Below are 57,671 nucleotides of genomic sequence, written 5' to 3'. Positions count from 1 at the left end.
ATAGCAAGACTCGCACCATATAAGGATTGAGTATTTTGTTCGGAGCATGCATACGCATCCATATTTTCAAAAAACCAATCAGGAATAGGAGTGTCTGATATTGGGATTCCTCTTCCTCCTATTGCTCCAATAGTAGGGTCTTGGAATAGATTACATAAATTATGTAAATAATTAGGTTGTAACCAGTTATCATCATCACAATACAATATAATATCATATTTAGCGTTTAAGGCACCAGAATATCTTGCGTTGGCTAATCCTGCATTTTCTTCAAAAATAATATTGATTGAAGATGTACAGTTTAGTGTGTTCCAAATTTCTTTTACTATTCTATTTGTATTGTCACTTGAATTATTGTCTATTAATAATACTTCAATATCATGTTCATATTGGTTAATACAATTGGACAAGTGGCGCAAAGTATCAGGAAGTTTTTTTTCACTATTATAACAGCAAATAACGATAGAAATATTCATATTATTTAATAAGTAATGCAGATAATTTAGAAGAAAGAGTGGTTTTTGATGAATATAATATAGATTCTCGCCAACCATTGTTTTTAATAATTGCAGATATTTTTCTTTTAGTTTTTTTATTGAAAAAAGATTTAATTAATTCGCTAAAAGAAATTTTTACTATTTTTTTCTTAAATGAGTTTTCTCCATAAGTATCATTATGTATCGAAACAAGATACAAGCTTGCTAATTCAGAGGAAGGTTTCGTTATTATTTCTTTATAATAGTTAATAGCGAGGCTGTCAATGTCATCTATTGGAAGTTTCAATTTTAAAGTATCATCAAGAATTTTAACAAATTCATTTTTGATTTTCTCTTGAAAATTAATTACTATATCCAAAAATTTCTCTTCAGGTGCGTTAATTTTTGTTGTTATTAAAGTGTCTTTATATCCAATGACACTTCCGCCTTTTCCATTGAAGATAGTTTCCCAAAGATTGATACCTTTATCAGCCCATTTATTATAAGTTATATTTTGATCGAATATTGTGCCAAATTTGTTATTACTATTTTGAGTATTATAACATTTTGATAAACCAAGATAACATCCACCTATAATATTGCTATCTTTTATTGATGATAGGTTATCTTGAATACTTCCTCTCCATCCAATATCTACAATTAGTTTTGGTTCGTTGTTTGTGAAACCTATGTGATTTAAATATCCCAACGTATTTTTCTTTTTATTTTTAATAAAAGAAATTAATGAGGAGTATTCTTGACTTTTCTTATCATTTAACAACTTTTGTAATGTAGCATATTTTTCAGAAAGTCCTTCAAAACTATCGCAGGCATCAAAAAAACTTAGAAAAGTGTCTATATCATACCCATATTGAGTCAATGCGTCCTCGAATCCTAGAAGATCATTATTTTCATTTAGTCTGAGATTAAGAGTTGCAATTCTACTAACAGGTGTGATCTTCGTTTTTAAATTAAATTCTGTTATCGACGACAGAGATTTCAAATATATATCAAATATTTTTTTAAAGAATATTCCTTCACGAGTAAAAAAACATATTTCGGAACATTTTAATTCAACAGATTTTTCTAATATTTTCTTACAGAAAGATAATAATATTATTGCTATTTTCTTTTCATCTGATAATTTATTTTTAATACTAATAGTGTGTTTTTGTTTTGTTTTGACAAAGCGTGTTGATATTTTTTTTATTTGAGCCATTTTTATATCTGAATTTATGTTATCTCCAGTATGTATCCAAGAATCAAATTCATATGCTAGATTAGAATATACAATATCATATAGTTCACCTGTATATTTACTTTTATTATAATCTATAGATACAAATCCTTTATTCATATTTATATTGTGATGTTTTAGTATCTTATCGAGTAGATCTTTTTTTAAGTAAAAATCAGATATATATATTTTATATCCTTCATCTTTATGTACTAAATCTAATATTTCTTTATTAGGATAGGTAGCGTTTTTTTCTATATTTACATATATTTCGTTCCATTTCTCTTCTAGTAATTTGTTTTTTTCTATATCTGAATGTTTTTCTTTAATTACATCTAAGATAAGTTTAAATATACTATATTCTTTTTTTTCTTGATAATGTTTTTTTTCTTTTTTTCTTATTTCGTTATAGATGTAATCGTGATTATGAAAATCAAAATAAAGGCAAAAAAAATACAATGAAGTTTTTAATGTCATTTCGGGTGGACAATGTCTTTTTATTAAAGTATCCCATACATCATAACTATAAATTCTTTTCATTAACCCTTTTTCCTGTATATTTTTTTGAAAATGTATAAAGGTAAAATACGAACAATAAAATGTGAGAAAGTGTAAAAAATATCTGAAGGATTAAATCGTTTTAATATAAATAAATAATAAAATCTAATCTTGAATTCTGTTATGGCTTTTTTAAATCCGTGCCTCCTTAATATTGTATTATCATCAATTCTAAATTTTATTAAATTTTCATTCAAATTACCAAATTTTATTTTTTTTTCTGTTAGAAGAAACCATAGTGCTATATCTTCTGTAGCAGGATTATTTATTGGATATCTTATTCCTTGTTTAAAGATTTCTGTTTTAAATAACACTGTAGGATGTACAAAAGGACATTTTTTAAATATATTTTTATAAATCTCATCATTTGAAAAATATATTGAGCAAGTTTTTCTGGCATTTTTACTTCCAAACTCAACGCATTTTCCACCTAATACTTGTATATTTGGATTATTTTTCATGTAATTAGCTTGTTTTTCGAATCTAGTATTGATTGAAATATCATCAGCATCCATTCGTGCAATATAATGATATTTTTCATTTTCTAGAACTTTGTCAATAAGTTGATTTAACGAAAATGCTAATCCTTTGTTTTTCTCTCTCTTTATATAAGTTATTCTATTTAAGTTTTCATTAATATATTTATCTATAAATGGATCAATATAACCATCTGCGCATATAAACAAGTGCCAATATGTATAAGTTTGTCCTTTAATGCTTTCAATAGCGTTAATGACGTATTTTGGTTTATCATTTTTATATATAGACATTATAACAGCAATGTTTTTCATATTGTTCCATTTTTATTTATACTAAATATTTTTCTATATGATAAATAACATAATACTAATACTAGAGATTCCGATATTATTGCGCTGATAATTGCTCCATAAATATTAAATAAATATATCAATACTGGGGAATAAATAACCGAAAAAAAAGCGCTAAATAAAAATATTTTTGAAAGTGTAGGAACGTTACTGCTGCAAGTTAGAAATACCATCCCAAAGAGGTTACTTAGGATAATAATTGTTATTAAAATAGACATTAACACTAATATATAGAATAACCCATTAATATCACTAAATAAATAATAGGAAATAAAATAACTAAAAATTGATAATGAAATGGACTCCATTATCCCAAGTGTAAAAATAATAGAAATAGTCTTTATTCGCTTCTTTTTATTATATAAATTGCTTTTATTCATATAATTTACTTGAAGCATTTGAATGAAAATATAATTTCCTGCAACAATTGACCTAATTAGTTTATCACTAAGTGCGTAAGCAGGGAGTAAGATAGGATTAAAAATACCAAGTAATAGCTGATAAAAACTTGTATATAATGTTATTGATATATTGGAAATGAAAAATGAGAACTTGTTTTTTATTAATTTAATAATATCTTTTATATTTATAGAGAATATTTTAATATTAAATTTTACTTTTGAATAAATAAATATAATTAGATTTGGTATTATATTGAATAAAATGTAGAGTAAAATAGCATGTTTTGAGTTAATAGAAAAAATTAAAGGAATAAATGCCATCTTTGTAATCAGAGAAGTAATATAAAAATCTTTTAGTTTATTATGAACTTGGTAAATAAATTGAAACGAAAAAACATTCCCAATCAGTATTAGATAAAGAGATTTTAATTCATTGTTTATTTCTGTGTTAAAAACATAAATTATAATTATTAGAAAAATAAAAAGCCTGAAAAATAATATATTAGATATTTCTTTGGAAAAAAGATCACTTTGATTTATATAATCATGCAACTCCTTTATAATAGAAACTTGAAAGCCATATTCTATTATGTATTGTAAATAAACAATTATTGCCAAGTGGAAAAAAAAATAACCTAATTCATCGGGTAATAATTTACTGCTTATTTCTTTAAAAAACAGAATTGGAATTAAGAAATTTATAACATAACAAAATACTATTATTATTTTCTCTTTATTTTCTATTAGTGTTTTTTTCATAAATATTTATATATGATTTTATCATATGATCTTGATTGAATTTATTTGTTGCTAAGCTATAAGCTTTTTCTTTCTTTTCTGTATTCTTTAAACTTATTTGAACTGCTCTATGTAAAGAAGATATGTTATGTAACTCAAAGAATGTTACTTCATCATCACTAAATAATTCTTTGAATATAGGTATATCAGAACAAACTATTGAGACTTTTTTTGCTATCGCTTCAATTATAGATAACCCAAATCCTTCATTTAAAGAGGGTTGAATATATACATCAAATAATGAGGAGTAGTTACTTCCATGTTCTAAATATCCTGTGAAGATGATTTTATCATAAGCTCTTAGTTTTTTTGCATATTTAATTAGATCGTTTTCTTGGCTGCCACTACCAATTATAACTGCTCGATAACAATCATATTCTGATACTAATTTTATTAGTTGATATAGTCCTTTGATTTTTTCTAAGTGTGATATTGAACCTATAATTATTTTGTTTGAAAATTTATCTTTAATTTCTGATTTCAATTTATCATATTTATTGGGAAGTACATCAAATTTGTCAAATTCGATTCCATTATAGATAGTACAACAGTTGAGATTTTTTTGGGAATAAAAATTATTGGCTATATTGTTAATTGTTATACATATAGAAAAGTATTTTAAAATAAACAACCATATTTTCGCTATTATTCTTCCTTTTATTCCATATCTTAGAAATAAATCTTTTTCAATAAAACTATGAATTGTTGTAATTCTTATTCTTTCTTTAGAATATATAAAATTAATTATATCAGGTCTCAATCCATGAGAATGGACAATATCATATTTTCTTAAAACTTTCTTATTTTTTAAATGAATTGCATTATCAATATCATAACAGTTTTCTGTTTTTTCTGAATCTAAATAATATAAATCTATTTTTGTTTTTTTGTTGTTTTGTATTTTCGATTTTTCATAAACAGACACTGCTATGTTGACGGGAGCTGTTTTTTTCAATGATGGTACTACTATTGCTATTTTCATATTTTTTTTCTTATCAAAAAATATATTAAAGTGAACATAATTATGACAAATGCAAAGATATTTATTGTTATAGGTGAAAATAATGACTCAATTAGTAAACTAGCAAAAAAAATACTTATTATCTTATAACACTCCGAATTTTTGCTTTTTCTTATTAGTAATGATAATACCAAACCAGATAATAACGTAATTATGCAGCAACCAATAAATCCAATATCAATATAAAAAAGTCCTAATGTAGTATAATATGCATTATATGGCATATATATATTTTCGGAATTACTGAGGTTATAAAATATATTCATTTGAGCTCTTAATTCATTTATACTTTCCATGATATGAGGATCAACTATCTTAAATATCACATTATAAATCCCCAATGAAGCATACCCAAATCCATCATAGAATATATTTTTTTCAGTAATTATATTTTTGTCAAAAAGTATTAGTGGAGCAATGTGATAATTAATAATGGTGTTATTTATTATTTTTACTATTTCTTTACTAGCATCTCTATAAATACTAACGATAACTGAAAATAACAATACTATTAAGGTCAGGAACAATATTTTCTTTAATTTGATATTTCTTATGGCTGCAGAGCAAATGAATGCTATTAAGAAATAATATATTCCAGTTCTTGATAGGTATATTAAATCATAAGACACAATACACATGAACATCAATAATTGAATTTTTATTTTTGATGTTCCAACAAAGAATGGTATTAAAGAAAATACTATTAATGTCATTATATAGTATAAATAAAATAAAAATGCACCTCCAAAGTATTTTAAATTGTTTCTTGAACCGTCAAAAAATGCTTTTCTATAGCTATCTATTTCAATTTTGTTTATTAAATGCAAGTTTATAATTATTATTATAGAATAAATCAAGAAAATTGTTAAAAATATAAATAACAAATTTAAGTTTGATTTTTTTTGAATCATCATCATATTATTATTATTTTTCTTAAATGGTATTGTTAAAGCTAATACGCTTCCTAATAAATAAAATAATAGGAAAAAACTGAATTGCAATGTTGCTTGCAATGAAAGGGGGTTAAGTCCAGTTATCCCGGTAGCTGACAGTATTAAAAAAGTGCAGAACCAAATAAAAACTAATAAACATAACTTCATATTTAATTACCGATAAAATCTATGATTATTTTTTGCGAAAAAAATTCATGATTTCAATTTATTGATGATGACAAATGTTCAGATAATACCTAATAATTCGGTCATGCATTTCTATGGATTTTGAAAAAGACAGCGTCTTGCGAAAATGCTGACGGAAATTCAGATTATGTCTCTTTATGCGTTATGTATAACGTTCGCTGACCACATGCAGTTTTTCCCTTCCCTGTCTGCGTTTTTTCATAGCCTTTCCAGCCATCGGTCATATAAATCACAATATTGAAAAGGGCCTGCAAAGCTATCAGACGTATCAATGTCTTTTTTGTTCCTGAGCCAAAAACGTGGGCGATCACTTTTCATCTGATTCTGTTGTAAGAATAAAAGCGCCAATGGAATTTTTTCTTTGATTTCACGTACAACTACGGCTTATCCCTTTCACCACAGACAATCACTTTGGTACTAGGAAAAATAGCTTCCGTTATGGATTTCGGACTGAGTTTTTCAGATGGCGAAGGACAATAAATATTCAGGCCAATCCCCGTAACACGTGCTATTGCCCGGCATCCCATTCCATTCATGGATATCCACGATTGTTTATGTGTGTCGGGACGACATGCAGTATAAATGAATTCAAGTGACCAGGAATGACGGCGGGATTGGCAAAGATAACGTTGATGACCAGAGCGGGAACACCCATTAAGGTGGATCTCTTTAACTGCATAACAGGATAGGCAGGTCACATCAATTCTTACCATCTGAATGTCCCCAGAATAGACATACTGTGCATGATTTAATAAGTTGATGCCACGATCGAAAAAAGCTACCGCACTAGGTTACGGCTCCCAGAGTGCCGATTATGTGTAACAAATTTAACTTATCCAATTAAAATAAAAGGATTTTTTATCTTAACAAAAACTATCATATCAACGATTTGTGTTAAGCAGCGACGAGGTTAGTCCCTTGATGCTTTTAGGTCAAGTAGAATAACGTTTTTCTTTAATTGTTACATACTGTAACTAACTAAATTTCAAGGTTAAAGTGATTCATCTGCCATGCAACGGTAACCAAATTACCAATCGCAATCCACCTAAAGGACTATCTTCCGCTTTCACCCAACCCCGATGTTGACTCACTGCCGTTTCAACAATCGCCAACCCCAACCCAGTACCACCCGATTCCCTGTCTCTTGCCTCATCCGTCCGATAAAAAGGCCGGAATATATGTTCACGGTCTTCAGGGCTGACTCCTGGCCCATCATCATCAACAGTAATCGTTACCCCTTGGCTATCTGCCTTAAATGCAACGGCAATATGGCTGCTGGAGTAGCGAAGGGCGTTGCGGACGATGTTCTCCAGTGCACTGCCAAGTGCTGCTGGATTGCAATAAACTATCCAATTACCGGGAGGAGAAACAATATCCAGTGTTTTGTTCATCTGTTCGACTTCGAATTTGGCATTTTCCAGGATGTCATGCCATATATCGTAGGCTTTGATATTTTCGCGTAGTAATTCGTTTTTATGTTGATTGCGAGAAAGTACTAGCAGGTCATTAATCATTCCATCCAAACGCTGAGTCTCTGTTTCGATGCGCTCCAGTTCTTTGCTTTCACCGTGACGTCGACGTAGTAAGGCCGTCGCTAATTGTAAGCGTGTAAGTGGCGTTCGCAGTTCGTGGGAGATATCAGAAATCAGCCGTTGTTGGGCGGTCACCATTCTTTCCAGTGCACTAATCATCTGGTTGAAGCTACTGCCTGCTGCCAAAAACTCTTGTGGGCCGGATTCTAGTTCTGGGTGTTGCCGTAAGTTTCCTTTCGCAACTTCATCTGCTGCATTTTTTAATTTACGGGCGGGTTTTGCCAAACTCCATGCCAGCCATAGTAGTAATGGGGCACTGATTAACATGGTTGCCGCAGGAAGTAAGAATGGTCGGTCAAACATTAAGTTAATAAAGTCTGATTGCGGACTGCCCGCAGGTCTAACGAGGTAAAGCTGGTAATGATCCCCTCCATCCCGGATGGAGAAAGGGCCAAGGATTTCGGAGCGACCATATTTTTTCTTTTTAGGATGATCTGCGTTATCGGATTGTCCGATAAAGTTACGGACAACTTGTACCTGACGAGCTGGCGTATCGATGTCAATGATGCGTCCTTCACTGGTGACAAGGAGTAGGCGTTGACCTGGCGGCGTTAATTGGACGAGCGCGCGATCTAACCGTAGCCACCAGAATAGATCATTGGTCGGGTAGCGTATTAGTTCTTCTTCTATCTGCTTTGCCAGATTCTTTCCTTGCTGATACTCACTGTCCAGAAGTGGGGTCAATTGCCGTGAATCCAGTTTGGGGGCCATTAAGGCCACCATCAGGACAAGTGCAAGAGTGAACCAGAAAATGGCGAATATGCGAGCTGTCAGGCTATTTATCATTTTGCTGAGACCATTAAATATCCACGACCACGTAATGTCTTGAACCACGGAAGATCGTCAGTTCGGTTTGGTAATTTACGGCGTAGATTAGAAATGTGCATATCAATGGCGCGATCAAAAGGTGTTAAGCGTTTTCCTAATACTTCCTGGCTTAAATGTTCACGGGAAACAACTTGTCCCAAATGTTGCGCTAGTAAATATAGCAGAGTGAACTCTGTGCCGGTGAGATCTAAAATGGCACCGTCAAAGCTGGCTTCTTGACGCCCTGGGTTGAGTTGTAGTTTATCGATCTCAAGTATTGGTGTTCCAACATCGGCTTGTTGCTCGCTCCAGTTGGAACGACGTAAGATTGCACGTATGCGGGCAACCAGCTCACGGTCATTAAAAGGTTTAGGGAGATAGTCATCAGCTCCCAGTTCTAATCCCAAAACGCGGTCTAAATCGCTCCCACGTGCCGTTAACATGATAACGGGGGTCTGGTGGTATTGCCGTAGTTCTTTAAGCGTCTCAATGCCGTTTTTACGTGGCATCATAATGTCCAGCAATAACAAATCAATTGAAGAATCGATATATTGTAAAGCCTGCTCGCCATCGTAGGCGATAACAACATTGAATCCTTCCATCTCGAGCAATTCTTTTAATAGCGATGTCAGCTCGCGGTCATCATCAACTAATAAGATTTTATGCATTAATTCTTCCTCCAAGAGCAAAATACGATAACAAACTTTGCTATTCCATGACTTTACGTTCTTTTACATGCTCTGACGCTAGTTTGCAGCCGCAGGGTTATAGTTACCCTCACTGAATCGAATGGTTCTGTTCGAGAAAGCGGGGAATTTTAATGCGTAACATAGCAATATTGGCTTTAGCGTCAATGGCTGTTCTTGGAACAACAGTGGCTTTAGCTGAAACTGCTGATACGGATGATGCTCCTGAGACTGCAAGTTCCCTGCCGCATTGTATACCATATGATCATCAGAGAGATTTTAGTCATTACCGCCATGATGAACATAATTACAACTATAGTTATGTCTTTGGTGGAATAACATTAACTGAGCAACAACGTCAGCAGATGTGGGATTTGGTGAAGATGCAGCATCTGCATGAGCAATCGTTGGTCGATATGCTACTTGAGCGCCGGAAGATGTTTGGGCTCCTGATAGCCAAAGATTTTGATGAAGCTGCGGTTCAGTCGCAGCTTGAAACAATAGCAAAAAAGAATGTTGAATTGGGTGTGGAAATTGCGCGTATTCGCAACCAGATGTACCAATTGTTAACGCCAGAGCAAAGAGCGCTATTACAGAAACGTTATGAAAGGCGTATAGCTCTAGGAATGGACTAATTTTTTGCTAGTACTTTGATGCACAAGTAGCATCAATAACGGTTTTCCTTGCCATAGACACCATCCCTGTCTTTCAGCCCCCTTGAGGGGCTTTTTTTTTATCTGCCTCTTAATCCTAATTTTCTTTAAAATCAGATGGATAAAATTCACTCAAGCAACTGTAGATGAATTGAAAATTCCCAAGTGTGGACACTTTGGTTATCTACAGTTGCCTCTGACTACTAGATTTCTATACCTTCACTTAGATGGTGTGACATGTCACGATAGAGGGGAACATTCCCGTCTTTGACAGGCGGGAATGTAATAATGAATTAATTTTAGCATCAGCGTTATTTTTTAGGGCCAAAATTGGCGAATGCTATCAACAACGGGGCGCACATTTCTGGCATTGTGATTGATATTATGTTCGAACCAGATGCTGTCATTATATAAGAAAAATCCCATATTATAGCTGGTTTCATAGACAACACGGAGTAGGTAACCGCGCCGGTTAGTTATAATCCATAAAAGAGGGTATTTATAGAGTGAATTTCCAGTCACAGAGATAGAATAATATAATTTAAACATACTCTTCTTCCTCCAATGCCTTCCCTGATTTCTTTCATATTCAATAAATTGATTAATAGGTTCAAAATAAGACATAGAAATCTCCTTAAATAGGATGACTAAGATTCGTATCAGTGTGTCAGTAAAAGGCAGCGATCTTCCTCTTGCATAAAATCAATCACTTTCCGCACCAATCCGCAAGCTCAAACAAGGATTTCATTCACTGCCAAGCGCCAGTACGGGTGTGCTTCAAACGATCCCTTGCAGGTGCATAAAAAGCACTGCATTTAGTGTGGCTAATAATGATAGTCGTTTGTTTTTATGGTGATAGCCGGTTTAGGTTCTTGACGGACGTTGTTATGATATTTAGCCCATTGTCAGTATTGATAATAAAGTCATGTTTTGAAATCCTGATGACTATCAGAATAATCAGGGAAACACGTTGCGTGCAGAGGGAATGAGAGTTATGACAATAGAAAAAAGGGTTGGCATTATTTTATTTTCATTATTCATGTTAGCGGTGATAATTTTTATGGTTTTTACTGTGGGCAGTGAACTAATAGCGGCGTTTAAGATGGAAGACCGGGTGAAATCCTCTTACGCCATGTTCGGGCTTGTTTTTTTATCGCCATTTATGCTGTCTGTTTTTCTTTTGATGATCTATCTGGGGTTGACTCACAATCCAGAAAAGTTAGAAGAAATCAGAAAAAAGAAAAAATCGATAACACTCAATGAGCGGATTATGTTTTTTTTTCTCGCTATTGCCTTGCTTGGGTTTGCCGTGAGTATTCCCCTGTCTTGGTATCTCCATTTCAAATTGCTGGATGCCGGGTATGTTGTCTGCGAGAGTAAGTCTGGGAAAGGGCCAACCCAGTATGCAAAAGAGAAGAAACTCTGTCACTAAGTCTATCAAGCTGAGACTGAGTGACAGTTTTATTAGGATGCCATGATATGAGGTGGAATTAGTTGTCCCCATACAGCGAATAACGCTCAAACCGGATCACCCCTTCCCCGAGCCAAGGCCAATGCTGAACGCGCAGCAGTTTTGAACATATCACCGAAACCAAAGAACGCTATAACCAGTGCCAGAATATCAATTGTGGTGCGACGTTCGTCAGCCATGAAACCTTTGTCCGCTGGGTGGCTAAGCCAGCGTTAGTTGAGTTTGCTCCACCGCACCCTGAAAAGGGGCAGCAGACGGTCATGTGCTTTGATAACCCTTAAAATGACTAGCCCCTTGATTATTGAGGGGCTTTCTGCATTACCTTTCTATTTATTCAAGTCGTTGCCCCGAAATTTACTCAATCAGCAAGATTGTTCTTTTTTAAAACAACATTGTTGTTTTAGTCTACCGTGCTAATATGACAACACAAATGACAACATATTTTGAAATGATAGCGAACTAAGGGGGAATGAATGGAGACGATTCATTTTCGTATTGATGAAGAAACCAAACGCTTAGCCATGCAAGCAGCCAAACGTCATCAAACAGATTTAACAAAGTTAATGAGACAAAAAGCCGAAGAATTAGCGAATGAAGAACGTGAGTATCAAAAGAATACCCATGCCCACTGGTTAGAAACGGAAATTGAAAAAGCCATTGACCGATGTGAAAACGGGTCGGTTCATTTTATTGATGATGCTGAAAGTCAGCGTCGGATGGCTCTACTGCGTAATAAGCTGAGCAGGGGATAAAGTGATCACTATTTTATGGGAAGAAAGCGCGCAAACTGACCGGGAGCAAATTTATCTCTATTTCTTTGAACAGGCAGGGCTGTTATTGGCTGATGAAATTGACGCAAAGTTCGTGGAAATGGCTGAACTTCTGAAAGTGACCCCGTCTGCAGGCATGAAGGCTCGTAACAGCCCGGATGAGCGTTATAGAAAACTCGTTATCCCGCATTTTCCCTTCATCATGCTCTACCGTTACGATGAGGATAGGGAAACTATAAAGATCCTCAGAATATTGCACACCGCCAGAAGAATCGCGGGGCTTTTTTTGTGGAATTTTTAACCCATAAAAGCTTCTCTTACCCATTAATTCCCTCCCAACCTGTTGTTATCTTGACCAATCTTGATTATCTTACCCTCTGTCACGCCGTTACTTAAAAAGTCTTGTCGCTGTCATTCCACATCAAGGGGATAAGGATACCCAACATGGTTAACCCTCATAAAATCAGTCTATTGGCGAAAGGCATGGGTACTACGTTATCCGGTTTATGTCGCCTTTTAACTGGTGTACAGGCTCGATGGATTGGTTGTGAGCCATCAATTGCAAGTCGTATTTATTATGCGAATCATTCCAGCCATCTTGATGGATTGGTTATTTGGTCAGGGCTTCCTCCTAAGTTGCGTCACCAGGTTCACCCTGTCGCTGCCCGCGATTATTGGGGTAAAACCAAGCTGCGTCGTTATCTCATTCATCAGGTATTTCGGGCAGTTTTAGTTGAGCGCAATGGAGAAAATAATTCGAAAGCAAGGGTTCTTGCGCCATTGGAGATGGTTCTGGCGCAACAGGAATCTTTGATTATTTTTCCGGAAGGAACTCGGGGGGATGGGGAGCAAATCAATCCGTTCAAAAGTGGGTTGTATCATTTGGTGCGTAAGTATCCCGATGCTGAAATCGTGCCGGTTTATCTTGAAAATTTGAACCGTGCTTTGCCTAAAGGTAAGAAATTACCAATACCCATTATTTGCTCCGTCACATTTGGTAAGCCATTGGATAAATTAGGTGAGAATGAAAGCAAAGAAGAGTTTCTGCAACGTGCCCGGTCTGCATTAGAGGAGTTAATGCTATGACGAATATGGATCATGACTTGATGTTGCTGCTTGGTGGGGTCTTTGGGATATTGGTTATCGCCAGTGTGATTGGGGGTATTTTGGCCCTTTGGTATTCGGGAGAAAGGAGCAGCGCCACCATTGATAACCTGAATGCCCGAATCCGTGGCTGGTGGATGATGTGTATCATCTGTGTAGCCGCTATTGTTGTTGGGCCTGTGGGATCGGTGATTTTGTTTACGGTGATGTCATTTTTTGCCTTGCGCGAATTTATCACGTTAACGCCCACTCGCCGCAGTGATCATGAAGCCTTGTTCTGGTGTTTCTTTGTTTTTATGCCTGTGCAGTATGCCTTGGTGGGTGTGCAATGGTATGGATTATTCTCGGTGTTTATTCCTGTATATGTCTTTTTGTTTCTCCCTGCACGTACGGCTTTGGCCGGGGATACAACGCATTTTCTGGAGAGAACCGCCAAGATCCAGTGGGGGATGTTGGTGACGGTATTTGCCATCAGCCATGCGCCCGCTTTGTTGATGTTGGATATACCGGGATATGAAGGGCAAAATATCAAGTTATTGCTGTTCCTGATGATTGTGGTGCAAATGTCTGATGTTTTACAGTATGTATTCGGTAAATTATTTGGCAAGCGCCCGATTGTGCCGAAACTCAGCCCCAATAAAACGGTTGAGGGGTTTGTTGGTGGAATTTTAGCTTCTGTGCTGTTGGGAATGTCGTTATTTTGGGTAACGCCATTTTCTTTATGGGAAGCGGGCTTGATGTCGTTGGCTATCACTTTGATGGGGTTTATCGGCGGGTTGTGTATGTCGGCGATTAAACGAGACAGTGGAGTGAAGGATTTTGGTGGGATCATTGAAGGGCATGGTGGAATGCTGGATAGAATTGACTCGCTTTGTTTCGCTGCCCCTATATTTTTCCACCTTACGCGCTATTTTTATACCTGAGACTAACTCAATAACCAAAGGGTGGTAGTCAGTGAGTATAAATTATGGGTGGTGGGTCAGTACCGCTGCGTTGGCGGCAACGGTACTGGCGAGTGTGTTGTTGGTTGTGAAAATTTTTGCATGGTGGTTTACTGGCTCGGTGAGCTTATTGGCGGCGCTGGTGGATTCTCTGGTCGATTTGGCGGCCTCTTTGACCAATTTTTTTGTCGTGCGTTATTCACTTCAACCTGCTGATAAAGAGCATACTTTTGGACATGGTAAGGCCGAATCACTGGCAGCTTTAGCACAAAGTATGTTTATTTCCGGTTCGGCCATTTTCCTGTTTTTGACGGGCTTTCAGCATCTGTTTTCCCCTAAGCCCCTGGAGAACGCCGAAGTTGGTGTTTGGGTAATCATTGTTGCTTTGATTTCCACGCTATGTCTGGTGACGTTTCAGAAGTGGGTGATTAATAAAACCCAAAGTCAGGCGATTCGTGCGGATATGCTGCATTATAAGTCTGATCTATTGATGAATGGCGCAATTTTGGTAGCTCTGCTTTTGAGCCTGTATGGTTTTAAACGTGCAGATGCGCTATTTGCTTTGGGGATTGGAGTTTATATCCTCTATAGCGCGTTACGAATGGGGTATGATGCCGTACAATCTTTGCTTGATCGTGCCTTACCGGATACAGAGCGGCAGGAGATTATTGCGGTTATCCAGAGTTATCCGGGAATTGCTGGTGGCCATGATCTGCGAACCCGTCAATCAGGGCCGACGCGTTTTATCCAGTTCCATCTGGAGATAAATGAAAATCTGCCGTTGGTACAGGCTCATGCTTTGGCCGAAGGAATTGAAAATAAATTGCGGAGTCGATTTCCGGGTGCCGATATTATTATTCACCAAGATCCTTGCTCTGTTGTGTCCAAAGAGCACAAAAATCGTTGGGATTGGTGATGAATTTATTCATAATCAAAAGATCGTCAAAAAATAGACATAATCTTAATGCAGGTTGAGTGTTTTTCCGTATGATAGGTTCTGTTGAATCAATTCAGCCAATGCAGTGACAATCGGGTTTCTAAAAGTTGCCATCAATATTTCCCATTAGGGAAGCAGTCAGCAGATTGGCAAATACTTATACCTACAAATAACATACCTACAAATAATATATCTACAAGTCAGAGGTCATCATGATCAACAAGATTAAAAGAATCGGAGTCTTAACGAGTGGCGGTGATGCGCCTGGCATGAACGCCGCTATTCGTGGTGTTGTTCGTGCCGCTTTAACCGAAGGGTTGGAAGTTTACGGCATTTATGATGGCTATCTGGGGTTGTATGAAAACCGCATGAAGAAGCTCGACCGTTTTAGCGTTTCCGACATGATTAACCGCGGCGGCACGTTTTTAGGTTCAGCCCGTTTCCCTGAATTCAGGGATGATAAAGTCCGGGAAACTGCCATTGAAAATATGCGCAAAAATGAGATTGATGCGCTGGTGGTGATTGGCGGTGACGGTTCTTATTTAGGGGCGAAGAAGTTAACTGAAGCGGGTTTCCCTTGCATTGGTCTGCCAGGAACGATTGACAATGATGTCGCGGGTACGGATTACACCATCGGTTATTTCACTGCGCTGGAAACGGTGGTAGAGGCGATTGACCGTCTGCGTGATACCTCAACTTCCCATAAGCGTATTTCTATTGTTGAAGTGATGGGACGTTATTGCGGTGACTTGACTTTATCGGCGGCAATTGCGGGTGGATGTGAGTTTATTGTTCTGCCTGAGAGTGAAACGCCATTCAGTCGTGAAGAGTTGTTGTCTGAAATTCAGGCTGGTATTCAAAAAGGCAAGCGCCATGCGATTGTTGCCATCACTGAGCATGTTTGTGATGTTGATGAGTTGGCGAAATATATTGAAGCAGAAACCCGCCATGAAACCCGTGCAACGGTGTTAGGCCATATTCAGCGTGGCGGTGCGCCAGTGGCTTATGACCGTATCCTTGCTTCCCGCATGGGGGCTTATTCTGTCCAACTCCTGTTGGAAGGACACGGTGGTCGGTGTGTGGGTATCCAGAACGAGAAACTTGTTCATCACGATATCATTGATGCAGTACAAAATATGCAGCGTGTCTTTAAAAAAGATTGGTTGGAAACGGCGAAGAAGCTCTACTAATCCTGCCTTCTGATCCTGTTTTTTCTGCAAAATCCTTCTTCATAGGCAGTCACTTTATGTGGCTGTCTCATTTCTCATATTCTTCTTACGTATAAGCAGAAATTTTAAATTATTTCTGAGTCATAACGCTTTCTGTCAGTTTTTATGGTGAAAAATCATCGTAGTTTCTGGGAATAGATTCTGGGAATGGTTTCTGGGAATGGTTTATGGGAGCATGGCACCGTGATTATGAATGCAATGATTAAAAAGACAAAAGTAGTGAAATCAGGCGCGAGATGGGCAGTGGCGAGTGTTTATGCCGTGTTGTCAGCCGTTCTGATGTTATTGCTGGCAAACAGTGCATGGGCGAAAGAGGTACAACTCTTAAATGTATCCTATGATCCGACTCGTGAGTTATACCAACAGTACGATAAAGCATTCAGTGAGTACTGGCATCAAAAAACGGGAGATGATGTGAAGATCCGCCAATCACACGGTGGCTCAGGCAAGCAGGCAACTTCTGTGATTAATGGCCTTCAGGCGGATGTCGTCACTCTGGCACTGGCATATGATGTGGATGCAATTGCAGAGCGTGGCCGGATTGATCAACATTGGATTAAACGTCTGCCGGATAATTCGGCACCTTATACCTCAACGATTGTTTTTCTGGTGAGAAAAGGCAATCCCAAGCAGATAAAAGATTGGCCGGATTTAATCCGTCCTGATGTTTCTGTGGTAACACCGAATCCGAAAACTTCCGGTGGTGCGCGTTGGAATTATCTGGCTGCCTGGGGATATGGGCTGGCAAGTCACCATCAGGATCAGGTTAAAGCTAAAGAATTCGTGAAAGCACTTTATAAAAATGTCGAAGTACTGGATTCCGGTGCGCGAGGTGCAACCAATACCTTTGTGGAGCGCGGGATTGGTGATGTATTGATTGCATGGGAAAATGAAGCGCTGCTGGCGATTAATGCGTTGGGTAAAGGTCAATTTGAAATCGTCACACCGAGCATTTCTATTCTGGCAGAACCCACAGTCGCTGTCGTTGATAAGGTGGTTGATAAACGGGGGACACGCGAACTGGCCACGGAATATCTTAAATATCTTTATTCTCCGATAGGGCAGGAAATTGCAGCCAAAAATTATTATCGTCCGCGCGATAAGGCTATTGCAGAAAAATACCGCGCTGTTTTCCCCGATCTGAAACTCTTTACGATTGATGAGGTTTTTGCTGGCTGGGATAAAGCACAGAAAGAACATTTCGCCACGGGCGGGACTTTTGATGAAATTATCCGCCGTTAATCATTGAGGCGATTGGTTGTGGCAGGAGGATTGTGGCACAGGAAGTGAGAAAAAACCGCCGCGGGTATATTCCGTGGCGGTTAAGTCATTTTTTGTTTGCAATCTATTGGGTATAAAAGATTACAAATTACGCTTTTTTCGCTTCGGCGGCGGCTTTTACAATCACAGCAAAAGCATCCGCTTTCAGTGATGCGCCACCGACCAATGCACCGTCGATATCTGGCTGAGTAAACAGTTCTGCTGCGTTGCTGGCGTTAACGGAGCCGCCGTATTGAATAATGACCTGTTCAGCGATAGCGGCATCTTGTTTCGCGATATGATCACGGATAAATTTATGAACTGCCTGTGCTTGTGCAGGCGTTGCTGATTTACCTGTGCCGATTGCCCAAACAGGTTCGTAGGCAATCACTGCATCTTTGAACGCTTCAGCGCCCAGCGTGTTCAGGACCGCATCGATTTGTCGTGCACAGACCGCTTCGGTTTGGCCCGCTTCGTTTTCCTGTTCGGTTTCACCAATACACAGAACTGGGATCAGACCTTGCTCTTTCAGGATGGCAAATTTCTTGGCAATGAATTCGTCACTCTCTTTGTGATAAGTACGACGTTCAGAGTGGCCGATAATGATGTATTTCGCGCCGGCGTCTTTCAGCATTTCTGCGGAAGTTTCGCCAGTGAATGCGCCAGAAAGGTTAACGCCAACATCTTGTGCACCCAGCGCAATGCGGCTGCCAGCCAGTGCATTGTTTGCCAGAGAAACATAAACTGTTGGTGGTGCAATAGCGACGCCACAGCCGTCAACGTTGCTCAGTTCTTTACGCAGGCCTGCAATCAGGTCGTTAACCATGTGGGTACTGCCATTTAATTTCCAGTTACCCATAACTAATGGATGTCGCATGTTTTTCCCTCCAACCAGAAAATAATCAAATTGCGAACTGAATGAATATTCTTTCTTTGAATGACATCAATCGGATGTCATTCCCTGTAAGCGGAATCCCGACAGTATAAAGATCATCAGCGCGAATAGCTCTGCGCTGTGTCACTAATTTTCATTTGCTGCGGCGTCAGATAGCGATAGCTTAATCGGTTCAATTGCGAAGGTCATTATATTTTCGCTGCTGTTCACGATGAGATAGCGTGTTGCTCCCATTTTCTGGCTGAAAGCAGGGTGTTTTTCCGCCGCTTGTAATAGTTTTTCTAATTGAGTTTTAGCCTGATCAGGGGAAAGAGTCGGCTCGAATTGGCCGATCAGCGCGGTGATATACTGTTTTGCCAGAATGAAATTCTGCTCATCTTCTTGCCCATCTTGCGATGGTAATAGCGTAATTTGCAGGCTCTTAATCTTTTCGCTACCCCGCTCCAGTACTGCCGAAGAGTATATTTTTTCATTGATTTTACTGGCCGCGCGAATGAAAGGCAGAGAAATATCTTTGCTTGCAATTACCTTATATTCGTATAGGGGGATTTCAGGGTGTTTTTTGTTGTATTTTTCCCGGAAGATAGGGATTGTATCTTCAAAAGTCGGCGAACTTGGCAGCAGATACGTCAACTGTGGGTTCATTTCTGGTGTGATAGCAGGCTCACCTGCAACGGCAGATAATGGCAAACTGATGCCAAAAGCGATTAATATTGTCACCAGAAGTTTATTCATGCCTGTTTTCATTTTGCTACTCACTGAGTTAAATACTGAAAAAACAGCATTCACAATTTGGAAAAGAATACATGACATTACAACAATGGGGATTCTCATTCAAAGGTCGAATTGGACGCCGGGAATTCTGGATTGGCATTGGCATTTGTTTTGCCTTGATCTTTATACTTCTGACACTGCATGGAATGAATGTCCTCCCCATAAATTATGCAGCAGTTGGTGTCGCCTTGCTATTGTATCCAACCGTTGCGATTTTTTCTAAGCGCCTGCATGACCGAAATAAACGTGGCGGTTGGGTATTACTGTTCGCATTGGCTTGGGTATTATTGTCCCTTGACTGGAGCGCAATGGCCCCAATATGGCAATGGGGTATTGGTCGTTTTGTCCCAACACTGATTTTCGTTATGGTGATGCTTGATTGTGGTGTATTCCGTGGTACGGAAGGGGCTAATCGCTTTGGGGAAACGGCAGAAATGGTTGATTACATTTCTGCCAAGTAATTCCTGCCAAGTAATTTCTGTCAAATAGCCTGATCTAAAACGTGTATAAGTTGATGAGTGATGTTGTGAATATCAATAGGTTGCTTACCAATATTGCTCACTGGTGATATGGCCTGGTTTACGGCGCAAGTGTTTTACCATGTTGCGTTGCTCTTTCAGCAGTTGTTGGGTATCCCTGACCATTTGGGGGTTCCCACACAACATAACATGACTGTTTTCCGCCTGTATGGATAGGCCAACAGCCGATTCCAGTTCTCCATTCTCAATTAATGCGGGAATTCTCCCCATCAGTGAGTTGGGGTACTTTTCTCGACTAACGATGGTCTGTATTCTCAGCTTGCCTTGAAACTTCTTCTCTAATTGCTGCATCATTGGTAAATAGCTCAAATCTTGCCCCCATCTCACTGCATGAACCAGAACGATATTTTCAAATCTTTCCAGATTAACCCCTTGCTGGAGTATGGAAAGATAAGGCCCAATGGCGGTGCCGGTTGAAAGCATCCAAAGTGTTTGGCAATCAGGGAGTTCATCAAGAACAAAAAAGCCTGCCGCTTGTTCTGTAACGAGCAGTTCATCTCCGGTTTTTAATGTTGCCAGCCGAGGACTAAGTTTACCTTCCGGCACGGTCACTAAATAAAACTCCAGATTATTGTCATCGGGGGAGTTGACGTAAGAGTATGCGCGTTGAATGCGCTCACCTTCAATTTCCAGTGCAAGTTTTGCAAATTGTCCGGCGGTAAATTTTTCTATCGGCGCATGTACCTTGATGCTAAAGAGTGAGTCTGTCCAATTGGTTATGTCGGTAACTTTTCCTGTAACCCAGTTTGCCATTACGATTAACCTCTCTACACAATATGCTGCAAATTAATTGATGTGAATAAATACTGCGTGAATTGGCGATTTTTTGTAACGATTCTACGTGATTACCTGAAATAGCATTATCGATTACGTGTTACAGTTCAATTAACTGTGTTTTTGCCGATATTATGGATTGATATGTACATTTTTATTGACATGTATGGGTAATTTAACTGTGATTTTTTAGTCATGCAAAATTGTATACTGCAATGAAAAAATATAGATTTGTCAAACAAGTCACTTTCAATGAAGTCAGTATCTTATAACGAATGACTGTTTGATAATGAATAATTGTATGTAAATGCGATGAGAAAAATAGAACACTTTAATTTATTGTTGATGCTGATTGCCTTGGCTGCTGTTGGGCAAATGACACAGACGATCTATGTACCAGTTATTGCGGATATAGCGAGTGATTTTAGTAAACCCGCAGGTGAGGTTCAGCGGGTTATGGCAGCATATTTATTTTCTTATGGGCTTTCGCAGCTCTTTTATGGGCCGTTATCCGATAAGGTGGGACGTCGTCCAGTCATTTTGGCGGGAATGTCCATTTTTCTGGTGGCGACGACATGTGCACTGTTTGCCCCTAATTTGCTGATACTGGTTATTGCCAGTGCGTTTCAGGGATTGGGCACCGGAGTTGCCGGCGTGATGGTGCGTACTATGCCGCGGGATTTATACACGGGTACGACGCTGCGCTATGCCAATAGCTTACTGAATATGGCGGTATTGGTCAGCCCTTTGGCTGCTCCCATGATTGGCGGTCTGGTGGCGCATTATTTTGGGTGGCGTGCCTGCTATTGGTTTCTATTAGCATTGGGCGCGATAGTGGCTTTCTCCCTGTTCCGGCATCTGCCAGAAACTCGCCCCACGCAGACTGAACATCGCACGATGTTGGTTGTTTTCTACCAGTTACTCTCCCATAGTTCTTTTGTGGCTTACTTGTTGATGTTGGTAGGTGGTCTGGCTGGGGTTGCTGTTTTTGAAGCGAGTAGCGGTGTGTTGATGGGCGCTGTTTTGGGGTTGGATAGCTTAACGGTCAGTATCCTGTTTATTTTGCCAATTCCTGCGGCATTCTTTGGTGCATGGTATGCGGGACGCGAAGGTAAAACATTTTATCGGCTGATGTGGCATTCTGTGATTTGTTGCTTGTTGGCCGGCGTCTTGATGTGGCTTCCCGGTTGGTTCGGCATCATGAATATCTGGACGTTGCTGATACCTGCTGCACTCTTCTTTTTTGGTGCAGGGATGTTGTTTCCTTTGGCAACCACAGGGGCGATGGAACCCTTTCCTTATCTGGCAGGAGCGGCAGGTGCTCTGGTGGGGGGATTTCAGAACGTGGGTTCAGGAGTAGCGACATGGCTGTCGGCAATGTTACCGCAAAATAGCCAATTTAGTGTCGGTCTTTTGATGTTTTCCATGGCCCTGTTGATTCTATTTTGCTGGTTGCCGATTTCCCAACGGATCCAACGTCAGGAGCCGACGGCCTTATAAAGTCTCGAGGTGGCAAAATCGAAGAAAACCGGAGCATAAGATAAAAATGCTCTGGCATTGCCGTATTGTGATATTGCATTTTACGATGCCAGAGCTTTTATTTATCCGGTGGTTCGTGATTAAGCGCGATCTTCCCACTCTTGAGCACGGGCAACGGCTTTCTTCCAGCCATTGTATTTATGATTGCGCTCAGTCGTTTCGATACCTGGGCGGAATTCTTTTTCGATGCCTGACTTACTCTTCACTTCGTCCAGATCTCGCCAGAATCCGACGGCCAAACCAGCAAGGAAAGCAGCTCCCAACGCGGTGCTTTCACGTACTTCCGGGCGTTCTACGCGCGTGCCGAGAATGTCGGATTGAAACTGCATCAGGAAGTTATTGGCAACAGCACCGCCATCTACACGTAAAGCTTGCAGGCGTGTCCCTGAGTCAGCTTGCATCGCATCCAATACATCACGGGTTTGGTAAGCGATGGATTCCAACGTAGCGCGAATAATATGATTGCTATTTGCACCACGGGTCAGGCCGAAAATAGCACCACGAGCATAAGGATCCCAGTATGGTGCGCCCAGGCCAGTAAACGCCGGAACGACATAAACGCCATTGCTGTCTTTGACTTTAGTTGCGAAATATTCTGAATCTGTCGCATCGGCAATGAGTTTCAACTCATCACGTAACCATTGAATGGAAGCTCCACCAACGAATACGGCGCCTTCCAGTGCATAGTTGACTTCTCCGCGTGGACCACAGGCGATGGTCGTCAGCAGGCCGTGGCTGGAGCGAACGGCATCTTTGCCTGTGTTCATCAGCAGGAAGCAGCCAGTGCCGTAAGTATTTTTTGCCATGCCGGGGTGGACACATAATTGTCCGTACAGGGCGGCCTGCTGGTCACCTGCGATACCCGCGATAGGAATACGAGTGCCGCCTTTACCACCGATATTGGTTTGACCATAGATCTCTGAGGAAGCTGCGACTTTTGGCAGCATAATGCGAGGTATTCCCAATTCATCAAGAATTTTTTGATCCCAATCCAAGTTATGGATATTGAACAACATGGTACGGGAAGCGTTGGTATAGTCGGTCACATGTACACGTCCCTGAGTCATTTTCCAGACTAACCACGTATCGACTGTACCGAATAAAAGCTCTCCGTTTTCGGCGCGCTGACGAACGCCTTCGATGTTATCCAAAATCCATTTTATTTTTGTGCCGGAGAAATAGGGATCAACGACTAAACCTGTATTGTGGCGGATATACTCTTCCAAACCCTCTTTTTGTTTCAGTTTGGTACAGATGTCTGCTGTCCGGCGGCATTGCCATACAATCGCATTATAAACAGGCTTACCCGTCTCTTTTTCCCAGACAATGGTTGTTTCCCGTTGGTTAGTAATACCAATGCTGGCAATTTGATCGGAACTGATATCTGCTTTTGCCAGTACTTCAACCAGTGTAGAACTCTGGCTTGCCCAGATTTCCATTGGGTCGTGCTCTACCCAACCTGGTTTGGGATAAATTTGAGGGAATTCGCGTTGTGAGATGCAGACAATATTGGCATCGTGATCAAGCACAACGGCTCGTGAACTGGTTGTACCCTGATCCAGAGCGACGATATATTTTTTTTCAGTGATATTTTCTGTTGTCATAACTATAACCTGGTTTCAATGACTCATTTTTTATTGTTTTATTGGATTGCCATCACTTAAGTATGGCAAGTTTAAATCTCGCGCGGTAAATGGCGAGCAATCAATTTGCGGTAGCCAAAAGCGCCTAGAATCGCGCCAACGACAGGAGCTACCAAAGGAACAAGGCAATAAGGAATATCTCGGCCGCCTGTCAGGGCAATATCTCCCCAACCTGCTAAATAAGCGACCAATTTGGGGCCGAAGTCACGGGCCGGGTTCAGGGCAAATCCGGTCAGGGGACCGAATGAACCACCGATAACCGCAATGAGAATACCAATCAGCAGAGGGGCTAAAGGCCCGCGCGGGATGCCGTTGCCATCATCTGTCAGAGCCAGAATCAGGCACAGCAGAACGGCGGCGATAATAACTTCGACGATAAATGCCTGTAGTACGGAGATCTGTGCAGCAGGGTAAGTAGAGAAAACTCCCGCTGTGAAGAGACTTTCCTGTGAACCACGAACCGTGTTGTGAGTTTGTTCATAATCCAGGAAAAGATTGTAATACATCATATAGATGATGAGAGCTGCAACAAAGCCCCCAAGCATCTGGGCAATGATGTAAGGCAGCACTTTTTTTCTGTCAAAGTTAGCGAATAGACATAGTGCAATGGTGACTGCGGGATTGAGGTGTGCACCTGAGATCCCTGCGGTCAGATAAACTGCCAAGGCAACACCAAAACCCCAGATAATACTGATTTCCCATAAACCCAGTTGTGCCCCTGCAATCCGGGCGGCAGCAACACAGCCTAAGCCAAAGAAAACGAGTAATGCAGTACCCAAAAATTCTGAAATGCATTGACCTGATAATGTTGGATTAGTGGTTTGGCTCATTTCTATATCCTATAAAAAAAGTACAGGGGAAGATTAATGATTAGTCATTTCTTATATATTAAGAGAAAGGTGCCTGTGAATTTATCGTTAATGCGCGTAAACGAGAAATAGCGAAATTGAAATATGCGTGTTGCGTCAACAAAATGAGCGAATTCGCATTTGATTATGGCTTTCTTTCACTTGGAAATGTGATCTTGTATACATTTTGCTTTAGTCGCTATATTTCTCGTTATAACGCACATTGAAAGGATGAAACTAGACAGGCGTTAATAGGCTAAATACAATCAAGAGATTGCTTACAAGAGGGCCCGAGAATGTCATTTGAAGTTTTTGAAAAGCTAGAATCTAAAGTTCAGCAGGCGATTGATACCATCACTTTGCTGCAAATGGAAATTGAAGAATTAAAAGAACAGAATGCGGCGTTATCTCAGAATGTTCAGAATGTGACAGACAGCCGTGATTCACTGGCACGTGAAAATGAGCAGCTCAAACAAGAACAATCAGCATGGCAAGAGCGCTTACGTACCCTGTTGGGTAAGATGGAAGATGTACAATAAGGTATCTAAAGGCTTAGCTGAAAAAGGGCGATGATTGCGCCCTTTTTTTATATCCGATAAAGATAATGGGTATTACGCTTCATCGTCGTCACTGTCTTCGTCAAGATCCAGTGGGACATCTGATAACACAATGCCGGTGTTGTCTGCGTAAAGGTAGTCACCAGAGAAGAAAGTTACGCCACCGAAGTTCACTCTGATATCACTTTCACCCACGCCTTCGCTATTGGAACCGGCAGGAATGGCGGCCATTGCCTGAATACCAATATCAAGTTCAGCAAGGTGATCAACCTGACGTACCGCGCCATAGACGACAATGCCTTCCCACTCATTATTGGCAGCAAGTTGAGCCAGTTCGGCGTCAACGAGTGCCTTGCGTACCGATCCACCACCATCGACGAGCAGAATACGGCCAAGCCCATTTTCTTCAAGTAAATCATAAAGCAGGCCATTGTCTTCAAAGCATTTCACCGTGATGATCTGACCACCAAATGAAGTACGCCCACCAAAGTTGGAAAATAGTGGTTCTACCACGTTTATATCTTCTTGATAGATATCACAAAGTTCGGAAGTATCATATTTCATGGGATTTACGTCTGGTTTATGCAAGGAACGGACAGTATATCCTTTTAAAGCCAATGTTGGCAAAATCATCAATCTTAAAACTTAGGTATAAAATTGATGTCTACTCGCTTAATTAAGTACTAACCCGATGGAAAACAGCACATTGGTCAGTAATGCCGCTTTGACCATTTGTACCAGCTTAGGGCGCATACCTTCGGGTGTCGGATCACGCAGTACTTGCAACATGTGTTTCAATAATAGAGGAAAGGCAAGTAAAAATAGCCAGCTAGTCCAAGTGTTTAAATACTGGAGCGTAAAGGTGATAAGGCAAGACATGGCACCTATTATCAGGGCAGCATGGTAGTAACGTGCTTTTTTTCCACCCAATCTGACAGCCAGTGTATTTTTGCCGTTTTGCCGATCATTTTCGATATCGCGCAAATTATTAATGTTCAAAACTGCTACGGAAAGTAAGCCACAGGCGGTTGCAGGCAGGATCGTATTCAGGGAAAAGGTATTGGCTTGCAGGTAATAGGTACCAAGAACACTCAACCAGCCAAAGAAAATCAGGACAGAAATATCACCTAGCCCAAGATAGCCGTAAGGTCTGGCTCCCACGGTATACGTGATAGCCGCGATAATCGCCAATAATCCCAGAGCCAAGAAACCGATAACATCGCTCAGGCTATTACAGGCCATGACGATGAGAGAAATGCCTGACAGGCAAGAGAGCAGCACCGTGATCTTCAATGCGTTTTTCATCTGCTTTGCTGTAATCAGGCCTTTTTGCATACCACGCATTGGGCCGATACGTTTTTCTGCATCACTGCCTTTGGCAACATCGCCATAATCATTGGCGAGATTGGAAAGAATTTGCAGTATGGCCGCAGTTAATAAAGCCAGCAACGCCACAGGCCATTTGAAATGTCCCGTCCATGATGCAAGGGCTGAACCAGTTACGACGGCAGCTACGGCCAGAGGTAATGTTTTGGGGCGTAAGCTTTCCAGCCATGCCTGTATCTGACTGATAGACGTTGTTGAGCTCATATTGTCACTATTTATCATTATGTGATTAGTGGATGATAAATTTTATATCATCGAAAATAGAGAAATGGGAGGCTAAAAGCCTCCCATTTTACGATTTCTTCCACTGTTTTCGCGTTTTTCTTCACATTGAATTGCTTGCGTGAATAAGTCCGGCGAACCAGATTAAATCAGGTCAATATTACCGATTATAAAATAAACCGGCTCAGGTCTTCATCCGCAACCAGCTCATCTAAATGTTCTTTGACATAATCGGCATTGATTTCAACCGATTGTCCTTGACTCTCGCTGGCATCGAAAGAGATATCTTCCATCATACGCTCAAGCACGGTATGAAGACGACGGGCACCGATGTTTTCGGTGGTTTCATTCACTTGCCATGCTGCTTCCGCGATTTTGCGGATACCATCAGTAGTGAATTCAATACCCATACCTTCGGTAGCCATCAGAGCCTTATATTGCTCAGTCAGTGAGGCATTAGGTTCAGTCAGAATACGTTCAAAGTCTTCAGTTGTCAGTGCTTGCAATTCAACGCGGATTGGCAAACGGCCCTGAAGTTCAGGGATCAGGTCTGAAGGGCTGGAAACCTGGAAAGCGCCGGAGGCGATGAACAGAATGTGATCGGTTTTGACCATACCGTGTTTGGTGGAAACGGTACAGCCTTCTACCAGTGGCAGCAGATCGCGCTGAACACCTTCACGTGAAACATCCGGGCCGGAAGTCTGGCCGCGTTTACAGATTTTATCGATCTCATCGATAAAGACGATACCGTGCTGTTCAACCGCATCAATCGCTTGCTGTTTCAATTCTTCAGGATTAACCAGTTTTGCGGCTTCTTCTTCTACCAGCAACTTGAACGCGTCTTTTATTTTCATCTTGCGGCTTTTCTGGCGCTGGCCTGCCAGATTCTGGAACATGGATTGCAACTGATTAGTCATCTCTTCCATGCCCGGAGGTGCCATGATTTCAACGCCAACTGGAGCGGCTGAAACTTCGATTTCAATTTCTTTGTCATCTAACTGGCCTTCACGCAGTTTTTTACGGAATGCCTGACGGGTTGAAGAAGGTTCGGATTGAGCTTCTGTCTGTCCCCAGTTATTTTTGGCCGGTGGCAACAGGACATCCAGAATACGCTCTTCTGCCAGCTCTTCGGCGCGATAGCGGTTTTTCTCAATAGATTGCAGACGGACCATTTTCACTGCGGCATCAGTCAGATCACGGATAATGGAATCAACTTCTTTGCCAACATAACCCACTTCGGTGAATTTGGTTGCTTCAACCTTGATAAAGGGAGCGTTAGCCAGTTTTGCCAGACGACGGGCGATTTCGGTTTTACCGACACCGGTTGGGCCTATCATCAGAATATTTTTTGGGGTGACTTCTTGGCGCAGTGATTCATCCAACTGCATACGACGCCAGCGGTTGCGCAGAGCAATGGCAACAGCGCGTTTTGCTTTGTCTTGACCGATGATGTGATTGTCGAGTTCGCTGACAATTTCGCGAGGAGTCATTTCAGACATACTATCTATCCTTACGCTTTCGAAGGCAGTTCTTCGAAGTTGTGATTATGGTTGGTGTAGATGCAGATATCGCCAGCGATGGACAGGGCGCGTTCGGTAATTTCTCTGGCACCGAGTTCAGTGGTTTCCAGCATTGCGCGGGCGGCAGCCTGTGCGTATGAGCCTCCGGAACCAATGGCAATAAGATCATTCTCTGGCTGAATCACATCACCGTTACCTGTAATAATCAGAGAAGCATTTTCATCTGCGACTGCAAGCAGGGCTTCCAGCTTGCGTAGCATGCGATCCGTTCGCCAGTCTTTGGCCAGTTCAACAGCCGCTTTGGTCAGATGCCCTTGATGCATTTCGAGTTTACGTTCAAACAGTTCGAACAGTGTGAAGGCATCGGCAGTACCGCCGGCAAAACCCGCGATGACTTTGTCATTGTAAAGGCGGCGTACTTTGCGGACATTGCCTTTCATCACGGTATGACCCATGGTTGCTTGTCCATCACCACCGATGACGACTTTGCCATTACGGCGAACACTTACGATTGTAGTCACGAGTTAGCCCCTGGTTACAAAATAGAAGATGGTACACACGGGGTGTTGGCTGGTTATTCTGCAATTGCTTGTGGTATTGCTGATAAAAGCGCCGTGTGTATGTTATTAACGGTTAAGATGGGGGAATTTTCTGACTTTTCAACCCCCAACCGGGCGAGGAATACAGTCAGATACACCTGCACCAGCAACCTTTTCACGCATTTTTTCAGCACTGGCCTTATTTTTATAAGGGCCGAGTACAACACGGTTCCAATTGTCTTTCGTGGTAATCTGGCTTTCAATGCCTGCGAATGCAAGGCTGGCACGGACAGATTCAGCCTGCTCCATCGTGCGGAAGGAGCCGCATTGTAGCATCAATCTGGTGTCATTTGTTGCGGATTTTGGTTTAGTGTCACCGGAATTTTGGGAGGAAGCTGATGACTTGCTTTCCTGAGCAACCGTTGCTTTTTGCTCTGGTGAATACTGCTGAGATTGCTGCCGCATATATTCTTCTGAAGGTGGATTGATCACAACGCGCGTACGTGGAACAGGCTCACTATTATAAGGAACTTCTTTCAACGAAATAGGAGGCTGGCGCATATCCGCCTGCATCTGTTCAAGCAACTGCTTCTGTTCTGGTGTCAATTGAGGGGCATGGTTTAGCGGTTGGTTCAATATCGCAGTGGGATCTTGTATTGAAGATTCATTAACAGGCCGGTTTTCCAGCTCTTTGATGTAGCTCCAGCGCTCTTCTGGTTTAGGGGGCAGGCCATGACCTTTGGTTTGGTGAGAAGGCTGGATGGCATTTTGTACACTTTCTTTTTTGTTGTGTACGATGAAATAAAGGCCACCAATAAATATGACCACCAAGGCCACAGCAACGGCTAATGTAGTTTTGGGTAATCCTTGAGACTGATTTTTCTTCTTACCAGTACTTTTCCGACGGGGATTGCTCTGCCCGCGACTCACATAATCTCGTTGTGCCACTGTTTAATTCGCTGATTTATTAAAAATTAAGGAATAGATAACCAATGTTACTTAACCTACTGTTATTTGGCTAGCTTTTAGGCGAACAGGTACTCGAGCGAATGATCAATTCTGCATCCAGTAACCTTGAGCCTTTGGAAACCCATCGGCCTTGAAGCTGTTCCAGCAACAAAAGCATAGAATGGCGCCCAATCTCATAACGAGGTTGTTTCACTGTGGTTAGAGCCGGTTCACTGTATTGAGCCAGATTCAAATTATCGAAACCAATAACAGAGAGTTCTTCTGGTAATTTTAACCCCATTTTCTTGGCTTGCCACATTGCGCCCATGGCCATGACATCGCTATGGCAGAAAATCGCACTCGGAGGCTCCGGTAGCGTCAGTAGGGTTTCCGCCAATTCAGCGCCACTTTCATGGGTGAAATCACCACGGACAATATATTCTTCCAGAATTTCTCCTCCTGTGCGCCGAAGGGCTTGAATATACCCTTGTAATCGATAGTGGCACAGTGGCATGTTTTCCGGCCCTGTAATACAGGCGATGCGTTTGTGCCCCAGTTTTTGCAGATGATGGGTGGCATTGAATGCGGCTGTCAGGTTATCAATATGGACAGTCGGAAGTTCCAGCTCCGGTGCGAATTCATTGGCCATGACCATTGGCGGCAGGTTTTTTTGCTCTTCTTTGGAAACATCGAAAGGAATATTGGAACCCAACAACACCATGCCATCAATGCGTTTGGTGATCAACAGATTGATAAACGCATGCTCCTGTTGCTGCTGATGTTTACAGTCACCAATCAGAACCAGATAGCCATGTTCGGCAGCAGTTTCTTCAATGCCGCGAATGACTTCGGTGAAGAAAGGATCGCTGATATTAGGCACAATAACTAAAATCGCTCTGGATTCATTGCGTCGTAGATTTTTGGCAAGATTGTGAGGATAGTAACCCACTTCCAGTACGGCATTTTCTACTTTTTGACGCGTACGAGCAGAAACCTTGTCAGGATTCATAAGTGTTCTTGATACAGTTGCAGTAGAAACACCAGCCACTTTGGCAACATCTTTCATGGTTGCCAATGTGCAATTCTTTTTTTCCATAGTTCATTTCTCGCTTTCTACAGGCAGCAAAACGATTGCTCCCAGTCTGCTAAAAAACGTCGGTTATGCCTAAGAAAGAAGCTCTGGCGGATCGTTTTCTACAGTCATATTAATAAGTTCATTTTAAACTGATTAATAAGCCAATCCGTTACTTTGTTTGCATAAAAAGTGTGATATGAATCATTTCTTAGAGATACTTCGCAAATTAAGGAAATAATTACCTCTATTTCTGTTATTGGTTAATGATTTTCTGTTATCAACCTTCGGTCGGATCAACGTCAATGTTCCATTTCACCTTGCGCGCCAGTGGCAGCGCAGTGATTTGCGGGTAGATCCCTGCCATCATTTTCTGTAGGAAGATACGTGAAGGATGTTGCACCATTAATTGCCAGCGATAACGACCGCCGCGTTTGGCTTGTAATGCCGGTATAGGACCCATGATCCATAGTTGGTTATCATACAGTGGATGATGTTCAAGCAATTGGCGCATTTGTTGCAAAAATGCGGGCGCTTGTTGATTGTCATGATCTTCTGAGCGGAGCAAAATGTGGCTGGCAAAAGGTGGCAGATGCACTTGTTGTCGTTCTTCCATCGCTTGTTGTGCAAAGGCATCATAGCCCTTTTCCAGTAGTACCTGTAATAGTGGGTGTTCAGGATGGTGGGTTTGCAGGACAACTTCACCTCGCTTGCCCGCTCGTCCTGCCCGACCGGAGACTTGAGTATACAGTTGGGCAAAACGTTCTGCTGCCCGAAAATCGGCAGAGAACAAGGCTCCATCAACATCAAGTAAGGAAACCAAAGTCACGTCGGGGAAATGATGGCCTTTCGCCAGCATTTGAGTACCAATCAAAATGCGGGCCCCACCTTGATGTACTTCAGCCAGTTGCTGTTCCAATGCCCCTTTGCGGCTGGTGGTATCACGATCAATGCGGGTGACAGGAATATTGGGAAACAGTTGGGTGATGCCATCTTCAAGCTGTTCCGTGCCCAGACCGACAGGGATTAGGTTAGTGGAACCACATTGTGGGCACTGGCGTGGGATCGGTCGTTGGCTGTCACAGTGATGGCAACGTAGGTGGCGATGGTTTTGGTGCAGCGTGTAATAATGATCACAGCGCTGGCATTCCGCTATCCAGCCGCATTCGTGGCAAAGCAGGGCGGGAGAATAGCCACGACGGTTCAAAAACAGAATAACCTGATTGTCCGCCTTGAGGTGCTCTTTGATGCGGTTGATGAGCGGTTGTGATAACCCGACAGTCAACGGTAATCCTTTCAGATCCAGCAAATGCTGAGTCGCTGGTTGTGCGTGGCCTGCTCGTTTGGTTAATGTGAGTTGGCGGTATTTTCCCTGCTGAACGTTATATAGTGTTTCCAGTGCTGGCGTGGCAGTTCCCATAATGATCGGAATTCCCTCTTTTTTGGCACGAAACACCGCCAAATCACGGGCATGATAGCGCCAGCCTTCTTGTTGTTTGTAGGAACTGTCATGCTCTTCATCAATAATGATGACTCCCAGATGGGCAAAGGGAGTAAACAAGGCTGAGCGTGTACCGATGACAATAGCATTTTCTCCCCGCTTCGCCCGCAGCCAAACGGCTAATCGTTCGCTGTCATTCAATGCTGAGTGAAGGATATCAACAGGTGCGTCGAAACGTTCCCGGAATCGGCGAATAGTTTGTGGCGTCAGCCCAATTTCAGGCACCAAAATCAGTGCTTGTTTACCTTGTTCAAGAATGTTTTCCAATACGCTGAGATAGACTTCGGTTTTGCCTGAACCCGTGATACCCGCAAGCAGCCACGGGGAGAACGTGTTATCTTCTGCGCGAATGGCGCCTATCGCGGTGGCCTGTTCTGTATTCAGCTTTAGCCGTTCGCCGATGATGTTAAAATCTTCATGCCAATTTTCAGCTTCCGGCTGTATTGGACAAAGCTCAATCAGTGACTTCTTTTTCAGTGATTGCAATGCACTTTCACTTAATTCCAATTCAGCGACTTGGTGGCGGTAAACAGGTTTTTGACGCAAAGTGGCTAAGGCCTGCTGCTGTTTGGTAGAACGCTTGAGTTGTTCGAGTGGGAGCTTGCGTCCAGTTTCAGTGACATGCCATTGCCAGAGTGGAGAAAACTCTGCTGGTTTTCCTTGTCGTAGCAAAATGGGCAGAGCATGGAACAAAACCTCCCCTAGCGGATAGTGATAATAGCTGGCTGACCACAAGAGCAATTGCCAAAGGTCGTCGGGAAAAAGTGGCTGGATATCAAGAATGCCGGAAATAGACTTGAGCTGTTCGGGAGAAAATTCGCTATTGTCTGTAATACCTGTGACTATGCCTATTGCATTACGTTTGCCAAACGGCACGTTCACGCGAACACCGATAGTTGGCAAAGGTAGTCCTTCGGGTAATAGATAATCAAAAGCGCGGGTTAAGGGGACAGGCAACACAACCTGAACAACTGTCATAAGGCGTTTTCCGGATAATTAATGACCAGACGAAAGAAAGTATAGCGACAAGGGTATCATAGCAAATCAGCAGATTTCATTGCGTGATGAACAGATTTTCTGTATGATCCGCCGCCTTTGGTATAGAAATTACCGATACTGATTTTTATCAACACGACATTTTTATCAACATGACGTGTGGTGTCTGGCGGCAACAGGGCTGGATAGCGACACGGCCTGAACAGAGGTTTTCCATGAAACAAGGTATCCATCCTAAGTACGAAGAAATTACTGCATCTTGCTCTTGCGGTAACGTTATCAAAATCAACTCTACCGTAGGTCACAACCTGAACCTGGACGTTTGTGGTGCATGCCACCCATTCTACACTGGTAAGCAGCGTGACGTTGCGACCGGTGGTCGTGTTGATCGCTTTAACAAACGTTTCAGCGTTCCAGGTACTAAGAAGTAATGACTTTTCCCTGTCGGTACTCAATACAGGCAGGATAGTTGAAACAAAAACGCCCGATGCAGAACATCGGGCGTTTTTGTTATCAATATTCCCATGTTTCAGGATCAATACCGAGCTCACGCATCATGATTTTCGCTGCTTCAGGGATTTCATCATGACGTTCTTTACGCAAATCATCATCATCAGGCAGAGGCTGTCCAGTGAACGCATGGAGAAAAGCTTCACACAGCAATTCGCTATTTGTTGCATGACGCAGATTGTTCACCTGACGACGGGTACGCTCATCAGTCAGGATTTTCAACACCTTTAACGGGATTGAAACCGTAATTTTTTTGACCTGTTCACTTTTTTTGCCATGTTCAGCATAAGGGCTGACATACTCACCATTCCACTCAGCCATGAGATACCTTAAATAATTTTTAAATCAAGTAGTTGAAATCAGAAGTTGGAGGGTATTTCTGATCTGTTTTCATGTCGGTAATTCGGTAGTCTAGCATAATTCGCTTATCGACTATATCGCTCCAGTCTCACTGACTTATAAAGTATAACCAGAAGAAATATAAAGCATAAGGATAATCGCCTAATTGTAGTATCAGACTGTCGTATTAAACCGCAAATGATTTTGGATGTCTAGATGTGTTGACGTCTATGCTTCCGATCGTTATCCTTGCATGACGCCAATAATAACAATGATGGGTAAAGGTTATGGGATGTAAGCAAGCGACAGTTGCGGTTCACAGTGGCTCAAATATTGATGAACAATATGGCTGTGTGGTTCCACCTATCTATCTTTCCAGCACATATAACTTTACTGGTTTCAACGAACCCAGAGCGCATGATTATTCCCGACGTGGTAATCCAGGTCGCGATGTTGTCCAACAGGTTTTGGCAGAGCTGGAAAGTGGTAGTGGGGCAGTGATGACCAGCAGCGGTATGTCAGCCATTCATCTGTTGTGCACTGTCTTTCTGAAACCGGGGGATTTATTAGTAGCTCCCCATGATTGTTATGGTGGAAGTTACCGTCTGTTTGATAGCTTGAGCAAACGTGGTGCATACAATGTGCTCTTTGTTGATCAGTCAGATGATCAGGCGCTGAAACAGGCATTGGCACGAAAGCCTAAACTGGTGTTGATTGAAACGCCGAGCAATCCTCTGTTACGAATTGTCGATATTCAATATATTTGCGGGCTGGCCCATGAAGTGGGGGCATTAGCTATCGTGGATAACACCTTCCTGAGTCCTGTACTGCAAAAGCCATTGGATTTGGGAGCGGACTTAGTGGTGCATTCCTGCACGAAATATCTGAATGGGCACTCTGACCTGATTGCAGGGGCGATCATTGCCAAAGATCCGGAAATTGCCAAAGATTTGGCATGGTGGGCGAACAATATTGGTGTAACAGGGGCAGCTTTTGACAGCTATTTGTTGCTGCGCGGCATCCGTACCTTATCTGCCCGTGTGCTGCTTCAACAGAATAATGCTGCTGTTATTGCTGATTATTTACAACAGCAACCACAAGTGAAAAAGCTCTATTATCCTGCGCTGAAAAGCCATCCCGGACATGAAATTGCCGTTAAACAGCAAAAGGGTTTTGGGGCGATGCTGAGTTTCGAATTGGATGGCGATGAACTAACCATGCGCCGCTTTTTATCTGCATTAAAATTATTTACTCTGGCTGAATCTCTCGGTGGCGTGGAATCGTTGATTTCTCATACCGCAACAATGACACACGCGGGAATGTCGGCAGAAGCAAGGGCTCAGGCAGGGATTACGGATTTGCTTCTTCGTGTCTCTGTAGGAATTGAAGATAGTCAGGATTTAATTGCTGATCTGGACAATGCGTTTCAGGCAGCGACAACGAGGTAATCATTAATCATGAGTGCACTGGCAACAGCGGGGGCGGAATCTGGCCGCCAATTACATAAATTTGGCGGTAGCAGCCTGGCCGATGTGAAATGTTATCAGCGGGTTGCAGATATTATGGCGAACTATAGCCAGCCAGGTGATTTGATGGTGGTATCGGCAGCAGGGAGCACAACGAATCAGCTTATTGATTGGCTGAAATTGAGCCAGAACGACCGGATATCAGCACATCAAGTCCAGCAATCGCTACGGCGTTATCAGCAAGAGTTGATCCGTGGCTTATTGCCTGAGGCGGTGGCAGAAGAGCTGGTCACAAAGTTTATCGCTGATCTGGAGAGATTAAGTGCACTGTTAGATAAGCCCGTTACAGATATCACATACGCAGAAGTTGTCGGTCATGGTGAGATTTGGTCTGCACGTTTGATGGCGGCGTTACTTGAACATCAGGGCCTCCCTAGTGCATGGCTGGATGCACGCCAATTTCTGCGGGCAGAACGAGCTGCTCAGCCACAGGTTGATGTGAGTTTGTCCCAACCCTTGCTCAGCCAGTTATTGATCCAAAATCCTCATAAGCGTTTAGTTGTCACGGGGTTCATCTCTAGTAACCAAAATGGTGAAACCGTCCTGTTGGGGCGCAATGGCAGTGACTATTCTGCCACACAGGTTGGTGCATTGGCGGGAACCCAAAAAGTCACTATATGGAGTGACGTTGCAGGGGTGTATAGTGCCGATCCGCGTAAAGTCAAAGATGCGTGCCTGCTACCTTTGTTGCGCTTGGATGAAGCCAGTGAATTGGCCCGTTTGGCGGCACCTGTACTTCATACCCGCACATTACAGCCTGTTTCCACCAGCGATATTGATCTGCAATTGCGTTGCAGCTACCAGCCTGAGCAAGGTTCGACTCGCATTGAGCGGGTGCTGGCAACAGGGACTGGAGCGAAAATTGTTACCAGCCATGATGATGTTTGCCTGATTGAATTGCATGTATCGTCAGCCCACGATTTTAAACAAATCTACAAAGATATTGATTTACTGTTGAAACGCGCCCAAATCCGGCCGTTGGCGACAGGACTGCATGCGGACTGTAATCTTATTCAGCTTTGCTATACCTCTGAGATTGTGAACAGTGCCCTTGATGTTTTGCAGGATGCCGCTTTGCCCGGAAAACTTTCCCTGCGTGAAGGTTTGGCGCTGGTGGCATTGGTGGGGGCTGGCGTCTGTAAAAATCCGCTGCATTGCCATCGTTTCTATCAACAATTAAAAGATCAGCCTGTTGAGTTCGTCTGGCATGCGGAAGATGGCATCAGCCTTGTTGCTGTTCTGCGCCTGAACCAAACTTCGCATCTGATTCAGGGTCTGCACCAAAGTCTGTTTCGGGCAGAAAAACGCATCGGTTTGGTGCTGTTTGGCAAAGGAAACATTGGCTCACGTTGGTTAGAACTATTTGCTCGTGAACAGAAGAATATTTCAGCCCGCAGTGATTTTGAGTTTATTCTGGCGGGCGTTGTGGATAGTCGCCGAAGTTTACTGAATTATCAAGGGATTGATGCCAGCCGTGCGTTGGCGTTCTTTGATGACGAAGCGACTAAACATGAAGACGATGCTCTGTTTTTATGGATGAGAGCACATCCTTATGATGATTTAGTGGTACTGGATGTGACGGCAAGTGAAGAACTCGCCAAAGAATATATCGATTTTGCCAGCTATGGATTTCACGTTATCAGTGCTAACAAAGTTGCCGGCTCTTCCGGTAGCAACACATATCGTATGATCCGCGATGCTTTTGCAAAAACGGGCCGCCATTGGTTATACAACGCCACAGTTGGCGCAGGGTTGCCTATTAATCATTCGGTCAGGGATTTACGGGAAAGTGGAGATACCATTCTGTCCATCAGCGGGATTTTTTCCGGTACGTTATCATGGTTATTCTTGCAATTTGATGGTTCTGTCCCTTTCAGTGATTTGGTCGAACAGGCATGGCAGCAAGGATTGACGGAACCTGATCCGCGTATCGATCTTTCTGGTCAGGATGTGATGCGTAAGCTGGTCATTTTAGCCAGAGAAGCGGGTTACGAGATAGAACCTGATCACGTTCGTGTTGAATCACTGGTGCCGGAAGAGGCACGAATCGGTTCCATCGAAGAATTTTTTGAAAACAGCGCTGCTATTAATGCCCAGATGCTTCAACGGTTGGAGGCGGCACGGGAAATGGGCATGGTACTGCGATATGTCGCGCGCTTTGATGCCAGTGGTAAAGCGAAAGTGGGTGTGGAAGCGGTACGTAATGATCATCCGTTAGCTTCATTGCTGCCAGCGGATAACGTATTTGCGATAGAAAGCCGCTGGTATCGTGATAATCCGCTGGTGATCCGTGGCCCTGGTGCCGGGCGGGACGTTACCGCGGGAGCAATCCAATCAGATTTAAATCGCCTCTCACAGCTTCTCTAATTTGCGGTTTTTGGCAGGGATATGATGAACTATCCCTGCCTGTATCATCATCCCGCCAATCAAAAACATCTTATTACTCTTTATATTGAAAAAACAATTTCTTAAAAAAAACAAGTTTATTGAGAACAAACAAGGCAAGTAATCGGATTGTCTTATAAAAAAGAAATCTTGATTAAATTTCATAAAATCCGCCCAAATAGTTTGTTTTCTGATATGAATAGAGCGTTAGAGATAAACAAAAGAACAGCTCTAATCTTGACAGATACAGGGTAGATGCCGATTGAACCAGCCATCTGGTGAAATGGGTGACATACAGCAACACAAGGCCAAGAACCACATGAATCAACAATATTCCGCAATGCGAAGTAATGTCAGTATGCTCGGTAAGTTGCTGGGCGACACGATTAAAGAGGCTTTGGGAGAAGACATTCTTGATAAAGTTGAAACGATCAGGAAGCTATCCAAATCATCCCGCGCAGGTAACGAGGCTCATCGTCAACAGCTTTTATCGACACTGGAAAATTTATCCAATGATGAATTACTCCCTGTCGCTCGTGCCTTTAACCAGTTTTTAAATCTGGCTAACGTGGCCGAACAATATCACAGCATTTCACCTCATGGAGAAGCTGCGAGTAACCCGGTAGCGCTGGCAGCATTATTCAATCGTCTGAAAGACAAACAATTCAGCAATGATGATTTGAGCAAGGCAGTGAATGATTTAGCGATTGAACTCGTCTTGACGGCACACCCGACAGAAATTGCCCGCCGGACATTGATTCATAAACTCGTTGAAGTGAATGGCTGCTTGGCACAGCTTGATCATGATGATTTGGCCGATTATGAACGCAATAATATTATGCGTCGCTTACGTCAGTTGATTGCCCAATCATGGCATACCGATGAAATTCGCAAAATCCGCCCAACGCCAATTGATGAAGCAAAATGGGGGTTTGCGGTAGTTGAAAACAGTCTGTGGGAAGGTGTGCCGGCGTTCCTGCGTGAATTCAATGAACAGTTGGAAGAATCCATCGGATATAACTTGCCAGTGGAAGCTGTACCAGTTCGTTTCACTTCCTGGATGGGGGGAGATCGTGATGGTAACCCTAACGTTACCGCCGAAATTCCCCGCCATGTTCTGTTGCTTAGCCGTTGGAAGGCCGCCGATCTGTTTTTGAAAGATATACAGATTCTCGTTTCTGAACTCTCCATGTCGGAATGTACACCTGAACTTCGTCAAATGGCGGGTGGTGAGCATGTTTTAGAGCCTTACCGTGAAATTGCCAAACAATTGCGAACGCGATTGAGTAACACTCTGGCTTATTTGGAGAAATGCCTTAAAGGTGAACAAGCTTTACCCCCCACGGATTTGCTGCTGCATAACGAACAACTCTGGCAACCCTTGTATGCTTGTTACCAATCCCTGAAAGCCTGCGGAATGGAGATTATTGCGGATGGGCAGTTGCTGGACACCTTGCGCCGGATCCGCTGCTTTGGCCTGTCTTTGGTACGGATTGATATTCGTCAGGAAAGTACTCGCCATACTGAAGCCATTGCAGAGTTAACGCAATATTTGGAAATGGGGGATTATGCAAGCTGGCCTGAAGCCGAGAAACAGGCATTTCTGCTGCGTGAATTAGACTCGAAACGGCCTTTGATCCCGCGTGACTGGCTGCCAAGTGCAGAAACCCAAGAGGTTTTTGAAACTTGTAAAGTCATTGCCGAATCACCACAAGATGCGATTGCTGCCTATGTTATTTCCATGGCGAAAGTGCCTTCTGATGTGTTGGCGGTGAAATTATTGCTGAAAGAGGCAGGTTGTTCATTGTCAATGCCTGTAGCGCCGTTGTTCGAAACCCTTGATGACCTGAATCATGCAGAAAGTGTGATTCGGCAATTGCTGGGAATAACATGGTATCGCGATCTGATTAAGGGTAAGCAGATGGTGATGATCGGTTATTCAGATTCAGCGAAAGATGCCGGGGTGATGGCGGCATCTTGGGCACAATACCGGGCACAGGATGCTTTAATCAAATTGTGTGAACAAGAAGGTGTGACATTAACCTTGTTCCACGGACGCGGCGGCACGATTGGCCGTGGTGGTGCACCAGCGCATTCAGCTTTGCTCTCTCAGCCGCCGGGCAGTCTGAAAGGAGGATTGCGCGTCACCGAGCAGGGAGAAATGATCCGCTTTAAGTTCGGCTTGCCACAGGTGACGATCAGCAGTCTGGCGTTGTATGCCAGTGCGATACTGGAAGCAAACTTATTGCCACCGCCGGAACCCAAACCAGAATGGCATCAGATCATGGATACACTCTCGGATGTTTCCTGCGATATGTATCGTGATTATGTGCGTGAACAACCGGAGTTTGTGCCTTATTTCAGGGCCGCAACGCCTGAACAAGAATTAGCTAAATTACCGTTGGGTTCGCGACCTGCTAAACGTCGCCCGACAGGCGGTGTAGAAAGTCTGCGAGCTATCCCGTGGATATTCGCATGGACACAGAACCGCCTGATGTTGCCGGCATGGTTAGGTGCGGGTGCAGCACTGCAACGCATCATAGATGAAGGCAAACTATCGGTTTTAACGGATATGTGTCGCGACTGGCCATTCTTTAATACACGTATTGCCATGTTGGAGATGGTGTTTGCCAAGGCGGATTTATGGCTGGCGGAGTATTACGACCAACGTTTGGTGGAACCAAAATTGTGGCCTTTGGGAGTAAAACTGCGCAATCAGCTTGCGGAAGATATCAAAACGGTACTCACCATTGCGCAGGATGAGCAATTGATGGCGGATTTGCCGTGGATTGCAGAATCCATCGCTTTGCGTAACGTATATACCGATCCGTTGAACGTACTACAAGCGGAATTGCTACAGCGCTCTCGCCAACAGGAAAATCCTGATCCGCATCTTGAACAGGCGCTGATGGTGACAATTGCAGGTGTTGCGGCAGGAATGCGCAATACGGGATAGTTTTTTAAGAATTGTCAAATCATCAAAGCCGAATGGGGAACTGTTCGGCTTTGATTTGAAATGATTAAGAAGGCCGGACACCTAGCGTATGGCAGATGGCATAACTCAGCTCTGCCCGGTTCAGGGTATAAAAATGAAAATCTTTCACTCCTTCACGACTGAGAATTTTCACCATGTCCATTGCGATAGAGGCACCGACTAAGTTTCGACTTTCCGGATCATCCTCCAGCCCTTCAAACATTTTTGTCATCCAACTTGGGATACGAACATTAGTTATGGTGGCAAATCGTTGTAACTGACGGAAATTCGAAACAGGCAAAATGCCCGGTACAATTTCTACATCAATTCCCGTTGCGACGCAGCGGTCGCGAAAACGCAGGTAACTTTCCACATCAAAAAAGAATTGGGTAATGGCACGATTGGCTCCCGCGTCAATTTTACGCTTTAGATTAATCAGATCAGCCTGCGCGCTTTTCGCTTCTGGATGTACTTCCGGGTAAGCAGCAACAGAGATATCAAAATCGGCCTCTTTTTTTAAAAGCTCTACTAAATCAGCGCCATACATTTCTGGCTTGCCGCTGTCATTAGGTAAATCGCCACGTAATGCCACGATATGGCGAATGCCATTTCGCCAATAATCATGGGCAATGTCGCGTAGCTCTTCACGGCTGGCGTCAATGCAGGTCAGGTGTGGTGCTGCATCCAACCCCGTTTTTTCTTTGATTCCCTTGATGATGCTATGAGTACGATTACGTTCACCTGAGTTGGCCCCATAAGTGACGGAAACAAATTTAGGTTTCAGCTTGCTCAAACGGTCAATGGATTTCCACAGGGTTTGTTCCATCTCAGGAGTACTGGGTGGAAAGAATTCAAAGGAAACACGAATTTGCCCATCAAGCTCAGCTAAATTCTGATTCAGCGCTTCTCGCTGATTAGCGTGAAAAAAACTCATACCCTGTGCCCTCTTGAACAAGCGGAGTTTTTGGTTATATTCGCTTGTTTTTGGATGTTTAAATGTTTAAATGTCTATCCGTTTAGATGTCCAAATAGAATGGGCGAAGCGGGATTTTTAGTCAATTGAGAAATGGCTTATTTCCGATGAGTAATATTCAAAGTGATCAGGAAATAAATTCATGTTGGGGGATGGATTGCATTTAAAACTGCTTGAATGAAGAGTTATCATCAGACTTATTGGATGCTATTTATACTAGTGCTATGGTAAAAAAGAATCAGGTTTACTTTTTTATAAGGTGGTTTGTATTTTGACCGAATAGAGAAGTAAAAATTAAAATAAGGAAAGCGAAAGTATGAATAGTGCTGAGAGCCAACTAATTACTCAAAAAATTTTATCCATTGATTAACAAAGAGATTTTAGCGACTTTGTAGTATATGTTGATGAAAGTGGGGATCACGGCTTGGTGCAACTTGATAAAGATTATCCTGTATTTGTTTTAGCTTTTTGTATTTTCTACAAGGAACATTATCTTTCGAAATTAGTACCAAAGTTACAGAAGCTTAAATTTGACTATTTCGGTCATGACCTTGTGATTCTTCATGAGCATGAAATTCGTAAAGAAAAAGGAGACTTTACAATTTTTAAGAATAGGGAAGAAAAGAATCAGTTCCTAGATCGACTGAACTCTATCATCAGTGAAAGTAACTTTATACTGTCATCATGCGTGATTGAAAAGCACAAATTGAACGTTAACAAAGATGAGATTCAGAACCCATATCACATTGCATTACGTCATTGCCTAGAGACTTTATATGATTTTGTAGTAGAAAAAGGGCAACAGGAGCGAGAAACGCACGTTATTGTGGAAAAACGGGGTCTTAAAGAAGACAGTGATCTTGAGCTGGAGTTTCGTCGAATTTGTGATGGAGAAAATAAATATCACAGAGATTTACCCTTTAAGATCAGGATGGCAGCCAAAACAAGTAATTCCTCTGGTCTACAACTCGCTGATTTAGTTGCCAGGCCTATTGGTAGACATGTTTTGAAACCAGGACAGTTTAACCGAGCATTCGATATATTGAAGGAAAAGTTCTATTATGAAGGAGGAAGAAATGCTGTTGGGATGGGATATAAACAGTGGGGGTTAAAAATTTTTCCCTAGTCCTAAATAGCGAAAAACCCCGATGCACTCACCGAGGTTATAACGCCGACCGGGCACTCCCAATCCATTTATAGTACTAATTATGAGCATTTTTTGAGGGAAAATCAATTAGTAATTTGACGATTGGGAGAACAGTTGTTTTTAGTTCACGGCTTTTAATGGGGACTCAAACAAAAATGCTCCACAAGTTGTGAAAGCAGTTTCCTTGTTGGTTCAATAAATGCCATGTCCAAGAATTCATCGGGTTGATGCGCTTGTTCAATCGAGCCCGGCCCTAAGACCAATGTCGGGCACAACTCCTGAATAAATGGCGCTTCTGTACAGTAGTTGACGGTATCCGCTTTCGTTCCCAACAATTTTTCAATCACACCAACCAATTTATGGTCTGTTGGGCATTCATAACCCGGAATCGGGGGATGGAGTTCCGTTACGTTCAGGCGCCCGGGCCAGCGTTGTTTTACGGGTTCCAATGCCTCATTCAGCAATCCGTTTAAATCCTGCAAAGTCAATCCAGGAAGAGGGCGGATATCCATATGTAGTTCGCAGCAAGCACAAATGCGGTTTGCCGCATCCCCGCCATGAATGTGGCCGAAATTCATGGTCGGATAGGGAATAACGAAGGCCGGATTGTGATAGCGCTCTTGCAAGGTGTTGCGCAGTTCTATCAGTCGAGTAATGGATTCATGTATCAGATCAATGGCATTAACACCTCGCGCGGGATCGCTGGAATGTCCTGATTTTCCTTCAATTCGGATCGATTGGGCTATATGTCCTTTATGGGCGCGGATCGGTTGTAATGATGTTGGCTCACCAATAATTGCGAAATCAGGCCGAATGTTGGCATTGGCAGCAAAGTAACGTGCGCCGGCCATTGATGTTTCTTCATCTGCGGTAGCCAGAATATAAAGAGGATGAGAGAGTTTACTAGCATCAATATCCCGCAGAGCATCAATGATAAAGGCAAAAAAGCCTTTCATATCAGCCGTGCCAAGCCCATATAACTTTCCATCGCGTTCGGTGAGTGTGAAAGGATCTTGTGTCCAGCGCCCTGCATCAAAAGGAACGGTATCCGTATGACCACACAGTAGTAAACCTCCCGAACCACTGCCCAATGTAGCCAGTAGATTGAATTTACCCCGGGTTTCAGGGACAGCTTGAATTTCAATCGAAAAACCAATCTCTTTTAGCCATTCCGCCAGCAGATTGATAACAACTTCATTGCTTTGATCCAGCTCAGCATCAGTGGCACTGATAGAAGGCGCTGCAATGAGCTGATGATATAACTTAATAAATGGCGGTAATTTGATATTCACTGTTGACAGCCCTTACTCATAATAGTATCAATATTAATTCATTTTAACTGAATAAAAATGCAATTATATCGTTGGGTTAATACTACAAGGTGAATAAATCCCATGTTGAATGCTTTGATAGTTGGTGCCAGTGGTTATACCGGAGCTGAGTTAGCAGCATATCTGCAACGCCATCCCCATGTCCATCTCTCCGGTTTGATGGTTTCTTCCCAAAGTTCAGATGCAGGGAAATGTTTTTCGGCGCTTTACCCGCAATATAAAGGCATGCTTGATTTACCCTTACAGCCGTTGACTGATGTTTCTGAGGCGGCGCGTGGTATTGATGTGGTTTTCCTCGCGACAGCTCATGAAGTCAGCCATGACATTGCACCGATATTTCTGGAATCGGGCTGTATTGTGTTTGATTTATCAGGTGCCTACCGAGTACAAAATACACAGTTTTATAAAAAATACTATGGATTCGAACATAAAAATTCAGCATGGTTAGAACAGGCAGTGTATGGATTGGCAGAATGGCAGGCAGAAAAAATCAAGCACGCCCGGTTGATTGCAGTGCCCGGTTGTTACCCTACTGTTTCCCAGCTTTCATTGAAACCACTGCTCGAAAAAAATTTACTGGATACGGAATATTGGCCCGTGATCAATGCGGTCAGTGGTGTCAGTGGTGCAGGACGAAAGGCATCGATAACCAATAGTTTTTGTGAAGTCAGTTTGCAACCTTATGGGGTTTTTAGCCATCGCCATCAACCTGAAATTGCGACACATTTAGGTACAGAAGTGATCTTCACACCGCATTTGGGCAATTTTTCACGCGGGATTCTTGCCACAATTACCTGCAAACTGCAATCGGGTGTGACAGAAGAACAAGTCAGAGAGGCTTATTTGCAGGCTTATCACGATAAACCGCTGGTACGTTTATATAACCAAGATGTACCTGCGCTGAAATCTGTTGTTGGTTTGCCGTTCTGCGATATTGGTTTTGCTGTTCAGGGGCAACACCTGATCATCGTGGGGGCTGAGGATAATTTGCTGAAAGGTGCCGCCGCACAGGCTGTGCAGTGCATGAATATTCGTTTTGGGTATGAGGAAACTCAGGCATTGCTTTAATCCGAAGTAGATTGAATACCAAAAGAATCAAAATTCCGACAGATGTTAATACTGACAGAGGATAAATCCGATGGAGCCGTTAGTTATCAAGTTGGGTGGGGTGCTGTTAGATAGCGAAGAAGCACTGGAACGGTTATTCACCACATTGCAGTTGTACCGAAAGACCCATAAGCGCCCGCTGGTCATTGTCCATGGTGGTGGCTGTTTGGTTGATGAGCTGATGCAGAAATTGCAGTTACCGATTTTGAAACAGCAAGGTCTGCGAGTCACGCCAGCAGATCAAATCGATATCATTACTGGAACATTGGCGGGAACAGCCAACAAGAAGTTACTGGCATGGGCAATAAAATATCGATTGCCTGCCATTGGGTTATGTCTGGGAGATGGTGGCATTGTGAAAGTATCCCAACTTGATGAAACGTTTGGTCATACAGGAAAGGCTCAGCCCGGACACCCCGATTTCCTGAAAATTTTGCTGGATGTGGGCTATATGCCGATTATCAGTTCAATTGGAATGACAGAACACGGTGAATTGATGAATGTGAATGCGGATCAGGCAGCGACTGCCATTGCGCAAGTGTTAAACGCAGATTTGGTTTTGTTATCTGATGTTAGCGGTATTTTGGATGGCAAAGGTCAGAAAATCCCGGAAGCTACATCGGAAAAGATCGAACAGCTTATTGAGCAGGGCATTATTACCGATGGCATGATCGTAAAAGTGAATGCAGCTCTGGAAGCCGCAAAAACGCTTGGGCAGCCAGTGGATATTGCGAGTTGGCGACATGCGGAACAATTGATTGCGTTATTTAATGGCATCCCTGTCGGCACACGAATTTGGGGCTGATGAATTTTGGGGTTGATTGAGAACATGGCCTTTGGCTGAGATAAAAACAAAATTAAAAAGGTTATCCCTATGACGAAAAGCATTAAAAAAATTGTGTTGGCATATTCCGGTGGGTTGGATACCTCAGCCATTATTCCGTGGTTGAAAGAACATTATGATAATTGTGAGGTGATCGCGTTTGTTGCTGATGTCGGCCAAAGTCGTGAAGATCTGGAAGGTGTCGAGCAGAAAGCATTGCGTTCTGGTGCTTCTGAATGCTACGTCGTTGATCTGCGTGAAGCGTTCATCAAAGAGTATGTTTATCCTGTGCTGAAAACCGGTGCGTTGTATGAAGGCAGCTACCTGCTTGGTACGTCAATGGCTCGCCCAATCATTGCCAAAGCACAGGTTGAACTGGCATTAAAAGTGGGAGCCGATGCTGTCGCCCATGGTGCAACGGGTAAAGGTAATGATCAGGTTCGGTTTGAAAGCACTTATACCGCCTTGGCTCCGCATCTGAAAGTTGTTGCCCCGTGGCGGGAATGGGATCTGCGTTCCCGTGAGGCACTGTTGGATTATTTGAAAGTTCGCGATATCCCTACGACCGCAACGCTGGAAAAAATTTATAGCCGTGATGAAAACGCATGGCACATCTCAACTGAAGGTGGGGTATTGGAAAGCACGTGGAATGCCGCCAATAAAGATTGCTGGGTGTGGACAGCCGAGCCAGAAGATGCGCCTAATGAACCAGAATATGTCACTGTCACCGTTGAGAAAGGTGAAGTGATTGGTGTGAATGGTCAGTCTTTTTCGCCTTATCAATGCCTTAACGAATTGAACACCTTGGGGGCTAAGCACGGCATTGGGCGGATCGATATCGTGGAAAACCGTTTGGTGGGCATGAAATCCCGTGGCTGTTATGAAACACCAGGGGGAACCATCATGATGGAAGCGCTGCGTGGTATTGAGCAATTGGTTCTGGATCGCGATAGCTTCAAATGGCGTCAGCAACTGGGGCTGGAAATGTCTTATGTTGTTTATGATGGGCGTTGGTTTGCACCATTGCGCCAGTCAATCCAAGCAGCGGCGGAAATGTTGGCAGACAGTGTCAGCGGAGAGGTTGTCCTTAAACTCTATAAAGGGCAGGTGACAGCCGTGCAGAAAAAATCCGTCAATAGTCTCTATTCTGAAGAGTTCGCTACTTTTGGCGAAGATGAGGTTTACGATCATAGTCATGCTGAAGGCTTTATCCGCCTCTATTCACTTTCTTCACGTATCCGTGCGCTGAATAGCAAAAAGTAATTTCTTAATCATCGACAGTAAAAAGATAAAGAGAACAGGAAGGATATTATGGCACTTTGGGGCGGACGTTTCAGTCAGGAAGCCGATCAGCGGTTCAAGCAATTCAACGATTCACTGCGTTTTGATTACCGTTTGGCTGAGCAGGACATTGTTGGTTCAGTTGCATGGTCAAAAGCATTGGTTACGGTGGGAGTATTAACCACCGGAGAGCAGCAAAAGCTGGAGCTGGCTTTGAACGAGCTACTGGATGAAGTGCGAATCAGCCCCAAGGCCATTTTGCAAAGTGACGCGGAAGATATTCACAGTTGGGTAGAAGGGCAACTGATTGCCAAAGTAGGTGATTTGGGGAAAAAACTCCATACCGGGCGTAGCCGTAATGATCAGGTCGCAACCGACCTGAAATTATGGTGTAAAGATCAGATCGCCCATATCCTGAACGCATTGATTGAGTTGCAGCAAGCATTGGTACTCACCGCTGAAAATAATCAGGATGCCGTGATGCCCGGTTATACCCATTTACAGCGGGCGCAGCCAGTTACTTTTGCCCATTGGTGTCTTGCCTATGCGGAAATGTTGGGGCGTGACGAAAGCCGTTTGCAAGATACATTGAAGCGGTTGGATGTCAGTCCGTTGGGGTGTGGCGCGTTGGCAGGAACGGCTTACGATATCGATAGGGAACAATTGGCATCATGGTTAGGTTTTGCTTCAGCAACACGCAATAGTTTGGATAGCGTTTCCGATCGGGATCATGTCTTGGAGCTATTGTCAGATGCAAGCATTAGTATGATCCACCTTTCGCGTTTTGCAGAGGATCTGATTTTCTTTAATAGCGGCGAAGCCGGATTTGTTGAATTGTCAGATCGGGTAACTTCCGGCTCTTCTTTGATGCCACAAAAGAAAAACCCAGATGCACTGGAGCTTATTCGTGGTAAGTGTGGCCGGGTTCAGGGGGCCTTAACAGGGATGATGATGATGCTGAAAGGGCTTCCGCTTGCTTACAATAAAGATATGCAGGAAGACAAAGAAGGCTTGTTTGATGCACTGGATACCTGGTTGGATTGCTTACATATGGCGACACTGGTACTGGATGGCATTCAAGTGAGACGTTCTCGTTGTGAGGAGGCAGCAAAACAGGGATATGCCAACGCAACTGAGCTGGCTGATTATCTGGTGGCAAAAGGTGTTCCATTCCGTGAAGCACATCACATTGTTGGTGAGGCTGTAGTGGCAGCAATCACTAAGGGCAAGGCACTGGAAGAACTCTCTTTACTTGAATTACAAAAATTCAGCGATGTTATTTCAGTGGATGTTTATGACATTTTATCGCTGCAATCCTGTCTGGATAAGCGTCTGGCAAAAGGAGGTGTAGCACAAAAACAAGTGAAGCAAGCGATTGCTCAGGCAAAGCTGCGATTTAGGTAAAAAAACCAATAATCACAAGCCGTTGATAGTTTTTTGCCCTCATGGATATAATGATTTATAGATCAATACTATCATTGATATCAAAAGCAGAGGTGGGAATGAATATCCGCGATCTGGAATACCTTGTGGCACTTGCTGAATATCGGCACTTTCGCCGGGCCGCTGATGCTTGTCATGTCAGCCAACCAACATTAAGTGGGCAAATCCGCAAATTGGAAGATGAATTGGGCGTGATGCTGCTGGAACGTACTAGCCGCAAAGTATTGTTTACCCAACAGGGTATGTTGTTGGTGGAACAGGCCAAAACCGTATTGCGTGAAGTTAAGGTCTTGCAGGAGATGGCTTCTCTACAAGGTGAAAGTATGTCTGGGCCGCTGCATATCGGTCTTATTCCTACAATCGGCCCCTATCTTTTACCGCTTATCATTCCTGAATTGCATAAATTGTTCCCCAAATTAGAAATGTATTTGCATGAGGAGCAAACCCAAAACTTGCTGGCGCAGCTTGATAGCGGAAAGCTTGATTGTGCTATTTTGGCGTTGGTGAAAGAAACTGAGGCATTTATTGAAGTGCCGCTTTTTGAAGAACCTATGAAACTGGCCGTGTATGAAGAACATAAGTGGGCCGAACGAGATCAGGTCAAAATGGGTGAGCTGGCCGGTGAGAAATTACTGATGCTGGAAGATGGCCATTGTTTACGTGATCAGGCAATGGGTTTCTGTTTTCAGGCGGGAGCCAAAGAAGATACCCATTTCAGGGCAACCAGCCTGGAAACATTGCGCAATATGGTGGCGGCGGGTAGTGGTATTACATTATTGCCTGAATTATCGGTTCCACGAGAGAGAAAACGTGATGGTGTATGCTATCTGGAATGTGATCAACCGATACCTAAGCGCTCCGTTATATTGGTCTATCGTCCCGGCTCACCTCTGCGTGGTCGCTATGAGCAATTGGCAGAGGCGATTAGGGCTAAGATGGGTAATTATTTCGACGTTCTTGGAAAAATATCAAAATAATCGGTTTAACCCATTGAGCGCTGCAACACGGTAGGCTTCCGCCATAGTTGGATAGTTGAAGGTGGTATTAACGAAATATTCGATATTATTGCCTTCACCTTTTTGTTCCATAATGGCCTGGCCGATGTGAATGATCTCTGCTGCACGTTCGCCAAAACAGTGAATACCCAGGATCTGTTTTGTTTCACGGTGGAATAGGATTTTGATGCTGCCGGCATTCATTCCCGCAATTTGTGCTCTTGCCAGATGTTTGAATTGAGCGCGTCCTACCTCATAAGGGATTTTCAGGGCAGTTAATTGCTGCTCGGTCTTACCCACTGAACTGATCTCAGGAATGGTATAAATTCCTGTTGGGATATCTTCCACCAGATACAGGTCTGCGTTACCCGTTGTGATCGCTCTTGCTGCAATGCGCCCTTGATCATAGGCCGCAGAAGCCAGACTTGGATAGCCGATAACATCACCAACCGCGTAGATATTTTCATTACCGGTCTGGTAAACACGGTTAACTTTCAGTAAGCCACGACTGTCTGTTTCCAACCCGACATTTTCCAAACCGAGCGTGTCCGTATTACCTGTTCGGCCATTGGCATATAGCAAGCAATCTGCTTTAACTTTTTTGCCGGATTTCAGGTGAACAATCACACCATCATCAACACCTTCGATCTTTTCATATTCTTCATTGTGGCGGATGATAATGCCACTATTCCAGAAATGGTAAGACAGAGCATCAGACATTTCTTGATCAAGGAAAGACAGCAGATGATCACGGGTGTTGATCAAATCTACCTTAACGCCCAGCCCCCGGAATATAGAAGCATATTCACAGCCAATGACTCCCGCCCCATAGATAATCACGTGACGTGGTTCATGATCCAGTTGCAGGATGGTATCACTGTTATAAATACGAGAATGGGTGAAATCGACGTCAGGAGGGCAGTAAGGGCGGGAACCGGTGGCAATGATGATTTTATCCGCACTTAATACGTCAACACTACCATCGGCATAACGAACACTGACTCGATGCTCATCAATGAATGTTGCTTCTCCGGCAAACATTCGACACCGATTGCGTTCATAAAACCCTTGGCGCATTTTCGTTTGCTGGTTAATGACAACTTCAGCATGGCGCAGGATTTCAGAAAACGATGAACGGAGAATGCGGGAGTTATCACTGTAGAGAGGATTTTGATTAAATTCGATAATGCGACTGACTGCATGGCGGAGAGCTTTCGACGGAATGGTGCCCCAGTGAGTACACCCACCACCGACATTATTGTAACGTTCTATAACAGCAACGTTTTTACCTTGTTTCACCAACCCCATTGCTGCTCCTTCCCCGCCGGGACCAGAGCCAATTACAATGGCATCAAAATGAGTATATTGCATAGAGGAAAGACCTGTTTTTACACAAAATAACAACTCTATCTTAACATTACTTGATGTAATAACCCAATGAGCATGCGGTTTTTATCTCATTGTTTAGAAATAAAACAGAAAAACATCGAATAATATCTTTAAGAGAACAATCACAGCAAACCCCGCAGAATCTGTTATATTTGCCTCATTATAGGGTCAAGATAGATCAGGATTGTTGTGAGTAACGTAACCGGCGTTAGAGCAAAACAGAAAGAAAAAACCCGTCGCTCCCTGATTGAAGCAGCATTCAGTCAACTTAGCGCTGAACGTAGTTTTACCAGTTTGAGTTTGCGGGAAGTGGCTCGCGAAGCTGGTATTGCACCGACTTCTTTCTATCGTCATTTTCGGGATGTGGATGAATTAGGTCTGACGATGGTAGATGAAAGTGGTCTGATGTTGCGTCAGTTAATGCGTCAGGCTCGTCAGCGTATTGCAAAGGGTGGCAGCGTTATTCGTACTTCTGTTTCAACATTCATGGAATTCATAGGCAACAATCCTAACGCGTTCCGGCTATTGTTACGTGAACGCTCCGGTACATCGGCTGAATTTCGTGCGGCTGTAGCACGGGAAATCCAACATTTTATTGCCGAATTGGCAGACTATCTTGAACAAGCGAGTCATATGCCACGTCATTTTACCGAAATACAAGCCGAGGCGATGGTGACAATCGTGTTCAGTGCAGGTGCAGAAGCGCTGGATATTGATGAGGAAAAAAGGCGTCGCCTCGAAGAACGTTTAGTTTTACAACTCCGCATGATTTCCAAAGGTGCTTATTATTGGTATCGTCGTGAGCAAGAAAAAAACACTGCCCCTAAAGCGATCCCTAAAACTTCTGAATAATAATGAAAGGAGAATAATACGATGGAACAATACCGCCAAGATAAAAGCACAATGTTGCTGGCTCTTATCGTTGGAATGGCAACACACGGAACTTTCTCAGCATTCTTCAATTCACATGTGCCTTTTTCTGTTTTCCCTATTATCGCATTGGCACTTTCTCTGTATTGTCTCCATCAACGTTATCTAAATTACCCAATGGCAGAAGGGCTACCAAAACTGGCAACAGGATCTTTCTTCTTGGGCATGTTTATGTATAGCGCATTTATTCGGATGGAATATCCAGAAATTGGTTCTAATTTCCTGCCAGTCGTCGTTGCCACTGCCTTGGTATTTTGGATCTACTTAAAGATGAAAGGACGCAAACAGCAGTCAAGGGTCACGGCAGAAAGCCAAAGCTGATAGTTTTTAAAATTGATAGTTTTTTAAAATTGATAGTTTTTAGCGAGAACGGTTCAATAAAAAACGCCACAAGATTAATACGGTGGCGTTTTTGTTTTTCAGTCAGCAGTAATGATCATTTATGGGGGTTAGGTTCTTTTTTCCAGCAGTACGCCGCATTCCATATGGTGGGTATAAGGGAATTGATCAAAGAGTGCCAGTTTGCTGACCTTATGAGTCTGCGTCAGTGTTTCCAGATTTTGGCAGAGTGTTTCTGGATTGCAGGAAATATAAAGGATACGTGGATATGCCTGAACCATTTTGATGGTATCTTCATCCAGACCGCTGCGTGGCGGGTCAACAAAAATGGTTTCGCATTGATAACTCTTTAAGTCAATTCCTTGCAGTCGATTGAATTCTCGCTCTCCGTTCATTGCCTGTGTAAATTCTTCCGCTGACATACGGATAATCTGTACATTATCAATGTGGTTTGCTGCGATGTTAAATTGTGCGGCCGCAACTGAAGGTTTGGCAATTTCTGTCGCCAGTACTCGGTCAAAATTCTGCGCCAGTGCCAGAGAGAAGTTGCCATTACCACAATAAAGTTCAAGCAAATCGCCTTTAGAGCCTTTGGTGATATTAATCGCCCACTCCAACATATGAATATTGATGCTGGAATTCGGCTGTGTGAAGCTGTTTTCAACCTGACGGTAAATCATGGTGTTACCTGCAACAGGTAATTCTTCATCTATATAGTCATGATCGAGCATGATTTTGGTTTTTGCAGCGCGCCCAATAAGTTGGACATCAAATCCTTCTGCGATTAATTGGTTACGCAGAACAGTTGCCTGTTCACGCCACTCATCACCCAGTTTTTTATGATAAAGCAGGGAAACAATGATTTTGTTGCTGCGGGTGGAAAGGTAATCCACCTGAAACAGTTTATGGCGTAATACGGAATTATCTTTTACGCCAGTAATGATTGCTTGCATCATGCTATTGATAAGCTGATTGGCAACTGGAAATTGATCAATACGGATACGTTGCTTGGTCTGCTGATCAAACATGATATGGTACAGGTCATCTTCCTCATGCCAGATACGGAATTCTGCTCGCATCCTGTAATGTGATGCAGGAGAACGGAAAACTTCAGGCTCAGGTGCGCTAAAGGGGGCCATCATTCCTTTTAGACGATGGGCCTTTTCCATCAATTGGTTTTCATAATTTTCCGTTGGCAAAGCATTCTGCATTATCTGGTTCTCGTATGGTCGCGTTAAGAAAAATTTCCGAGCGGCATTGTAGGGGAAGCACAAAGGTAGGGGAAGCGTAAAGGATGTCCAGTTTTCTGGTTTATCGGCCTATTGTTTTGATGGGGAGGGATTCTGGACACCCTACGGCCTTCATCGTAGCATGACTCTTTATAGTTAGGTATATAGCCGTTAGATATCACTCTCTTATCGCAAATCTTATGACAAATATAAAACACATTCTTTTAGCTGCTGCGTCTGTTGCAGTGTTTTCTGGTTTGAGTCATGTTGCAGTTGCGGATAATCAAGATCCGATAGTAGTTACAGCCAATCGTTTTAAACAGCCGATTTCCTCAGTTTTAGCACCAATGACGGTAGTGACTCGTGAAGATATAGATAAGTGGCAATCTAGTAGCTTAGTTGATGTCTTACGCCGTTTGCCGAGTGTTGATATTGCGCAGAATGGCGGTATCGGACAGCATTCATCTTTATTTGTTCGTGGTACAAACTCAAGTCATACACTGGTGCTGGTGGATGGAATCCGTTTGAATCAGGCTGGTATCACGGGTTCGGCTGATTTTAGCCAAATCCCAATTTCAATGGTGCAGCGAATAGAATATATCCGTGGTGCTCGTTCTGCCGTATATGGCTCTGATGCTATCGGTGGGGTAATCAATATCATCACTAAGCGGGAACAACGCGGAACAACATTAAATGCGGGAATAGGATCTAATGGGTATCAGAATTACAACGGCTCGACACAGCAAAAACTCGGTGAGAATACTTTATTAACCGCAGCAGCAGGTTATACCTATACCAAAGGGTTTGATGTTGTTGCTGGTAAAGGAAATAATGAACCTGATCGAGATGGGTTTATGAGCAAAATGTTATGGGTTGGAATTGATCATAAATTCAATGACCAACTCAGTGGGTTTGTGCGCACATACGGTTACGATAATAGAACAAATTATGATGATGTTTCTACGGATACCCGAGAATTATTCAGTCGTAATTACGAAACCGGAATTCAATTTAATCAAGGTAATTATTCTTCTCAACTCACTGCCAGTTACAGTCATGCTAAAGACTATAATTTCAAACATAAGCGTTATGAGGGAAATGCGACTCTGAGTGACTCCAAACAATACAACTTTCAATGGGGAAACTTATGGCAGGTTGGTCATGGTGCAATCAGTAGTGGAGTTGATTGGAAAAGGGAATCAGTTGCCGCAGGCTCCAACTATATTCCAGAACAAAAACATGTTGATAACACAGGCTTGTATTTAACAGCACAGCAAAAAATTCATGATTTTACTTTGGAAGGGGCTGTGCGTTCAGATCGCCACGCTGAATATAATTGGAATACAACATGGCAAACGGGGGCGAGTTGGGAATTCATTGATGGTTATCGTCTTATCGCTTCCTATGGTACGGCATTCAAGGCGCCGGCTTTAAACCAGCTTTATAGCCAATGGGGTAATGAAAGTCTTAAACCAGAAAAAAGTAAACAATGGGAAGGTGGAATTGAAGGATTGACTGGCCCACTGAATTGGCGTTTGTCTGTTTATCGTAATGACATTGAACAATTGATAAATTTTACCAATAACCATTATGAAAATATTGGTAAGGCAAAAATAAAAGGTGTTGAGTGGACGGGAACAATGGATACCGGCCTATTTCAGCATCAACTTACAGTGCAGTATGTTAATCCGCGTGATGGCAATGATCAGCAATTAACTCGTAGAGCTAAACAGCAAGTTAAATACCAATTAGATTGGGAAGCTTTCAATGTCGATTGGGGAATAACCTACCAATATATTGGTCAGCGTTATGACCGAGATTATAGTGAGTATCCTGCGAAAACAGTGAAATTATCTGGCGTAAGTCTATGGGACATCAACGCCTCATATCCAATCACTGACCACCTTACAATACGTGCTAGAATAGCTAATCTGTTTGATAAAAATTATGAGACAGCCTATGGCTATCGCACTCCAGGAAGAGAATACTACCTCACTGGTAGCTACAACTTCTGATTTAAACAAGACCACCCGTCCAACGATTCTGGTTTTTGATTCCGGAGTGGGTGGTTTATCTGTCTATCAAGAGATTCGGCAATTATTGCCGGATCTCCACTATATATATGCTTTTGATAATGAAGCTTTCCCGTATGGAGAGAAAACGGCCGAAGTGATTATCGACAGGGTCGTTCAAGTTGTTGATGTCATCCAGAGAAAACACCCTTTGGCAGTTGTCGTTATTGCTTGCAATACGGCCAGTACAGTCAGCCTGCCAGCTCTGCGTGAACGTTTTTCTTTTCCTGTCGTTGGTGTCGTGCCTGCAATTAAGCCCGCCGCAAAACTGAGCTGTAACCGTGTTGTTGGATTATTGGCGACACGTGCTACGGTGAATCGCGACTATACCAAAGAATTAATTACCCGATTTGCGACAGATTGTCAGGTCTACTCAATAGGCTCATCTGAGCTGGTGGAATTGGCGGAGAGAAAGCTACACGGTAAGGATGTTCCACTAGAAGAGTTGGAGAAGATATTGAAACCGTGGCTGAAAATGAAAGAGCCTCCGGATACTGTCATTTTAGGTTGTACTCACTTTCCTTTAATCGCAGAAGAGCTTTCACAAGTTTTACCTGATGGAACAAGATTAGTTGATTCTGGAGCGGCTATTGCCCGCAGAACCGCGTGGTTGGTTAAAAATCGGGATGATTTGTTTTTAACAACGATGGATAACTTGGCTTATTGCACAAAGATGGAACCAAATAGTGAAGCTCTGTACCCTGTTTTACGTGAATATGGCTTCCAAACGCTGGAAAAACTACCAACTTAAGTGCAATTTGGCGCAATAATCGCCAGTCGGTAATTTTTTTCAAAAAAACTATTGTCAGCGCCGTAAAACTCCCTATAATGCGCCACCACTGACCGACGCTGAGCTGAAACAAGCCGCTGAGGAAAGTCGGAGGGCAGCGAAAATAAACGCTTGACTCCGGAGGCGAAAAGCGTAAGATACGCAGCCTCGCAACCCGGAAGAAACTTCACGGTTGCCACGCTCTTTAACAAATTAATCAGACAATCTGTGTGGGCACTCGCAAGACACTATCCACGCCGGAAGGCGAAAAAAGAGACAAGTCTTGAAGAGTGACTGAACAGTTAATTCATTACGAACTAACACAGTGTAATTCTTTGAGCATCAAACTTTAATTGAAGAGTTTGATCATGGCTCAGATTGAACGCTGGCGGCAGGCCTAACACATGCAAGTCGGGCGGCAGCGGGGGAAAGCGTGCTTTCCTGCC

52 protein-coding genes, 1 rRNA gene and 2 pseudogenes (1 of these 55 running past the window's edge) are annotated in these 57,671 nt (G+C 42.7%); 28 read left to right on the top strand and 27 right to left on the bottom strand.

What is annotated here, in order from left to right; translation table 11 throughout:
• The 9 genes and pseudogenes from Xenpb_RS15770 to cpxR all read right to left on the bottom strand — a co-directional run.
• A protein-coding gene (locus Xenpb_RS15770; RefSeq protein ID WP_187655191.1) for a glycosyltransferase crosses the window boundary here: on the bottom strand, window positions 1-476 show its 5' portion. Its footprint begins 385 nt before the window's first position; the window shows 476 of its 861 coding nt (coding positions 1-476); the start codon lies at window positions 474-476; its stop codon lies off the left edge, out of view.
• Between the two features lies 1 nt (window position 477).
• The gene (locus tag Xenpb_RS15765) at window positions 478-2,253 is read right to left on the bottom strand and encodes a hypothetical protein (protein ID WP_187655190.1); all 1,776 of its coding nucleotides are present in this window, start codon (window positions 2,251-2,253) and stop codon (window positions 478-480) included.
• Window positions 2,253-3,062 carry a glycosyltransferase gene (locus tag Xenpb_RS15760; protein ID WP_187655189.1) on the bottom strand — a complete coding sequence of 270 codons (810 nt, stop codon included), beginning with the start codon at window positions 3,060-3,062 and terminating at the stop codon, window positions 2,253-2,255. The genes Xenpb_RS15765 and Xenpb_RS15760 overlap by 1 nt, the downstream gene beginning before the upstream one ends.
• Window positions 3,059-4,261 carry an oligosaccharide flippase family protein gene (locus Xenpb_RS15755; protein WP_187655188.1) on the bottom strand — a complete coding sequence of 401 codons (1,203 nt, stop codon included), beginning with the start codon at window positions 4,259-4,261 and terminating at the stop codon, window positions 3,059-3,061. Before Xenpb_RS15755 ends, Xenpb_RS15760 begins: the two co-directional genes overlap by 4 nt.
• Window positions 4,236-5,282: a glycosyltransferase family 4 protein gene (locus Xenpb_RS15750; protein WP_187655187.1), complete on the bottom strand. Its 1,047-nt coding sequence runs from the start codon at window positions 5,280-5,282 to the stop codon at window positions 4,236-4,238. The genes Xenpb_RS15755 and Xenpb_RS15750 overlap by 26 nt, the downstream gene beginning before the upstream one ends.
• Complete coding sequence (locus Xenpb_RS15745; RefSeq protein ID WP_187655186.1) at window positions 5,279-6,421, bottom strand: O-antigen polymerase; 1,143 nt, start codon at window positions 6,419-6,421, stop codon at window positions 5,279-5,281. The genes Xenpb_RS15750 and Xenpb_RS15745 overlap by 4 nt, the downstream gene beginning before the upstream one ends.
• Before the next feature lie 58 nt (window positions 6,422-6,479).
• Window positions 6,480-7,173, bottom strand: a pseudogene (locus Xenpb_RS15740) (IS1 family transposase).
• A 288-nt stretch (window positions 7,174-7,461) separates the two neighbouring features.
• Window positions 7,462-8,838: an envelope stress sensor histidine kinase CpxA gene (gene cpxA / locus Xenpb_RS15735; RefSeq protein ID WP_187655185.1), complete on the bottom strand. Its 1,377-nt coding sequence runs from the start codon at window positions 8,836-8,838 to the stop codon at window positions 7,462-7,464.
• Window positions 8,835-9,527, bottom strand: a complete 693-nt coding sequence (gene cpxR, locus Xenpb_RS15730; protein ID WP_099115361.1) for an envelope stress response regulator transcription factor CpxR — start codon at window positions 9,525-9,527, stop codon at window positions 8,835-8,837. The genes cpxA and cpxR overlap by 4 nt, the downstream gene beginning before the upstream one ends.
• Window positions 9,528-9,679: 152 nt before the next feature.
• Here cpxR and Xenpb_RS15725 point away from each other — a divergent pair, with 152 nt between their 5' ends.
• Window positions 9,680-10,180, top strand: coding sequence for a Spy/CpxP family protein refolding chaperone (locus Xenpb_RS15725; protein WP_187655184.1), 501 nt, complete (start codon window positions 9,680-9,682; stop codon window positions 10,178-10,180).
• A 336-nt stretch (window positions 10,181-10,516) separates the two neighbouring features.
• Here Xenpb_RS15725 and Xenpb_RS15720 read toward each other — a convergent pair whose 3' ends face one another.
• Window positions 10,517-10,822, bottom strand: coding sequence for a hypothetical protein (locus tag Xenpb_RS15720; protein WP_187655183.1), 306 nt, complete (start codon window positions 10,820-10,822; stop codon window positions 10,517-10,519).
• A 370-nt stretch (window positions 10,823-11,192) separates the two neighbouring features.
• On the opposite strand from Xenpb_RS15720, the gene Xenpb_RS15715 reads away from it, so the two are divergent.
• From Xenpb_RS15715 to Xenpb_RS15675, 9 genes are all read left to right on the top strand, one after another.
• Entirely contained in the window at window positions 11,193-11,630 is a 438-nt protein-coding gene (locus Xenpb_RS15715; protein WP_187655182.1) for a DUF1240 domain-containing protein, read from the top strand.
• A 149-nt stretch (window positions 11,631-11,779) separates the two neighbouring features.
• Complete coding sequence (locus Xenpb_RS15710; protein WP_187655195.1) at window positions 11,780-11,950, top strand: ogr/Delta-like zinc finger family protein; 171 nt, start codon at window positions 11,780-11,782, stop codon at window positions 11,948-11,950.
• Window positions 11,951-12,142: 192 nt separating this feature from the next.
• A complete protein-coding gene (locus tag Xenpb_RS15705) occupies window positions 12,143-12,421 on the top strand; it encodes a damage-inducible protein J (protein ID WP_187655181.1) in 279 nt (92 codons plus the stop codon).
• 1 nt (window position 12,422) lies between these two features.
• Complete coding sequence (locus tag Xenpb_RS15700) at window positions 12,423-12,740, top strand: type II toxin-antitoxin system RelE/ParE family toxin (protein WP_187655180.1); 318 nt, start codon at window positions 12,423-12,425, stop codon at window positions 12,738-12,740.
• 143 nt (window positions 12,741-12,883) lie between these two features.
• The gene (locus tag Xenpb_RS15695) at window positions 12,884-13,525 is read left to right on the top strand and encodes a 1-acyl-sn-glycerol-3-phosphate acyltransferase (protein WP_187655179.1); all 642 of its coding nucleotides are present in this window, start codon (window positions 12,884-12,886) and stop codon (window positions 13,523-13,525) included.
• Complete coding sequence (locus Xenpb_RS15690; RefSeq protein WP_187655178.1) at window positions 13,522-14,466, top strand: phosphatidate cytidylyltransferase; 945 nt, start codon at window positions 13,522-13,524, stop codon at window positions 14,464-14,466. Before Xenpb_RS15695 ends, Xenpb_RS15690 begins: the two co-directional genes overlap by 4 nt.
• Window positions 14,467-14,497: 31 nt before the next feature.
• A complete protein-coding gene (gene fieF / locus Xenpb_RS15685; protein WP_187655177.1) occupies window positions 14,498-15,400 on the top strand; it encodes a CDF family cation-efflux transporter FieF in 903 nt (300 codons plus the stop codon).
• A gap of 233 nt (window positions 15,401-15,633) precedes the next feature.
• On the top strand, window positions 15,634-16,611 hold the full coding sequence (gene pfkA, locus Xenpb_RS15680) for a 6-phosphofructokinase (RefSeq protein ID WP_047962244.1): 978 nt from the start codon (window positions 15,634-15,636) through the stop codon (window positions 16,609-16,611).
• A gap of 237 nt (window positions 16,612-16,848) precedes the next feature.
• A complete protein-coding gene (locus Xenpb_RS15675) occupies window positions 16,849-17,892 on the top strand; it encodes a sulfate ABC transporter substrate-binding protein (protein ID WP_255523161.1) in 1,044 nt (347 codons plus the stop codon).
• 127 nt (window positions 17,893-18,019) lie between these two features.
• Here Xenpb_RS15675 and tpiA read toward each other — a convergent pair whose 3' ends face one another.
• Window positions 18,020-18,787 carry a triose-phosphate isomerase gene (gene tpiA, locus Xenpb_RS15670; protein ID WP_187655176.1) on the bottom strand — a complete coding sequence of 256 codons (768 nt, stop codon included), beginning with the start codon at window positions 18,785-18,787 and terminating at the stop codon, window positions 18,020-18,022.
• 144 nt (window positions 18,788-18,931) lie between these two features.
• Entirely contained in the window at window positions 18,932-19,540 is a 609-nt protein-coding gene (locus Xenpb_RS15665) for a DUF1454 family protein (RefSeq protein WP_255523160.1), read from the bottom strand.
• Window positions 19,541-19,611: 71 nt separating this feature from the next.
• On the opposite strand from Xenpb_RS15665, the gene Xenpb_RS15660 reads away from it, so the two are divergent.
• Entirely contained in the window at window positions 19,612-20,040 is a 429-nt protein-coding gene (locus Xenpb_RS15660) for a DUF805 domain-containing protein (protein WP_187655174.1), read from the top strand.
• 84 nt (window positions 20,041-20,124) lie between these two features.
• On the opposite strand, the gene fpr is transcribed toward Xenpb_RS15660, so the two are convergent.
• Window positions 20,125-20,871, bottom strand: coding sequence for a ferredoxin--NADP(+) reductase (gene fpr, locus Xenpb_RS15655; RefSeq protein ID WP_187655173.1), 747 nt, complete (start codon window positions 20,869-20,871; stop codon window positions 20,125-20,127).
• Between the two features lie 333 nt (window positions 20,872-21,204).
• Here fpr and emrD point away from each other — a divergent pair, with 333 nt between their 5' ends.
• Window positions 21,205-22,392 carry a multidrug efflux MFS transporter EmrD gene (gene emrD / locus Xenpb_RS15650; protein ID WP_187655172.1) on the top strand — a complete coding sequence of 396 codons (1,188 nt, stop codon included), beginning with the start codon at window positions 21,205-21,207 and terminating at the stop codon, window positions 22,390-22,392.
• Window positions 22,393-22,511: 119 nt separating this feature from the next.
• On the opposite strand, the gene glpK is transcribed toward emrD, so the two are convergent.
• Window positions 22,512-24,035, bottom strand: a complete 1,524-nt coding sequence (gene glpK, locus Xenpb_RS15645) for a glycerol kinase GlpK (protein ID WP_187655171.1) — start codon at window positions 24,033-24,035, stop codon at window positions 22,512-22,514.
• Between the two features lie 71 nt (window positions 24,036-24,106).
• Window positions 24,107-24,904, bottom strand: coding sequence for an MIP/aquaporin family protein (locus Xenpb_RS15640; RefSeq protein WP_187655170.1), 798 nt, complete (start codon window positions 24,902-24,904; stop codon window positions 24,107-24,109).
• 314 nt (window positions 24,905-25,218) lie between these two features.
• Between Xenpb_RS15640 and zapB the strand changes: the two genes are divergently transcribed.
• Window positions 25,219-25,461: a cell division protein ZapB gene (gene zapB / locus Xenpb_RS15635; RefSeq protein ID WP_099115375.1), complete on the top strand. Its 243-nt coding sequence runs from the start codon at window positions 25,219-25,221 to the stop codon at window positions 25,459-25,461.
• Window positions 25,462-25,533: 72 nt separating this feature from the next.
• On the opposite strand, the gene rraA is transcribed toward zapB, so the two are convergent.
• From rraA to priA, 7 genes are all read right to left on the bottom strand, one after another.
• A complete protein-coding gene (gene rraA / locus Xenpb_RS15630) occupies window positions 25,534-26,043 on the bottom strand; it encodes a ribonuclease E activity regulator RraA (RefSeq protein ID WP_099115376.1) in 510 nt (169 codons plus the stop codon).
• A 108-nt stretch (window positions 26,044-26,151) separates the two neighbouring features.
• Window positions 26,152-27,069: a 1,4-dihydroxy-2-naphthoate polyprenyltransferase gene (locus Xenpb_RS15625; protein ID WP_187655169.1), complete on the bottom strand. Its 918-nt coding sequence runs from the start codon at window positions 27,067-27,069 to the stop codon at window positions 26,152-26,154.
• Between the two features lie 185 nt (window positions 27,070-27,254).
• Window positions 27,255-28,586: an HslU--HslV peptidase ATPase subunit gene (gene hslU, locus Xenpb_RS15620; protein ID WP_187655168.1), complete on the bottom strand. Its 1,332-nt coding sequence runs from the start codon at window positions 28,584-28,586 to the stop codon at window positions 27,255-27,257.
• 11 nt (window positions 28,587-28,597) lie between these two features.
• A complete protein-coding gene (gene hslV / locus Xenpb_RS15615) occupies window positions 28,598-29,128 on the bottom strand; it encodes an ATP-dependent protease subunit HslV (protein ID WP_047962233.1) in 531 nt (176 codons plus the stop codon).
• A gap of 138 nt (window positions 29,129-29,266) precedes the next feature.
• Window positions 29,267-30,094 carry a cell division protein FtsN gene (gene ftsN, locus Xenpb_RS15610; protein WP_187655167.1) on the bottom strand — a complete coding sequence of 276 codons (828 nt, stop codon included), beginning with the start codon at window positions 30,092-30,094 and terminating at the stop codon, window positions 29,267-29,269.
• Window positions 30,095-30,164: 70 nt separating this feature from the next.
• On the bottom strand, window positions 30,165-31,190 hold the full coding sequence (gene cytR / locus Xenpb_RS15605; protein WP_187655166.1) for a DNA-binding transcriptional regulator CytR: 1,026 nt from the start codon (window positions 31,188-31,190) through the stop codon (window positions 30,165-30,167).
• Window positions 31,191-31,446: 256 nt separating this feature from the next.
• Window positions 31,447-33,645: a primosomal protein N' gene (gene priA, locus Xenpb_RS15600; protein WP_187655165.1), complete on the bottom strand. Its 2,199-nt coding sequence runs from the start codon at window positions 33,643-33,645 to the stop codon at window positions 31,447-31,449.
• A gap of 233 nt (window positions 33,646-33,878) precedes the next feature.
• Here priA and rpmE point away from each other — a divergent pair, with 233 nt between their 5' ends.
• Window positions 33,879-34,094, top strand: a complete 216-nt coding sequence (rpmE, locus tag Xenpb_RS15595; RefSeq protein WP_074019092.1) for a 50S ribosomal protein L31 — start codon at window positions 33,879-33,881, stop codon at window positions 34,092-34,094.
• 82 nt (window positions 34,095-34,176) lie between these two features.
• On the opposite strand, the gene metJ is transcribed toward rpmE, so the two are convergent.
• Window positions 34,177-34,494 carry a met regulon transcriptional regulator MetJ gene (gene metJ, locus Xenpb_RS15590; protein ID WP_047962228.1) on the bottom strand — a complete coding sequence of 106 codons (318 nt, stop codon included), beginning with the start codon at window positions 34,492-34,494 and terminating at the stop codon, window positions 34,177-34,179.
• 305 nt (window positions 34,495-34,799) lie between these two features.
• On the opposite strand from metJ, the gene metB reads away from it, so the two are divergent.
• The 3 genes from metB to ppc all read left to right on the top strand — a co-directional run bounded on the left by metB (window position 34,800) and on the right by ppc (window position 41,379).
• The gene (metB, locus tag Xenpb_RS15585) at window positions 34,800-35,960 is read left to right on the top strand and encodes a cystathionine gamma-synthase (RefSeq protein ID WP_187655164.1); all 1,161 of its coding nucleotides are present in this window, start codon (window positions 34,800-34,802) and stop codon (window positions 35,958-35,960) included.
• A 9-nt stretch (window positions 35,961-35,969) separates the two neighbouring features.
• Complete coding sequence (locus Xenpb_RS15580; RefSeq protein ID WP_187655163.1) at window positions 35,970-38,405, top strand: bifunctional aspartate kinase/homoserine dehydrogenase II; 2,436 nt, start codon at window positions 35,970-35,972, stop codon at window positions 38,403-38,405.
• Between the two features lie 337 nt (window positions 38,406-38,742).
• On the top strand, window positions 38,743-41,379 hold the full coding sequence (gene ppc / locus Xenpb_RS15575) for a phosphoenolpyruvate carboxylase (RefSeq protein ID WP_187655193.1): 2,637 nt from the start codon (window positions 38,743-38,745) through the stop codon (window positions 41,377-41,379).
• A 64-nt stretch (window positions 41,380-41,443) separates the two neighbouring features.
• Here ppc and metF read toward each other — a convergent pair whose 3' ends face one another.
• Complete coding sequence (gene metF / locus Xenpb_RS15570) at window positions 41,444-42,331, bottom strand: methylenetetrahydrofolate reductase (RefSeq protein ID WP_099115385.1); 888 nt, start codon at window positions 42,329-42,331, stop codon at window positions 41,444-41,446.
• Between the two features lie 445 nt (window positions 42,332-42,776).
• Between metF and Xenpb_RS15565 the strand changes: the two are divergent.
• Window positions 42,777-43,496 (top strand): annotated as a pseudogene (locus tag Xenpb_RS15565) (DUF3800 domain-containing protein); the annotation flags it as partial.
• 155 nt (window positions 43,497-43,651) lie between these two features.
• On the opposite strand, the gene argE reads toward Xenpb_RS15565, so the two are convergent.
• Window positions 43,652-44,809 carry an acetylornithine deacetylase gene (gene argE, locus Xenpb_RS15560; RefSeq protein WP_187655161.1) on the bottom strand — a complete coding sequence of 386 codons (1,158 nt, stop codon included), beginning with the start codon at window positions 44,807-44,809 and terminating at the stop codon, window positions 43,652-43,654.
• 102 nt (window positions 44,810-44,911) lie between these two features.
• Between argE and argC the strand changes: the two genes are divergently transcribed.
• The 5 genes from argC to oxyR all read left to right on the top strand — a co-directional run bounded on the left by argC (window position 44,912) and on the right by oxyR (window position 50,479).
• Entirely contained in the window at window positions 44,912-45,916 is a 1,005-nt protein-coding gene (gene argC, locus Xenpb_RS15555) for an N-acetyl-gamma-glutamyl-phosphate reductase (protein WP_187655160.1), read from the top strand.
• A 70-nt stretch (window positions 45,917-45,986) separates the two neighbouring features.
• On the top strand, window positions 45,987-46,760 hold the full coding sequence (argB, locus tag Xenpb_RS15550; RefSeq protein ID WP_099115392.1) for an acetylglutamate kinase: 774 nt from the start codon (window positions 45,987-45,989) through the stop codon (window positions 46,758-46,760).
• A 69-nt stretch (window positions 46,761-46,829) separates the two neighbouring features.
• Complete coding sequence (locus tag Xenpb_RS15545; RefSeq protein WP_187655159.1) at window positions 46,830-48,041, top strand: argininosuccinate synthase; 1,212 nt, start codon at window positions 46,830-46,832, stop codon at window positions 48,039-48,041.
• A 48-nt stretch (window positions 48,042-48,089) separates the two neighbouring features.
• The gene (gene argH, locus Xenpb_RS15540; RefSeq protein ID WP_187655158.1) at window positions 48,090-49,463 is read left to right on the top strand and encodes an argininosuccinate lyase; all 1,374 of its coding nucleotides are present in this window, start codon (window positions 48,090-48,092) and stop codon (window positions 49,461-49,463) included.
• 98 nt (window positions 49,464-49,561) lie between these two features.
• The gene (oxyR, locus tag Xenpb_RS15535) at window positions 49,562-50,479 is read left to right on the top strand and encodes a DNA-binding transcriptional regulator OxyR (RefSeq protein WP_187655157.1); all 918 of its coding nucleotides are present in this window, start codon (window positions 49,562-49,564) and stop codon (window positions 50,477-50,479) included.
• On the opposite strand, the gene sthA is transcribed toward oxyR, so the two are convergent.
• Entirely contained in the window at window positions 50,471-51,868 is a 1,398-nt protein-coding gene (sthA, locus tag Xenpb_RS15530; RefSeq protein ID WP_187655156.1) for a Si-specific NAD(P)(+) transhydrogenase, read from the bottom strand. The two genes, oxyR and sthA, sit on opposite strands and share 9 nt — an antisense overlap.
• Before the next feature lie 207 nt (window positions 51,869-52,075).
• On the opposite strand from sthA, the gene fabR reads away from it, so the two are divergent.
• Together fabR and Xenpb_RS15520 are read left to right on the top strand one after the other, a co-directional pair.
• Entirely contained in the window at window positions 52,076-52,738 is a 663-nt protein-coding gene (fabR, locus tag Xenpb_RS15525) for an HTH-type transcriptional repressor FabR (RefSeq protein WP_187655155.1), read from the top strand.
• A gap of 21 nt (window positions 52,739-52,759) precedes the next feature.
• Window positions 52,760-53,137, top strand: coding sequence for a YijD family membrane protein (locus Xenpb_RS15520; RefSeq protein ID WP_187655154.1), 378 nt, complete (start codon window positions 52,760-52,762; stop codon window positions 53,135-53,137).
• A 128-nt stretch (window positions 53,138-53,265) separates the two neighbouring features.
• Here the strand turns inward: Xenpb_RS15520 and trmA are convergent, their stop codons facing one another.
• Window positions 53,266-54,366 (bottom strand): tRNA (uridine(54)-C5)-methyltransferase TrmA, encoded by a 1,101-nt coding sequence (gene trmA / locus Xenpb_RS15515; RefSeq protein WP_187655153.1) that lies wholly within the window; start codon window positions 54,364-54,366, stop codon window positions 53,266-53,268.
• Between the two features lie 218 nt (window positions 54,367-54,584).
• Here trmA and btuB point away from each other — a divergent pair, with 218 nt between their 5' ends.
• The 3 genes from btuB to Xenpb_RS15500 all read left to right on the top strand — a co-directional run.
• On the top strand, window positions 54,585-56,399 hold the full coding sequence (gene btuB, locus Xenpb_RS15510; protein WP_187655152.1) for a TonB-dependent vitamin B12 receptor BtuB: 1,815 nt from the start codon (window positions 54,585-54,587) through the stop codon (window positions 56,397-56,399).
• Window positions 56,344-57,207, top strand: coding sequence for a glutamate racemase (gene murI, locus Xenpb_RS15505; protein ID WP_187655151.1), 864 nt, complete (start codon window positions 56,344-56,346; stop codon window positions 57,205-57,207). The genes btuB and murI overlap by 56 nt, the downstream gene beginning before the upstream one ends.
• Before the next feature lie 368 nt (window positions 57,208-57,575).
• Window positions 57,576-57,671, top strand: a 16S ribosomal RNA gene (locus tag Xenpb_RS15500); the annotation flags it as partial.

Source organism: Xenorhabdus sp. PB62.4 (genome assembly GCF_014467285.1).
Lineage (GTDB): Bacteria > Pseudomonadota > Gammaproteobacteria > Enterobacterales > Enterobacteriaceae > Xenorhabdus.
This window is presented reverse-complemented; position numbering and strand designations above follow the sequence as displayed.

Coding starts and splice junctions, on each gene's coding strand:
- Xenpb_RS15765 (WP_187655190.1), bottom strand. CDS start 2,253: ATGAAAAGAATTTATAGTTATGATGTATGGGATACTTTAATAAAAAGA.
- Xenpb_RS15760 (WP_187655189.1), bottom strand. CDS start 3,062: ATGAAAAACATTGCTGTTATAATGTCTATATATAAAAATGATAAACCA.
- Xenpb_RS15755 (WP_187655188.1), bottom strand. CDS start 4,261: ATGAAAAAAACACTAATAGAAAATAAAGAGAAAATAATAATAGTATTT.
- Xenpb_RS15750 (WP_187655187.1), bottom strand. CDS start 5,282: ATGAAAATAGCAATAGTAGTACCATCATTGAAAAAAACAGCTCCCGTC.
- Xenpb_RS15745 (WP_187655186.1), bottom strand. CDS start 6,421: ATGAAGTTATGTTTATTAGTTTTTATTTGGTTCTGCACTTTTTTAATA.
- cpxA (WP_187655185.1), bottom strand. CDS start 8,838: ATGATAAATAGCCTGACAGCTCGCATATTCGCCATTTTCTGGTTCACT.
- cpxR (WP_099115361.1), bottom strand. CDS start 9,527: ATGCATAAAATCTTATTAGTTGATGATGACCGCGAGCTGACATCGCTA.
- Xenpb_RS15725 (WP_187655184.1), top strand. CDS start 9,680: ATGCGTAACATAGCAATATTGGCTTTAGCGTCAATGGCTGTTCTTGGA.
- Xenpb_RS15720 (WP_187655183.1), bottom strand. CDS start 10,822: ATGTCTTATTTTGAACCTATTAATCAATTTATTGAATATGAAAGAAAT.
- Xenpb_RS15715 (WP_187655182.1), top strand. CDS start 11,193: ATGACAATAGAAAAAAGGGTTGGCATTATTTTATTTTCATTATTCATG.
- Xenpb_RS15705 (WP_187655181.1), top strand. CDS start 12,143: ATGGAGACGATTCATTTTCGTATTGATGAAGAAACCAAACGCTTAGCC.
- Xenpb_RS15695 (WP_187655179.1), top strand. CDS start 12,884: ATGGTTAACCCTCATAAAATCAGTCTATTGGCGAAAGGCATGGGTACT.
- Xenpb_RS15690 (WP_187655178.1), top strand. CDS start 13,522: ATGACGAATATGGATCATGACTTGATGTTGCTGCTTGGTGGGGTCTTT.
- pfkA (WP_047962244.1), top strand. CDS start 15,634: ATGATCAACAAGATTAAAAGAATCGGAGTCTTAACGAGTGGCGGTGAT.
- Xenpb_RS15675 (WP_255523161.1), top strand. CDS start 16,849: ATGATTAAAAAGACAAAAGTAGTGAAATCAGGCGCGAGATGGGCAGTG.
- tpiA (WP_187655176.1), bottom strand. CDS start 18,787: ATGCGACATCCATTAGTTATGGGTAACTGGAAATTAAATGGCAGTACC.
- Xenpb_RS15665 (WP_255523160.1), bottom strand. CDS start 19,540: ATGAATAAACTTCTGGTGACAATATTAATCGCTTTTGGCATCAGTTTG.
- Xenpb_RS15660 (WP_187655174.1), top strand. CDS start 19,612: ATGACATTACAACAATGGGGATTCTCATTCAAAGGTCGAATTGGACGC.
- fpr (WP_187655173.1), bottom strand. CDS start 20,871: ATGGCAAACTGGGTTACAGGAAAAGTTACCGACATAACCAATTGGACA.
- emrD (WP_187655172.1), top strand. CDS start 21,205: ATGAGAAAAATAGAACACTTTAATTTATTGTTGATGCTGATTGCCTTG.
- glpK (WP_187655171.1), bottom strand. CDS start 24,035: ATGACAACAGAAAATATCACTGAAAAAAAATATATCGTCGCTCTGGAT.
- Xenpb_RS15640 (WP_187655170.1), bottom strand. CDS start 24,904: ATGAGCCAAACCACTAATCCAACATTATCAGGTCAATGCATTTCAGAA.
- zapB (WP_099115375.1), top strand. CDS start 25,219: ATGTCATTTGAAGTTTTTGAAAAGCTAGAATCTAAAGTTCAGCAGGCG.
- rraA (WP_099115376.1), bottom strand. CDS start 26,043: ATGAAATATGATACTTCCGAACTTTGTGATATCTATCAAGAAGATATA.
- Xenpb_RS15625 (WP_187655169.1), bottom strand. CDS start 27,069: ATGAGCTCAACAACGTCTATCAGTCAGATACAGGCATGGCTGGAAAGC.
- hslU (WP_187655168.1), bottom strand. CDS start 28,586: ATGTCTGAAATGACTCCTCGCGAAATTGTCAGCGAACTCGACAATCAC.
- cytR (WP_187655166.1), bottom strand. CDS start 31,190: ATGGAAAAAAAGAATTGCACATTGGCAACCATGAAAGATGTTGCCAAA.
- priA (WP_187655165.1), bottom strand. CDS start 33,645: ATGACAGTTGTTCAGGTTGTGTTGCCTGTCCCCTTAACCCGCGCTTTT.
- rpmE (WP_074019092.1), top strand. CDS start 33,879: ATGAAACAAGGTATCCATCCTAAGTACGAAGAAATTACTGCATCTTGC.
- metJ (WP_047962228.1), bottom strand. CDS start 34,494: ATGGCTGAGTGGAATGGTGAGTATGTCAGCCCTTATGCTGAACATGGC.
- metB (WP_187655164.1), top strand. CDS start 34,800: ATGGGATGTAAGCAAGCGACAGTTGCGGTTCACAGTGGCTCAAATATT.
- Xenpb_RS15580 (WP_187655163.1), top strand. CDS start 35,970: ATGAGTGCACTGGCAACAGCGGGGGCGGAATCTGGCCGCCAATTACAT.
- ppc (WP_187655193.1), top strand. CDS start 38,743: ATGAATCAACAATATTCCGCAATGCGAAGTAATGTCAGTATGCTCGGT.
- metF (WP_099115385.1), bottom strand. CDS start 42,331: ATGAGTTTTTTTCACGCTAATCAGCGAGAAGCGCTGAATCAGAATTTA.
- argC (WP_187655160.1), top strand. CDS start 44,912: ATGTTGAATGCTTTGATAGTTGGTGCCAGTGGTTATACCGGAGCTGAG.
- argB (WP_099115392.1), top strand. CDS start 45,987: ATGGAGCCGTTAGTTATCAAGTTGGGTGGGGTGCTGTTAGATAGCGAA.
- Xenpb_RS15545 (WP_187655159.1), top strand. CDS start 46,830: ATGACGAAAAGCATTAAAAAAATTGTGTTGGCATATTCCGGTGGGTTG.
- argH (WP_187655158.1), top strand. CDS start 48,090: ATGGCACTTTGGGGCGGACGTTTCAGTCAGGAAGCCGATCAGCGGTTC.
- oxyR (WP_187655157.1), top strand. CDS start 49,562: ATGAATATCCGCGATCTGGAATACCTTGTGGCACTTGCTGAATATCGG.
- sthA (WP_187655156.1), bottom strand. CDS start 51,868: ATGCAATATACTCATTTTGATGCCATTGTAATTGGCTCTGGTCCCGGC.
- Xenpb_RS15520 (WP_187655154.1), top strand. CDS start 52,760: ATGGAACAATACCGCCAAGATAAAAGCACAATGTTGCTGGCTCTTATC.
- trmA (WP_187655153.1), bottom strand. CDS start 54,366: ATGCAGAATGCTTTGCCAACGGAAAATTATGAAAACCAATTGATGGAA.
- btuB (WP_187655152.1), top strand. CDS start 54,585: ATGACAAATATAAAACACATTCTTTTAGCTGCTGCGTCTGTTGCAGTG.
- murI (WP_187655151.1), top strand. CDS start 56,344: ATGGCTATCGCACTCCAGGAAGAGAATACTACCTCACTGGTAGCTACA.